General features: G+C 74.0%; 59 protein-coding genes and 1 pseudogene (1 of these 60 cut by a window edge). 15 read left to right on the top strand and 45 right to left on the bottom strand.

Going from position 1 to position 56699, the window contains the following annotated elements; genetic code table 11:
* The 6 genes from ASG36_RS14135 to ASG36_RS14110 all read right to left on the bottom strand — a co-directional run.
* Positions 1 to 672 carry the 5' portion of a hemolysin family protein gene (locus ASG36_RS14135; RefSeq protein WP_055764754.1) on the bottom strand. The gene continues 660 nt to the left of window position 1, outside the view, so 672 of the gene's 1332 nt are visible here — the first part of the coding sequence; it begins with the start codon at positions 670 to 672; its stop codon lies beyond the left edge, outside the window.
* A gap of 156 nt (positions 673 to 828) precedes the next feature.
* On the bottom strand, positions 829 to 1728 hold the full coding sequence (locus tag ASG36_RS14130) for a DUF559 domain-containing protein (RefSeq protein ID WP_157498796.1): 900 nt from the start codon (positions 1726 to 1728) through the stop codon (positions 829 to 831).
* A 174-nt stretch (positions 1729 to 1902) separates the two neighbouring features.
* Positions 1903 to 3120, bottom strand: coding sequence for an NADP-dependent isocitrate dehydrogenase (locus ASG36_RS14125; RefSeq protein WP_055764750.1), 1218 nt, complete (start codon positions 3118 to 3120; stop codon positions 1903 to 1905).
* 32 nt (positions 3121 to 3152) lie between these two features.
* The gene (gene mdh / locus ASG36_RS14120; protein WP_055764748.1) at positions 3153 to 4106 is read right to left on the bottom strand and encodes a malate dehydrogenase; all 954 of its coding nucleotides are present in this window, start codon (positions 4104 to 4106) and stop codon (positions 3153 to 3155) included.
* Between the two features lie 48 nt (positions 4107 to 4154).
* On the bottom strand, positions 4155 to 4454 hold the full coding sequence (locus tag ASG36_RS14115; RefSeq protein ID WP_055764746.1) for a DUF3017 domain-containing protein: 300 nt from the start codon (positions 4452 to 4454) through the stop codon (positions 4155 to 4157).
* A 3-nt stretch (positions 4455 to 4457) separates the two neighbouring features.
* A complete protein-coding gene (locus tag ASG36_RS14110; RefSeq protein WP_055764744.1) occupies positions 4458 to 5321 on the bottom strand; it encodes a bifunctional methylenetetrahydrofolate dehydrogenase/methenyltetrahydrofolate cyclohydrolase in 864 nt (287 codons plus the stop codon).
* 89 nt (positions 5322 to 5410) lie between these two features.
* Here ASG36_RS14110 and ASG36_RS22355 point away from each other — a divergent pair, with 89 nt between their 5' ends.
* Positions 5411 to 6151, top strand: coding sequence for a hypothetical protein (locus ASG36_RS22355; protein WP_200944466.1), 741 nt, complete (start codon positions 5411 to 5413; stop codon positions 6149 to 6151).
* A gap of 2 nt (positions 6152 to 6153) precedes the next feature.
* On the opposite strand, the gene purH is transcribed toward ASG36_RS22355, so the two are convergent.
* From purH to ASG36_RS14070, 7 genes are all read right to left on the bottom strand, one after another.
* Complete coding sequence (purH, locus tag ASG36_RS14100) at positions 6154 to 7719, bottom strand: bifunctional phosphoribosylaminoimidazolecarboxamide formyltransferase/IMP cyclohydrolase (protein ID WP_055764742.1); 1566 nt, start codon at positions 7717 to 7719, stop codon at positions 6154 to 6156.
* On the bottom strand, positions 7716 to 8312 hold the full coding sequence (purN, locus tag ASG36_RS14095) for a phosphoribosylglycinamide formyltransferase (protein ID WP_082523085.1): 597 nt from the start codon (positions 8310 to 8312) through the stop codon (positions 7716 to 7718). The genes purH and purN overlap by 4 nt, the downstream gene beginning before the upstream one ends.
* Before the next feature lie 37 nt (positions 8313 to 8349).
* On the bottom strand, positions 8350 to 9549 hold the full coding sequence (locus ASG36_RS14090; protein WP_055764739.1) for a DUF6350 family protein: 1200 nt from the start codon (positions 9547 to 9549) through the stop codon (positions 8350 to 8352).
* Between the two features lie 124 nt (positions 9550 to 9673).
* On the bottom strand, positions 9674 to 11008 hold the full coding sequence (locus ASG36_RS14085) for a DUF5336 domain-containing protein (RefSeq protein WP_055764737.1): 1335 nt from the start codon (positions 11006 to 11008) through the stop codon (positions 9674 to 9676).
* A 238-nt stretch (positions 11009 to 11246) separates the two neighbouring features.
* On the bottom strand, positions 11247 to 12125 hold the full coding sequence (sucD, locus tag ASG36_RS14080) for a succinate--CoA ligase subunit alpha (RefSeq protein ID WP_055764735.1): 879 nt from the start codon (positions 12123 to 12125) through the stop codon (positions 11247 to 11249).
* Between the two features lie 33 nt (positions 12126 to 12158).
* Complete coding sequence (gene sucC / locus ASG36_RS14075) at positions 12159 to 13322, bottom strand: ADP-forming succinate--CoA ligase subunit beta (protein ID WP_055764733.1); 1164 nt, start codon at positions 13320 to 13322, stop codon at positions 12159 to 12161.
* Positions 13323 to 13407: 85 nt separating this feature from the next.
* Positions 13408 to 14502, bottom strand: coding sequence for a hypothetical protein (locus tag ASG36_RS14070; RefSeq protein ID WP_200944465.1), 1095 nt, complete (start codon positions 14500 to 14502; stop codon positions 13408 to 13410).
* A gap of 198 nt (positions 14503 to 14700) precedes the next feature.
* On the opposite strand from ASG36_RS14070, the gene ASG36_RS14065 reads away from it, so the two are divergent.
* Together ASG36_RS14065 and ASG36_RS22905 are read left to right on the top strand one after the other, a co-directional pair.
* Positions 14701 to 15612, top strand: a complete 912-nt coding sequence (locus ASG36_RS14065) for an alpha/beta fold hydrolase (RefSeq protein WP_055764732.1) — start codon at positions 14701 to 14703, stop codon at positions 15610 to 15612.
* Positions 15613 to 15861: 249 nt separating this feature from the next.
* Entirely contained in the window at positions 15862 to 16839 is a 978-nt protein-coding gene (locus tag ASG36_RS22905; RefSeq protein ID WP_255354635.1) for a M23 family metallopeptidase, read from the top strand.
* A 234-nt stretch (positions 16840 to 17073) separates the two neighbouring features.
* On the opposite strand, the gene pcrA is transcribed toward ASG36_RS22905, so the two are convergent.
* Entirely contained in the window at positions 17074 to 19365 is a 2292-nt protein-coding gene (gene pcrA / locus ASG36_RS14055; protein WP_055764728.1) for a DNA helicase PcrA, read from the bottom strand.
* Positions 19366 to 19606: 241 nt separating this feature from the next.
* Here pcrA and ASG36_RS14050 point away from each other — a divergent pair, with 241 nt between their 5' ends.
* The gene (locus tag ASG36_RS14050; RefSeq protein WP_055764726.1) at positions 19607 to 19891 is read left to right on the top strand and encodes a chorismate mutase; all 285 of its coding nucleotides are present in this window, start codon (positions 19607 to 19609) and stop codon (positions 19889 to 19891) included.
* A 22-nt stretch (positions 19892 to 19913) separates the two neighbouring features.
* The gene (locus ASG36_RS14045; protein WP_055764724.1) at positions 19914 to 20651 is read left to right on the top strand and encodes a PIG-L deacetylase family protein; all 738 of its coding nucleotides are present in this window, start codon (positions 19914 to 19916) and stop codon (positions 20649 to 20651) included.
* Positions 20652 to 20713: 62 nt separating this feature from the next.
* On the opposite strand, the gene ASG36_RS14040 is transcribed toward ASG36_RS14045, so the two are convergent.
* Both ASG36_RS14040 and ASG36_RS14035 read right to left on the bottom strand, forming a co-directional pair.
* Entirely contained in the window at positions 20714 to 21364 is a 651-nt protein-coding gene (locus tag ASG36_RS14040) for a response regulator transcription factor (RefSeq protein ID WP_082523083.1), read from the bottom strand.
* On the bottom strand, positions 21361 to 22557 hold the full coding sequence (locus ASG36_RS14035) for an ATP-binding protein (protein ID WP_235494981.1): 1197 nt from the start codon (positions 22555 to 22557) through the stop codon (positions 21361 to 21363). The genes ASG36_RS14040 and ASG36_RS14035 overlap by 4 nt, the downstream gene beginning before the upstream one ends.
* Positions 22558 to 22691: 134 nt before the next feature.
* On the opposite strand from ASG36_RS14035, the gene ASG36_RS14030 reads away from it, so the two are divergent.
* Together ASG36_RS14030 and ASG36_RS14025 are read left to right on the top strand one after the other, a co-directional pair.
* Positions 22692 to 23627 carry a PspC domain-containing protein gene (locus ASG36_RS14030; protein WP_055764722.1) on the top strand — a complete coding sequence of 312 codons (936 nt, stop codon included), beginning with the start codon at positions 22692 to 22694 and terminating at the stop codon, positions 23625 to 23627.
* Positions 23620 to 23952 carry a hypothetical protein gene (locus ASG36_RS14025; RefSeq protein ID WP_055764721.1) on the top strand — a complete coding sequence of 111 codons (333 nt, stop codon included), beginning with the start codon at positions 23620 to 23622 and terminating at the stop codon, positions 23950 to 23952. The genes ASG36_RS14030 and ASG36_RS14025 overlap by 8 nt, the downstream gene beginning before the upstream one ends.
* Positions 23953 to 24051: 99 nt before the next feature.
* Here ASG36_RS14025 and guaA read toward each other — a convergent pair whose 3' ends face one another.
* The 3 genes from guaA to guaB are packed head-to-tail and all read right to left on the bottom strand — an operon-like array spanning position 24052 to position 28265.
* A complete protein-coding gene (gene guaA, locus ASG36_RS14020) occupies positions 24052 to 25614 on the bottom strand; it encodes a glutamine-hydrolyzing GMP synthase (protein WP_055764719.1) in 1563 nt (520 codons plus the stop codon).
* A gap of 2 nt (positions 25615 to 25616) precedes the next feature.
* The gene (locus ASG36_RS14015; RefSeq protein ID WP_055764716.1) at positions 25617 to 26738 is read right to left on the bottom strand and encodes a GuaB3 family IMP dehydrogenase-related protein; all 1122 of its coding nucleotides are present in this window, start codon (positions 26736 to 26738) and stop codon (positions 25617 to 25619) included.
* Positions 26739 to 26750: 12 nt separating this feature from the next.
* Positions 26751 to 28265, bottom strand: coding sequence for an IMP dehydrogenase (gene guaB / locus ASG36_RS14010; protein WP_055764714.1), 1515 nt, complete (start codon positions 28263 to 28265; stop codon positions 26751 to 26753).
* Between the two features lie 113 nt (positions 28266 to 28378).
* On the opposite strand from guaB, the gene ASG36_RS14005 reads away from it, so the two are divergent.
* The gene (locus tag ASG36_RS14005; protein WP_055764712.1) at positions 28379 to 28777 is read left to right on the top strand and encodes a DUF5319 family protein; all 399 of its coding nucleotides are present in this window, start codon (positions 28379 to 28381) and stop codon (positions 28775 to 28777) included.
* Here ASG36_RS14005 and ASG36_RS14000 read toward each other — a convergent pair whose 3' ends face one another.
* Positions 28778 to 29479: a response regulator transcription factor gene (locus ASG36_RS14000; protein WP_157498822.1), complete on the bottom strand. Its 702-nt coding sequence runs from the start codon at positions 29477 to 29479 to the stop codon at positions 28778 to 28780. It abuts the gene before it with no gap.
* Between the two features lie 425 nt (positions 29480 to 29904).
* Here ASG36_RS14000 and ASG36_RS13995 point away from each other — a divergent pair, with 425 nt between their 5' ends.
* Positions 29905 to 30204, top strand: coding sequence for a WhiB family transcriptional regulator (locus ASG36_RS13995; protein ID WP_055764709.1), 300 nt, complete (start codon positions 29905 to 29907; stop codon positions 30202 to 30204).
* A gap of 182 nt (positions 30205 to 30386) precedes the next feature.
* On the opposite strand, the gene groL is transcribed toward ASG36_RS13995, so the two are convergent.
* On the bottom strand, positions 30387 to 32030 hold the full coding sequence (gene groL, locus ASG36_RS13990) for a chaperonin GroEL (protein ID WP_055764707.1): 1644 nt from the start codon (positions 32028 to 32030) through the stop codon (positions 30387 to 30389).
* Between the two features lie 170 nt (positions 32031 to 32200).
* Positions 32201 to 32509, bottom strand: coding sequence for a co-chaperone GroES (gene groES / locus ASG36_RS13985; protein ID WP_055764705.1), 309 nt, complete (start codon positions 32507 to 32509; stop codon positions 32201 to 32203).
* Positions 32510 to 32706: 197 nt separating this feature from the next.
* On the opposite strand from groES, the gene ASG36_RS13980 reads away from it, so the two are divergent.
* Entirely contained in the window at positions 32707 to 33945 is a 1239-nt protein-coding gene (locus ASG36_RS13980) for a class I SAM-dependent methyltransferase (protein WP_157498795.1), read from the top strand.
* On the opposite strand, the gene tsaD is transcribed toward ASG36_RS13980, so the two are convergent.
* The 14 genes from tsaD to ASG36_RS13905 form a co-directional block, all read right to left on the bottom strand.
* Entirely contained in the window at positions 33926 to 34966 is a 1041-nt protein-coding gene (gene tsaD, locus ASG36_RS13975) for a tRNA (adenosine(37)-N6)-threonylcarbamoyltransferase complex transferase subunit TsaD (protein WP_055764702.1), read from the bottom strand. The genes ASG36_RS13980 and tsaD overlap by 20 nt on opposite strands.
* Positions 34959 to 35396, bottom strand: a complete 438-nt coding sequence (rimI, locus tag ASG36_RS13970) for a ribosomal protein S18-alanine N-acetyltransferase (RefSeq protein WP_235494979.1) — start codon at positions 35394 to 35396, stop codon at positions 34959 to 34961. Before rimI ends, tsaD begins: the two co-directional genes overlap by 8 nt.
* Complete coding sequence (gene tsaB, locus ASG36_RS13965) at positions 35393 to 36019, bottom strand: tRNA (adenosine(37)-N6)-threonylcarbamoyltransferase complex dimerization subunit type 1 TsaB (protein WP_055764700.1); 627 nt, start codon at positions 36017 to 36019, stop codon at positions 35393 to 35395. Before tsaB ends, rimI begins: the two co-directional genes overlap by 4 nt.
* Positions 36020 to 36045: 26 nt before the next feature.
* Positions 36046 to 36990: a tRNA (adenosine(37)-N6)-threonylcarbamoyltransferase complex ATPase subunit type 1 TsaE gene (tsaE, locus tag ASG36_RS22690; RefSeq protein ID WP_235494977.1), complete on the bottom strand. Its 945-nt coding sequence runs from the start codon at positions 36988 to 36990 to the stop codon at positions 36046 to 36048.
* Between the two features lie 5 nt (positions 36991 to 36995).
* Positions 36996 to 38180, bottom strand: coding sequence for an alpha/beta fold hydrolase (locus ASG36_RS13950; protein ID WP_055764698.1), 1185 nt, complete (start codon positions 38178 to 38180; stop codon positions 36996 to 36998).
* Positions 38177 to 39316, bottom strand: coding sequence for an alanine racemase (gene alr, locus ASG36_RS13945; protein WP_235494975.1), 1140 nt, complete (start codon positions 39314 to 39316; stop codon positions 38177 to 38179). Before alr ends, ASG36_RS13950 begins: the two co-directional genes overlap by 4 nt.
* A gap of 115 nt (positions 39317 to 39431) precedes the next feature.
* Positions 39432 to 40859, bottom strand: a complete 1428-nt coding sequence (locus tag ASG36_RS13940; protein WP_055764694.1) for an NAD(P)H-hydrate dehydratase — start codon at positions 40857 to 40859, stop codon at positions 39432 to 39434.
* The gene (locus ASG36_RS13935) at positions 40856 to 41230 is read right to left on the bottom strand and encodes a holo-ACP synthase (RefSeq protein ID WP_055764692.1); all 375 of its coding nucleotides are present in this window, start codon (positions 41228 to 41230) and stop codon (positions 40856 to 40858) included. The genes ASG36_RS13940 and ASG36_RS13935 overlap by 4 nt, the downstream gene beginning before the upstream one ends.
* Position 41231: 1 nt before the next feature.
* Positions 41232 to 43094, bottom strand: coding sequence for a glutamine--fructose-6-phosphate transaminase (isomerizing) (gene glmS / locus ASG36_RS13930; protein WP_055764690.1), 1863 nt, complete (start codon positions 43092 to 43094; stop codon positions 41232 to 41234).
* Between the two features lie 32 nt (positions 43095 to 43126).
* The gene (gene glmM, locus ASG36_RS13925; RefSeq protein WP_055764689.1) at positions 43127 to 44479 is read right to left on the bottom strand and encodes a phosphoglucosamine mutase; all 1353 of its coding nucleotides are present in this window, start codon (positions 44477 to 44479) and stop codon (positions 43127 to 43129) included.
* 11 nt (positions 44480 to 44490) lie between these two features.
* Positions 44491 to 44910, bottom strand: a complete 420-nt coding sequence (rpsI, locus tag ASG36_RS13920) for a 30S ribosomal protein S9 (protein WP_055765190.1) — start codon at positions 44908 to 44910, stop codon at positions 44491 to 44493.
* An 8-nt stretch (positions 44911 to 44918) separates the two neighbouring features.
* Positions 44919 to 45362 carry a 50S ribosomal protein L13 gene (gene rplM / locus ASG36_RS13915; protein ID WP_055764687.1) on the bottom strand — a complete coding sequence of 148 codons (444 nt, stop codon included), beginning with the start codon at positions 45360 to 45362 and terminating at the stop codon, positions 44919 to 44921.
* A gap of 152 nt (positions 45363 to 45514) precedes the next feature.
* Positions 45515 to 46777, bottom strand: a complete 1263-nt coding sequence (locus tag ASG36_RS13910; protein ID WP_157498794.1) for a hypothetical protein — start codon at positions 46775 to 46777, stop codon at positions 45515 to 45517.
* A 27-nt stretch (positions 46778 to 46804) separates the two neighbouring features.
* Positions 46805 to 47290, bottom strand: coding sequence for a carbonic anhydrase (locus tag ASG36_RS13905; RefSeq protein ID WP_157498793.1), 486 nt, complete (start codon positions 47288 to 47290; stop codon positions 46805 to 46807).
* Positions 47291 to 47355: 65 nt separating this feature from the next.
* On the opposite strand from ASG36_RS13905, the gene glp reads away from it, so the two are divergent.
* The 3 genes from glp to ASG36_RS13890 are packed head-to-tail and all read left to right on the top strand — an operon-like array spanning position 47356 to position 49513.
* Positions 47356 to 48561 (top strand): gephyrin-like molybdotransferase Glp, encoded by a 1206-nt coding sequence (gene glp / locus ASG36_RS13900; protein ID WP_055764683.1) that lies wholly within the window; start codon positions 47356 to 47358, stop codon positions 48559 to 48561.
* The gene (gene moaC, locus ASG36_RS13895; protein WP_055764682.1) at positions 48558 to 49028 is read left to right on the top strand and encodes a cyclic pyranopterin monophosphate synthase MoaC; all 471 of its coding nucleotides are present in this window, start codon (positions 48558 to 48560) and stop codon (positions 49026 to 49028) included. The genes glp and moaC overlap by 4 nt, the downstream gene beginning before the upstream one ends.
* Entirely contained in the window at positions 49025 to 49513 is a 489-nt protein-coding gene (locus tag ASG36_RS13890) for a molybdenum cofactor biosynthesis protein B (RefSeq protein ID WP_055764680.1), read from the top strand. The genes moaC and ASG36_RS13890 overlap by 4 nt, the downstream gene beginning before the upstream one ends.
* Here ASG36_RS13890 and fdhD read toward each other — a convergent pair.
* Positions 49510 to 50340, bottom strand: a complete 831-nt coding sequence (gene fdhD / locus ASG36_RS13885) for a formate dehydrogenase accessory sulfurtransferase FdhD (RefSeq protein WP_055764678.1) — start codon at positions 50338 to 50340, stop codon at positions 49510 to 49512. The genes ASG36_RS13890 and fdhD overlap by 4 nt on opposite strands.
* A 41-nt stretch (positions 50341 to 50381) precedes the next feature.
* On the opposite strand from fdhD, the gene ASG36_RS13880 reads away from it, so the two are divergent.
* Together ASG36_RS13880 and ASG36_RS13875 are read left to right on the top strand one after the other, a co-directional pair.
* The gene (locus tag ASG36_RS13880) at positions 50382 to 50981 is read left to right on the top strand and encodes a molybdenum cofactor guanylyltransferase (protein WP_055764675.1); all 600 of its coding nucleotides are present in this window, start codon (positions 50382 to 50384) and stop codon (positions 50979 to 50981) included.
* Between the two features lie 9 nt (positions 50982 to 50990).
* The gene (locus tag ASG36_RS13875) at positions 50991 to 51656 is read left to right on the top strand and encodes an SDR family oxidoreductase (protein ID WP_055764673.1); all 666 of its coding nucleotides are present in this window, start codon (positions 50991 to 50993) and stop codon (positions 51654 to 51656) included.
* Here ASG36_RS13875 and truA read toward each other — a convergent pair.
* The 8 genes and pseudogenes from truA to infA form a co-directional block, all read right to left on the bottom strand.
* Positions 51649 to 52446: a tRNA pseudouridine(38-40) synthase TruA gene (gene truA, locus ASG36_RS13870; protein WP_235495016.1), complete on the bottom strand. Its 798-nt coding sequence runs from the start codon at positions 52444 to 52446 to the stop codon at positions 51649 to 51651. The genes ASG36_RS13875 and truA overlap by 8 nt on opposite strands.
* 445 nt (positions 52447 to 52891) lie before the next feature.
* Positions 52892 to 53239, bottom strand: a pseudogene (gene rplQ / locus ASG36_RS22685) (50S ribosomal protein L17); the annotation flags it as partial.
* A gap of 144 nt (positions 53240 to 53383) precedes the next feature.
* Positions 53384 to 54448: a DNA-directed RNA polymerase subunit alpha gene (locus tag ASG36_RS13860; RefSeq protein ID WP_055764667.1), complete on the bottom strand. Its 1065-nt coding sequence runs from the start codon at positions 54446 to 54448 to the stop codon at positions 53384 to 53386.
* Positions 54449 to 54551: 103 nt separating this feature from the next.
* Positions 54552 to 55178 carry a 30S ribosomal protein S4 gene (rpsD, locus tag ASG36_RS13855; RefSeq protein WP_055764666.1) on the bottom strand — a complete coding sequence of 209 codons (627 nt, stop codon included), beginning with the start codon at positions 55176 to 55178 and terminating at the stop codon, positions 54552 to 54554.
* 46 nt (positions 55179 to 55224) lie between these two features.
* Positions 55225 to 55629, bottom strand: a complete 405-nt coding sequence (gene rpsK, locus ASG36_RS13850) for a 30S ribosomal protein S11 (protein WP_055764664.1) — start codon at positions 55627 to 55629, stop codon at positions 55225 to 55227.
* Between the two features lie 110 nt (positions 55630 to 55739).
* The gene (gene rpsM, locus ASG36_RS13845; protein WP_055764662.1) at positions 55740 to 56114 is read right to left on the bottom strand and encodes a 30S ribosomal protein S13; all 375 of its coding nucleotides are present in this window, start codon (positions 56112 to 56114) and stop codon (positions 55740 to 55742) included.
* Between the two features lie 13 nt (positions 56115 to 56127).
* On the bottom strand, positions 56128 to 56241 hold the full coding sequence (gene rpmJ / locus ASG36_RS13840) for a 50S ribosomal protein L36 (protein ID WP_012950458.1): 114 nt from the start codon (positions 56239 to 56241) through the stop codon (positions 56128 to 56130).
* Positions 56242 to 56308: 67 nt separating this feature from the next.
* Positions 56309 to 56530, bottom strand: coding sequence for a translation initiation factor IF-1 (gene infA, locus ASG36_RS13835; protein WP_012950459.1), 222 nt, complete (start codon positions 56528 to 56530; stop codon positions 56309 to 56311).
* Positions 56531 to 56699 lie beyond the last annotated feature (169 nt).

Raw genomic sequence — 56699 nt, 5'->3', positions numbered from 1 at the left:
GTCGACCTCGGTGCGCGGGGTCATCACCTCGCGGACCTCACGGTCCCCGGCGCGGAACACCTCGTCGATCAGTCGGCGCTCGTCGCTGGACAGCGACTCGTGCGCGGCGACCAGGTCGCGCAGCTCCTCCTGGCTGATCGACTCCCCGCTCTGCTTGGGGTCACCGCCGAGCAGCCGCACCAGGACGTCGGTGGACTTCGAGAGCAGCCAGATGATCGGCCGGAAGACCGTCGCGATCCGGTTGAGCGGCGCGGCCACGATGAGCGAGAAGCCCTCGGCACGTTGCAGCGCCAACCGCTTGGGGGTCAGCTCCCCGACCACCAGCGACAGGTAGCTGATCGCGATGGTGACCAGCACGAAGCTCAGCGGGTTCGCCAGACCCTCGCTCAGCCCCAGGCCGATCAGCCACTCCCCCAACGGGGCGGACAGCGTGCTGGCACCGAACGCCGCGGAGAAGAAGCCGGCGAGGGTCACCCCGACCTGGACGGCGGCGAGGAACCGGTTCGGGGTGGCCAGCAGGGTGCTCAGGGACTGCCCGCGCTTGCCCTTCTCGGCGAGCGCACGGACCTGCGACTCCCGCAGCGAGACCAGGGCGATCTCGGCACCGGCGAACGCTCCGCCGATCAGCACGAAGACCACGACCATGACGATGTTGAGCCAGACGTCGCTCACCGCGGCGTGCTCCTCTTGGGGTTGTTCGGGTGCGGGTGGGGGAGTCCCCAGGGTCCCGTGTCCACGTCGGACGGTCCACCCGGCAACGGCGCAGCGGGGCGGGACGTTCCTGCCCACCCGGCCCGTGTTCGGGGAAGAGGGGGTCTCAGGACTCGCTCAGAGCCCTCGTTCCCTGATCCGGGCCGCCATCAGCGCACGCACCCGGGCAACCACCTCGTCCGGGTGGTGCAGGTCGGCGGCGGTGAGGTGCAGCACCGTCCACCCTGCCGCCACCAAGGCGTTGAGCCGGCGGCGGTCCCGGCCCAGCTGACCGGGCTGCCCGTGCCAGGCCCCGTCGTACTCCACGGCGATCCTCAGCTCGGGGAAGGCGAGGTCGACCCGGGCCAGGAAGCGCCCGCCGTCGTCCCTGACCTCGAACTGGGGGACGGCGACCAACCCCGCGCACGCCAGCCAGACACGCACGCGGGACTCCGGTAGCGACTCGGCCCGCCGATCGGTGAGGCCGGCCGCGCGCTCGGCCCGGCGGTCGCCTCGTCCGCCCGTCAGCGTCGTGACCCCGAGGGCCAGGGCAGCCGGCGACAGGGCGCCGCGGGCGAGGAGCACGTCCACCAGAGCCACCGCCTCGGCCAGCGGTTCCCAGCGGCCCAGGTCCAGGGCCGTGCGCACGGCGTCGGTGCAGCGCCGTAGGAGGACCACCGACGCCTCGTCGGGCGGGACCGAGGCCTGGTGCACCCGCATCCCGGAGACCGGGCCGAACCGGACACCCGGCGGCACGGCCACGTGCACCGGCGTCCCGGCATCGACGGCCTCGGTCGCCCCGTGCAGCCACGCCGCGCTCCGCCCGCAGAACACGGCCTGGGGCGGCATGAGCAGGGTCGCCCCGGCCAACCGGAGCCCGTGGTCGTCGGACAGATCGGCGTCGGCGTGCACCCCACGGAACAGCGGCCGCCAGGCCCGGCTCCGCAGCTGGTCCCGGGTGAGCACACCGTCTGCCAGGACGTCCTGGGTGCGGAAGACCCGCCCAACGAGGGCGGCCGGACGAGCGGGAGCAGGCACGGGAGCAGCCTGCCGCGGGGACGCCCTCCGCCGCTGGCGTCGTCCACAGGTCCCGGCTTCGGGGAACGAGGCGCCCCGAACGCGCTCAGGGGCCCCCGTTCCCCGAACCGGGCCCGGACGCGCGACGGCCCCCTCGACCGCGGGGGTCGAGGGGGCCGTCGGGACGGGCCTGGGTCAGGCAGCCATGGCCTTCTGCAGGTTGGTGTCGATGGCCGCCAGGAAGTCCTGGGTGGTGAGCCAGGGGGCGTCCTTGCCGATGAGCAGGGCGAGGTCCTTGGTCATCTGGCCACCCTCGACGGTCTCGATGCAGACGCGCTCGAGGGTCTCGGCGAACTCGGTCACCTCGGGGGTGTTGTCGAGCTTGCCGCGGTGCGCCAGGCCCCGGGTCCAGGCGAAGATCGACGCGATCGGGTTGGTCGAGGTCTCCTTGCCGGCCTGGTGCTGGCGGTAGTGCCGGGTGACCGTGCCGTGCGCGGCCTCGGCCTCGACGGTCTGGCCGTCCGGGGTGGCCAGCACCGAGGTCATCAGGCCCAGCGAGCCGAAGCCCTGGGCGACGGTGTCGGACTGGACGTCGCCGTCGTAGTTCTTGCACGCCCAGACGTAGCCGCCCTCCCACTTGAGGTTGGCCGCGACCATGTCGTCGATCAGGCGGTGCTCGTAGGTGATCCCGGCAGCCTCGAACTTCTCGGCGAACTCGGCGTCGAAGACCTCCTGGAAGATGTCCTTGAAGCGCCCGTCGTAGACCTTGAGGATCGTGTTCTTGGTCGACAGGTACACCGGGTAGTTGCGGGCCAGGCCGTAGTTCAGCGAGGCCCGGGCGAAGTCCCGGATGGAGTCGTCGAGGTTGTACATCGACAGCGAGATGCCGGCCGAGGGGGCCTGGAAGACCTCGCGCTCGATGGTCTCGCCGCCGTCGTCGGGGGTGAAGACGACCTTCAGGGTGCCCGCGGAGGGGAACTTGAAGTCGGTGGCGCGGTACTGGTCGCCGTAGGCGTGGCGGCCGACGATGATCGGCTTGGTCCAGCCCGGCACCAGGCGCGGCACGTTCTGCATGATGATCGGCTCGCGGAAGATCACGCCGCCGAGGATGTTGCGGATGGTCCCGTTCGGGGAGCGCCACATCTGCTTGAGGCCGAACTCCTCGACCCGCGCCTCGTCCGGGGTGATGGTGGCGCACTTGACGCCGACGCCGTGCTGCTTGATGGCGTTGGCCGCGTCGATCGTCACCTGGTCGTCGGTGGCGTCGCGGTTCTCCATGCCGAGGTCGTAGTACTCGAGGTCGACGTCGAGGTACTTGAGGATCAGCTCGTCCTTGATGAACTGCCAGATGATCCGGGTCATCTCGTCGCCGTCGAGCTCGACGACCTTGCCCTGCACCTTGATCTTGCTCACGTGTGGGTGAGTCCTCTCTGTAGGAGGCCGACTCAGAGGTCGGCCACGTCCGCCTGCTTGGCTCGTACGGCCTCGGCTGCCTCGCGCAGCCCGGCCAGCTCGTCGTCGCTCAGGTCGCCCTCGACGACCCGCCGCACCCCGCCGCGCCCGATCTCGGCCTCGACCCCCAGGTAGACCCCGGAGATCCCGTACTGGCCGTCGACCCACGCGCAGACCGGCATGACCGCGCCGGAGTCCTCGATGACGGCGCGGGCCATCCGGGCCGCCGCGGCGGAGGGTGCGTAGTAGGCCGACCCGGTCTTGAGCAGCGCCACCACCTCGGCCCCGCCGTTGCGGGTGCGGTCGACGAGGTGGGCGATCCGGTCGGCGGCCAGCACGTCGGCCAGCGGCTTCCCGTCGACGGTGCAGCGGCTGGGCACCGGCACCATCGTGTCGCCGTGGCTGCCCAGGGTCAGGGTGCGCACCGAGGAGACCGGTACGCCCAGCTCCTCGGCGACGTTGTTGGTGAAGCGCGCGGTGTCCAGCATGCCGGCCTGGCCCATCACCTTGGCGGTGTCGAACCCGGTGGCCAGCTGCGCCAGCGCGGTCATCTCGTCCAGCGGGTTGCTCACCACGACGACGACGGCGTCCGGTGAGGTCCGGGCGACGTTCTCCGCGACCTGGCGCACGATCCCGGCGTTGGTCTCGATGAGGTCCATCCGGCTCATCCCGGGCTTGCGGGGCAGCCCGGCGGTGATCACGACGACGTCGGAACCCTCGGTGCCCTCGTAGGACCCGCCGCCGACACCGACGACCCGGGTCTCGAAGCCCTCGATCGCGCGGGACTGGTTCATGTCGAGGGCGATGCCCTCGGGCTTGCCCTCGACGATGTCGGTGAGGACGACGGTCTCGAAGACGTCGTACTCCGCCAGACGCAGGGCGGTGGTGGAGCCGTAGAACCCGGCACCCACGACTGTGACCTTGCCAGAACGGGGCTGCGCTGCCATGGCCGCCAACCTAGCGGCGCCGGAGCCCCAGCGCCCGCGCGGGTGCGCTCACACCGACGGGATCGCCAGCGCGGTCGCGACCAGCACGAGCCCGGCACCCAGGGTGAGGACGACGTCGGTGGTCTGGCTGCGGACGGCGAGGAACCCGACCCGGCGGACCGGGAGCACCATCCGCGCCACCCCCGCGGTGAGCAGGCCGACACCCATGAGCACGAGCCCCGCGCGCCAGTTTCCCGCGGTCACCGCGAGCAGACCGGCGATCACCACCAGCAGCACGACGGTCATCGGCAGCTGGCGGAGCACCCCGGCCAGCACGGGCCGGCGGGTGTGGAGCGGTGCGCCGGCCACCGGTCAGGCCACGACGGTGTCGTCGGCCTGCTCGGCGAGGGTGACCACGTTGGACAGCAGCATCGCCCGGGTCATCGGCCCGACCCCACCGGGGTTGGGGGCGACCCAGCCGGCGACGTCCCACACGTCGGCGGCGACGTCCCCGGCGATCTTCCCGTCGACCCGGCTGACGCCGACGTCGAGCACGGCCGCACCGGGCTTGACCATGTCGGCGGTGAGCAGCCCGGGCACCCCGGCCGCGGCGACGACGACGTCGGCGGTGCGGGTGTGCGCGGCCAGGTCGCGGGTGCCGGTGTGGCACAGCGTCACGGTGGCGTTCTCATTGCGCCGGGTCAGCAGCAGGCCCAGCGGGCGGCCGACGGTGACCCCGCGGCCGACCACGGTGACCTCGGCGCCGGCGAGCTCGACGCCGTGCCGGCGGAGGATCTCCACGATGCCCAGCGGGGTGCACGGCAGCGGCCCGGGGACGCCGAGGACCAACCGGCCCAGGTTGGTGGGGTGCAGCCCGTCGGCGTCCTTGGCCGGGTCCATCGCCTCCAGCACGGCGGCCTCGGAGACCTGGGGCGGCAGCGGCAGCTGGACGATGTAGCCGGTGCAGGCGGGGTCGGCGTTGAGCTCTGCGACGACGGCGAGGACGTCGGCCTGGGAGGCGTCGGCGGGGAGTTCGCGCTGGATGCTGGCGATGCCGACCTGCGCGCAGTCGGAGTGCTTGGCGTTGACGTACCAGCGGCTGCCCGGGTCGTCGCCGACGAGCAGCGTGCCCAGACCGGGCCGGCGTCCGGCGGCGGCCAGCGTGGCCACCCGCTCGGTCAGCTCGGTGCGGATGGCCGCCGCGGTGGCCTTGCCGTCGAGTCGGGATGCGCTCACCGCTCCAGTCTGCCGCACCCACCCCTGCGCCCTTAGGGTCAGCGCCGCAGGTGTGGCGCTCCCCCGTCACCGAGCGCCGAGGAGAACCGATGACCGAGCCCGACCGCCGCGACACCACCGGTGCGACCAGCAGCGCCGCCGACCCCACCCGTCCGGTCGAGCCGGCCGCCGACCCGGCGACCCGCGCCCCGGGCGACCCGGTCAGCGACCAGACGACGGCGGTGCACCCGCTCCCCCAGCAGCCGCGGGACGAGACCCTGCCCGGGACGACGCGCAGCCCCTTCGCCGACGACGGCGGGACCACCTCCGGCCGCACCACCTGGCACCCCGAGCCCGACCCGCGGGACCACCCGGACGAGACCCGCCCCGAGTGGTCCACGAACCCGGTCGCCGTCCGCCGCTCGGACTCCGTCGCGGCGTTCCTGCTGCTGCTCTCGGGCATCGCGGCCGGGGTGAGCCTGCTGCTGCCCTGGACGCCGGACGGCCCGACCGGGCTGGACCTGCTCCGCGACGGCCTGGACACCCTCGGCCAGGACTGGACGCAGGTGTTCTCGAACGGTCTCTGGCAGCCCCTGGGCGTGCTGTTCGGCGGCGGCGTGCTCTTCGTCCTGGGGCTGCTGTTGCTGATCCCGGCGAAGGCGCACCGCTTCCTCGGGGTGCTCGCGCTGCTGGTGGCCCTCGCCGTCGTCGCGGCCGTGCTGGTGCCGCTGGCCGAGGCGGGCTGGGACCTGGCGGCCTTCGGCGCCGGCTTCTACGCCGCCCTCGCCGTCGCCGGCCTCGGCCTGCTCGGCGCCCTCAAGGCCGCCCTCACCGGCAAGAAGCTCGCCTAGCGCTAGTGCGCGAAGTGCCGGGTGCCGGTGAGGTACAGCGCGATGCCGGCCTCGGCGGCGGCGGCGGTGACCTCGTCGTCGCGCACCGACCCGCCGGGCTGGACGACGGCGGTGACCCCGGCGTCCAGCAGCACCTGCAGGCCGTCGGCGAAGGGGAAGAACGCGTCCGACGCGGCGACCGAGCCCGCGGCCCGCTCCCCGGCCCGGGTGACGGCGAGGCGGGCGGCGTCCACCCGGTTGACCTGCCCCATGCCGACGCCGACGGTGGCGCCGTCGGCGGCGAGCAGGATCGCGTTGGAACGCACCGCACGCACCGAGCGCCAGGCGAAGACGAGGTCGGTGAGGGTGGCGGCGTCCACGGGTGAGCCGGTGGCCAGGGTCCAGCTGGTCGGGTCGTCGCCGGGGGCGTCGATCGCGTCCACGGTCTGCAGCAGGAGGCCACCGCTGATCGGCCGCATCTCGACCGGCTCGGCGGCACCGGGGGCCAGCCGGAGCAGCCGGATGTTCTTCTTGCGGGTCAGCACCTCGAGGGCGTCGGCGGTGAAGGACGGCGCGACGACGACCTCGGTGAAGACCTCGGCGATCTGCTCGGCGGTGGCCAGGTCGACCTCGCGGTTGGCCGCGATGACCCCGCCGAAGGCCGAGACCGGGTCGCAGGCGTGCGCCTTGCGGTGGGCCTGCGCGAGGTCGGTGCCCACGGCGATGCCGCACGGGTTGGCGTGCTTGATGATCGCCACGCAGGGCCCGTCGTGGTCGGCGGCGGCGCGGCGGGCTGCGTCGGTGTCGACGTAGTTGTTGTAGCTCATCGGCTTGCCGTGCAGCTGCTCGGCGTGCGCCAGGCCCGGGGCGCGGTCGTGCCGGTAGAGCGCGGCCTGCTGGTGCGGGTTCTCCCCGTAGCGCAGCACGTCGGCCCGGTCCCAGCTGCCCCCGAGCCAGGTCGGGAAGCCGGTCTCGTCGTCGGGGGCCAGCGTCGCGCCCATCCAGGAGGCGACAGCGGTGTCGTAGGCGGCGGTGTGCCGGAACGCGGCGACCGCGAGCCGCTGCCGGGTGGGCAGGTCGAAGCCCCCGGCACGGACGGCGTCGAGCACCTCGGCGTAGCGGGCGGGGTCGACGACGACGGCCACCGAGGGGTGGTTCTTGGCGGCGGCGCGGACCATCGCCGGGCCGCCGATGTCGATCTGCTCGACGCACTCGTCGGGGGTCGCACCCGAGGCCACGGTCTCGCTGAACGGGTAGAGGTTGACCACGACGAGGTCGAAGGCGGCGATGCCGAGCTCGTCGAGCTGGCGGACGTGGTCGGGCTTGCGGCGGTCGGCCAGGATGCCGGCGTGCACGGCGGGGTGCAGGGTCTTGACCCGGCCGTCCAGGCACTCCGGGAAGCCGGTGACCTCTTCGACCGGGGTGACGGGGATGCCGGCGGCGGCGATCCGCTTCGCGGTGGCGCCGGTGCTGACGAGCTCGACGCCGGCATCGGCCAGCCCGCGGGCCAGCTCCTCGACGCCGGTCTTGTCGTAGACGCCGAGCAGGGCCCGTCGGACGGGGGTGCGGTCGCTCACGGGGGCGCTCATCGCGGTGTCTCCAGGGGTCGGGTGGTGCAGAGGGTGTCCAGCGTGGTGACGAGCAGTTCGCGCTCGACGGTCTTGATCCGCTCGTGCAACGCGGTCTCGTCGTCCCCGGGCAGCACCGGGACGCCGACCTGGGCGAGCACCGGACCGGTGTCCAACCCGGCGTCCACCAGGTGCACGGTCGCCCCGGTGGTGGTCACGCCGGCGGCGAGGGCGTCCCGGACGGCGTGCGCGCCGGGGAAGGCCGGCAGGAGCGCGGGGTGGGTGTTGACCACCCGGCCCGCGAACGCCTCGAGCACGGCCGGGCCGAGCAGCTTCATGAAGCCGGCGCAGATCACCCAGTCGGGGTCGTGCGCGGCCAGGGCCGCGGCCAGGGCGGTGTCCCAGGCGGCCCGGTCGGGGTGTGCCGACAGCGGGACGACGAAGGTCGGCAGCCCCTGCTCACGGGCGGCGGTCAGGCCGGCGGCGTCCCGGTCGGCCCCGACGGCGACGACGTCGAAGGACGGACGCCCGGCGGCCAGCAGTGCTGCGGCCAGCGTGCCCGCGCCGGAGAGGAGGACGACGACCCGCTGGGGGGTCGCACGCTCCACCGACACGTGCGGGGATCTTACCGGGGGCCGGCGAGGCGCCGGTTCAGCGCCGGCGCCACCGGACGACGGCCGCGGACAGCCCGGCGGCGAGCCCGGCCTGGGCGGCGACGGAGAGCCCGGTGGCCAGCGGCGGTGCGCCGACGGTGGCCAGTCCGGCGTCCCCGAGCGACCCGGACGCCAGAGCGACGACGAACCCGGCGAGCACCCCGACCCCGACGCCGGCGACGACGCCCCACAGGGCGGCGGTGACCGCTCCCCCGTCGACCGCGGTGAGCCGGCGCGCCAGGGCGACCCCGGCGACGAGGCCGGCGAGCGCCGGCAGTGCCTGGGACACGAACGCCAGGAACGGCACCGCCTGGGTGTCGGGCAGCGCGGCCAGCAGCGGGAGGGCCGGGACCGCACCGAGGGTGACCCCCGAGGTGGAGACGAGCGTGCCGGCGCCCACGACGAAGCCCGGCCCGGCGGCCAGCCCGACGACCGCGGCGGCGGCGTTGGGCAGCAGCAGCACGCAGAGCCCGACCAGCCCGACGGCGCCCGCCCCCGCGCCGCCCAGGCCGGAGGTGAGCGCGGCGGCCCCGGCGGCGTCGCTGGCCAGGGCCACGGCCACGACGGCCAGGCAGAGGGCCAGCAGCGCGAGCACCCCGGCCAGGACGGCGCGCGTGACCGCGCCCCCCGGCCCGGGGAGCCGGTCGGCGAGCTCACCGGCCAGCCCGGACTCGCGCAGCACACCCCAGCTGACGGCGACCAGGGCCAGGAGCAGGGCCCCGAGCCCGGAGCGCAGCAGGCCGACCTGCGCCGCGGGTGAGTCGACGGCAGCGGCGAGGGCGAGGGTGACGAGCACGTGCACGACGACCAGCACCGCGGCCACCTCCGCCAACGGCCGGACGGCCTGCAGGTCGGCGCGGGCCACCACCCAACGGGCCGCCCGCGCCAGGCCCCAGGCGATGCCCAGGCTGAGCAGCAGGGGGGCCAGTGCGATCGGGCCCGAGGCCAGCTGCAGGCGCGCCCCGGAGGCCAGCAGCCACAGCTGCCCGGACAGCCGGGCGTTGCCCGCGACGGGCAGGCCGCCGGTGGGGTCCAGCGCGGACACCACCACCAGGGCCAGCCCCAGACCCAGCAGTCCGACCACGCTCACCGCGAGTGCACCGAGCCCGGCCAGGAGGGTCGGGTGCAGCGGCGGCGCGTCGCGTCGTCCGGGATCCCGCGGGGACCGGCCGGGCAGCCGCTGCAGCAGGGAGGTCACGGGTCCACTGTCCCAAGGCCCGGACCGACCGTGGCGCTGCACGCGCCGGGGTCGCGGCCCTCACACGCACGAGACCCGCCCCGGCGGTGCCGGGGCGGGTCTCGTGGCAGTGCGGCGGTGTGGCTCAGGCGTCGCCGGAGGGACGCGGCCGGTCGGGGTCGGACCCGTCGCGGTCGGCGTCCCCGGTGGCCGGCGGCGGGGGCGGGGTGGACGGCGCCGCGTAGGTCGGCGGGGCCGGCGGCTGACCACCGGGGCGCGGCTGGCTCCAGCTGGGGGTCGAGCCCTGGCCGTCCGAGGCGGACGAGCCGGTGGACGGCTGGCCGGGCGCGGACTGACCGTAGGACTGCTGGCCGTACCCGCCGGGCTGGCCGTAGCCGCCCTGGGACTGGCCGGACGGCGACTGCGGACCCTGCTGGCCCTGCGAGCCGTAGCCCTGCGGGGCGGACTGCTGGCCGTACCCACCCTGCTCGGACTGGCCGTAGGACTGCTGACCGTAGGAGGGCTGGCCCGGCGACTGCTGGCCCGAGGACTGCTGGCCGTAGGAGGACCCGGACTGGCCGTAGCCGGACGGGGACTGCTGGCCGTACTGACCCTGCTGGCCGTACTGGTCCTGCTGGGGACCGGAGTGGCCGTGCTGACCGAACTGCGGGGCCGGCTGGTTGGCCCACTGCGCTGCCTGGCTGACGCCACCGGGCAGAGAGGGCTTGTTCTTCAGCTCCGGCAGCAGGCCCAGGACGGCGAAGGCCAGGGCGGCCGCGGAGACCAGGAAGGTCAGCAGGGCGAAGATGCTGAACCCGGCGTCGAAGGTGCTGATCCACTCGATGAGCGTCATCAGGAACACCAGGCCGGTGAGCCCGACCGTGACGAAGCCGCGCGGGAACGGGGTCTTCAGGTCCACGAACGCCGGCAGCAGGGCCCAGACCGCGGCGACCAGCAGCAGGACGAAGGCGAAGGTCAGCAGGCCCGAGTCGAAGCCGTTGACGCTGAAGGAGGCGCCGAAGCCGAAGTCCTCGCTGAACCACGGGAAGACCATGAACAGCAGGTAGAGCACGACGCTGCCACCGACGACGTAGTCGGCGAGCTTCAGCTTCTTCGGGTCGAACCCGACCCCGGAGCCGCTGCCGGGGCCTTGCTGCCCGTAGGGGCCCTGCCCGTACTGCGGCTGGCCGTACTGCTGCTGTCCGTACTGCTGCGGCCCGGACTGCTGGCCGTGGGGCTGCTGGCCGGCGGGGGCGCCGTACTGGCCCTGCTGCCCGGGCTGGCCGTAGCCGCTCTGCTGACCCTGCTGGCCGTACGACGGGCTCGGCTGCTGGCCGGGCTGACCCCAACCACCCTGCTGCGGTCCGTTCGAGGACGGCTGACCCCAGCCCTGCTGGGGCTGGCCCTGCGGCGCCCCGTAGGAGGGCGGACCCTGCTGGCCGGGACCGCCCGGTGTCTGGTCGGGTCCACTGGTCGTCATCGCGAGGTCTCTCCTGAGGTCGGTTCTCCGGCACGGTTCCGTGTCGATCTTCCTCGACGCATCGTCTCCACCACCTGATCGCCACGCAACCTCGGCGCGCGGGAGCCCACCCGACAGGAGGACGCACACCGCCCGGCACCCCTGCGGGGCACCGGGCGGTGGTGACGTGCTGGAACGGCCTCCTCGCAGGGACCCGCGGCGTGCGGAGCGCGTCGTGGGGGGCGAGGGGGTCCTCCCGTCAGGCGCCGAGGAGCTCGCGCATCAGGCGGGCGGCCTCGGACGGGGTCTTGCCGACCTTGACGCCGGCGGCCTCGAGGGCCTCCTGCTTGGCCTGCGCCGTCCCGGCGGAGCCCGAGACGATGGCACCGGCGTGGCCCATCGTCTTGCCCTCGGGGGCGGTGAAGCCGGCGACGTAGCCGACGACGGGCTTGGTCACGTTGGCCTTGATGAACTCGGCAGCGCGCTCCTCGGCGTCGCCACCGATCTCACCGATCATCACGATGGCCTCGGTCTCCGGGTCGTCCTGGAAGGCCTGCAGCGCGTCGATGTGCGTGGTGCCGATGACCGGGTCGCCGCCGATGCCGATCGCGGTGGAGAAACCGATGTCCCGCAGCTCGTACATCATCTGGTAGGTCAGCGTGCCGGACTTGGAGACCAGCCCGATCTTCCCGGCCTGGGTGATGTTGGCCGGGATGATGCCGGCGTTGGAGCGGCCGGGGCTGATCAGGCCGGGGCAGTTGGGCCCGATGATCCGGGTGGCCTTGCCCTGGGCGTAGGCCCAGAACTCGGTGGAGTCCTTGACCGGGATGCCCTCGGTGATGACCACGCACAGGCCGATGCCGGCGTCCACGGCCTCGACGACCGCGCCCTTGGCGAACTTCGGGGGCACGAAGACGACGGTGACGTCGGCGCCGGTCTCCTTCATGGCCTCGGCGACGGAGCCGAAGACCGGGACGGACTGGCCGTCGAAGTCGACGGTCTGGCCGGCCTTGGAGGGGTTCACGCCACCGACCACGGCGGTGCCGGAGGCCAGCATGCGCTGGGTGTGCTTGCGGCCCTCCGACCCGGTGATGCCCTGCACGATGACCTTGCTGTTCTCGGTGAGGAAGATGCTCATTGTCTGAAGTCCTTCGGGGTCAGCAGGTCGGGATCAGGCGGCGGCGAGCTCGGCGGCCCGGCGGGCGGCGCCGTCCATGGTGTCGACCACGGTCACCAGGGGGTGGGCGGCCTCGGCGAGGATCCGCCGGCCCTCCTCGACGTTGTTGCCGTCGAGCCGGACGACGAGGGGCTTGGTGGCCTCGTCGCCGAGGATCTCCAGCGCGGACACGATGCCGTTGGCGACCGCGTCGCAGGAGGTGATCCCGCCGAAGACGTTGACGAAGACGCTCTTCACGGCGGCGTCGCCGAGGATGATCCCCAGGCCGTCGGCCATGACCTGCGCGGAGGCGCCGCCGCCGATGTCCAGGAAGTTGGCCGGGCGGACCCCGCCGAACTCCTCGCCGGCGTAGGCGACGACGTCCAGCGTGCTCATGACCAGGCCGGCACCGTTGCCGATGATCCCGACCTCGCCCTCGAGCTTGACGTAGTTGAGGCCCTTCTCCTTGGCCGCGGCCTCGAGCGGGTCGGCGGCCGCGGCGTCCTCGAGAGCGTCGTGCCCGGGCTGCCGGAAGGCGGCGTTCTCGTCGAGGGTGACCTTGCCGTCCAGGGCGAGGACGGTGCCGTCGGGCGCCTTGGCCAGCGGGTTGACCTCGACCAGGGTGGCGTCCTCCTTCGAGAACACGTCCCAGAGCTTGACGGCGATCTCGACGACCTGGTCGCGAACCTCGGCCGGGAAGGCCGCGGCGTCCACGATCTCCTCGGCCTTGGCGCGGTCCACCCCGACGGTGGCGTCGATGGCGATGCGGGCCAGCGCCTCGGGCTTGGTCACCGCGATCTCCTCGATCTCCATACCGCCCTCGACGCTGGCCATCGCCAGGAAGGTGCGGTTGGAACGGTCGAGCAGGTAGGAGAAGTAGTACTCCTCGGCGATGTCGCTGGCCTTGGCGACCATGACCTGCCGGGTCACGTGGCCCTTGATGTCCAGTCCGAGGATGTCGGTGGCGCGGGCCTTCGCCTCCTCCGGGCTGTCGGCGAGCTTGACGCCCCCGGCCTTGCCCCGGCCGCCGACCTTCACCTGGGCCTTGACGACGACCTGTCCCCCGATGTCACGGGCGATCGTCTCGGCCTGCTCGGGTGTCTCGGCGACGCCGCCGGGGAGCACGGGCACGCCGTGCGCAGCGAACATGTCACGGGCCTGGTACTCGAAGAGATCCACGAGGAGGGACCGTAACGCTCCTGTGACGCCACTGCCGAACACCGGATGCCGGTCGTGGGCGGCATCACAGCGCGTGCCCGGGCGCTCATCGCCCGGTGGGCCACCCGTGGTCGTCGTCGTCCTCGACCCGGCGCGGGTCGGCCCGCAGCTCCCGCTCCCGGGGCTGCCACCGCCAGGCCAGCGCCGTCAGCGCCAGCGCGGCCAGGCCGAGCAGCAGCAGCCCGACCCCGGGCAGCGTCCAGTCCAGGTCCGCGGAGTGCCGGGCGTCGCGCAGCCCGCTCAGCCCGGCCTGCAGCACGGCAACGGCGACCGCGAGCAGTCCGCCGACGGCAGCCAGCCGCGGGCGCAGCGAGGGCGCGACGACGGCGCACAGCAGCACGGCGCCGGCCAGCAGCAGGCCACCGAGCAGGGCGAGGCCGGGTCGTTCCAGCAGCGCCCGCGGCCCCTCCTCGGTCACCACGGTGACCAGCCCGGTGGTCGGGTCGGTGACCAGCTGGTCGGGGACGTCGGCGGCCGGCAGCGCCAGGCACAGCACCGCCCCGACCCCCACGAGCACCGCGGCCCCGGCCAGCACCGGCCGGCCCGGGTCCAGCTCACCGGCGTCCTCCATCACGGTGCGGCCCCAGGCGAGCAGCGCCAGGACGGCGGCCAGCACGGTGAGGCCCAGCGCGACCAGCCCCAGGGTCCAGCCGGTCGCCGTCTGCACCGACCCGGTGAGCACGCGGTCCCCGGCGAGCACCTCGACGCCGGGCCGCGCCGTCGACGTCGTCCCCTGGTACAGCTCGATGAACAGCCGCCCGACGGCCAGCGCCCCGGCCACCGCGGCGTAGGCCAGGCCGAAGCGCGGCACCCGGCCCAGCGCGAGACCGGCGCCCACGGCGATCGCGACCAGCGGGGTGACCAGGGCGACGAGCACGTCGACCGGGCCGGTGGCCAGGGACAGCTCCCGGCCACCCACCACGAGGTAGGTGGGGAAGACCGCGACGGCGCCGATCAGCCCGGCCAGCAGCAGGAGCGCCCCGGACACCCGCGCGAGCACCGGCACGTCCCCCAGGACCAGCCGGCCGGCCGGCGGCGCCTCCCGCACCGGACGCCGGGGTGCCGCCCCGGGTCGGGCCGTGGGCGGGGTGCGCCGGGCGCTGGCTGCCGGACGGCGGGGTGCGGGCTTCCGCGTGGCCATGCGGGTCCCTCCCTCGGGGCTCGGGTGCGGTCCGCCGGTGACCGGGCCGGCCGCCGAGACCGCACCGTGATCGTGTCGACGACTCCAGGTGTGACCGCTGGCACAACGGGGCATTACGGTCGCGTGAACGGGGCAGCGGGTCCGGGCTCCGTCACGCACACCGGGGAGGTGTGCCCACCCGAGCTCAGGGAGGCGTCGATGACGACGGTCGCGTCGCCTCCAGACTGGCAGACCGGGCCGGGCCCGGCCGGCAGCGGCGTCCCCGGCGTGGCCGTGGTGTCCTCGGCGGCCCGCGCCCTCCGCACGCTGTGCACCCCGGCCGTGGTGGCCGGCGGGCTCACCGAGCTGGCCTGGGTCGGTGCGCACGCGCTGCTCTGGCCGCTGAACACCCGCACCGAGGTGCTGCAGCCCGACGCGGCGGTCCGACCCGAGCGCCGCCCGCCCGCCGTCCGCGCCTTCTTCGCCGACGACCCGCTGGCCGCCCGCATCCCCGTCGTCCTGGTCCACGGGATGGTCGACAACCGCTCGGTCTTCACCGTGATGCGCCGCCGGCTCCGCCAGCGCGGCTTCACCTCGGTGAGCAGCTGGAACTACAGCCCGCTGGTGCAGGACGTGCGCACCGCCGCCCGCCGGCTCGCCGAGCACCTCGAGGAGGTCTGCCGACAGACCGGGCACGACCGGGTGCACGTGGTCGGCCACAGCCTCGGCGGGCTCGTCGCCCGCTACCTCGTCCAGCGCCTGGACGACAGCCGGGTCGCCTCGCTGGTCACCCTGGGCTCACCGCACGGCGGCTCGGTCTGGGCGCGGGCGCTCCCCCTGCCGCTGGCCCGCCAACTGCGCCCGGGGTCCCCGCTCTTCGACGAGCTGGCCGCCCCGGCTCCGGGCTGCGACACCCCGATCACCGCCGTCTACAGCGACCTCGACCAGGTCGTCGTCCCCGCCTCGTCGGGCCGGTGCGACCACCCCGACCTGCGGGTGCGCAACGTGCTGGTCTCCGGGGTCGGCCACATGTCACTGCCCATCCACCGGGCGGTGGTGGAGGAGGTGGCGGCCACCCTGGCCGGTCACCGCAGCGTCGAGCGGACCTCCGCCGACGCCGAGGTCGCCTGACCCCTCCCGGACCGCCCTGGGGTCACCAGTTGTGACGAACATGTCGACACAGCGACACGCCGCACGGTTGCCCGATCGCCTGCCTCACGCGTGGTCACAATGCGATCACGCCGACGGCAGACCCTGCCGGCGGCCCGTCGACCCCTGACGGACCATCGAGACGACGTCGCCCTCCCGCTCCGTCGTTGCCCCCGTGGCAGCGCCGGGCACCCGCTCCCCCGGTCGGGACGACGTCTGGAGAAGGTGCTCGTGCGCGCACGTCAGCTGGTCGGCCGTTCCCGGCCCGGCCGTCCGGACCGGGACAGGTCCGCGGCCGAGTCGTCCTCCGTGGACGCCGGACCCGTCGGTCTCCTCGACCGCCCCCGGCCGCGCGGCACCGACCTCGCCGACACCGAGCAGCGGCTGGCCGCCCGCGAGGCCGCCACCGCCACCGACCTGCCCCTCGTCGCCGTCGCAGCCGACCCGCTGGACACCCCGGGCGCGCTGGCCACCGCTGCCGCCGCCCGCACCACCGCCGCCCGCGCCGAGGCCTCCCGCGCCGCCGCCCGGCCCACCGGTCGCGCCCGTCGCCTGTCCCGTCCCCCGTCGCGGAAGGCCCCGCTGCTCCTGGTCGCCCTCGTCGTCGGCGCCGTCGTCGCGGCCCTGCCCGGCGGGATCGGCTCCCAGTCCCCGGTCACGGTGCCCGTCGCGGTGGCCGGCGACTACGGCCTGGGTGCCGCCGACAGCAACTTCGCCGGTGGCATGGACGACGTCGCCGCCCGCCGCGAGATCACCGAGGCCGAGGCCGCCGCCCGCCTGGACGCCCTCGCCGCCTCCCGCGCCGAGCGCGAGCCGGACTTCGCCGTCCCCACCGTGGGCCGGATGAGCACCTGCTTCTGCATGCGCTGGGGCACCATGCACTGGGGCGTGGACCTCGCCGCCCCGCTGGGCACCGACATCGTGGCCGCCGCCGACGGGGTCGTGCTGCGCGCCGGTGCGGCCAGCGGCTACGGCAACGCCATCTACATCCAGGACGCCGACGGCAACGTCGAGATCTACGGCCACATGCGGTACCTGTTCGTCGAGGCCGGGGACGTCGTCTCCGCCGGCGACCTCATCGCGAAGGTCGGCAGCGAGGGCCAGTCCACCGGCCCGCACCTGCACTTCGAGATCCACGAGGGTTCCATGACCGGCCGCCCCATCGACCCCCAGGAGTGGCTGTCGGAGCGGGGCATCGAGATCGGTTGAGCGGACGTCGACTGTCGCGCTCCGCGCTCCCACCGCGGCCAGGAGCCGTCCCCGTCCTGCGCTGAGCCGTTCGTGCTCGACCTCGGGGTGACCCTGCGGGCCACCCGTCGGCAGAGCGCCTGCGGCGGCCCGTTGCGCTGGCACCCGCGGGTGGCCTCCGTCCCCGGCTGACCGGCGCGGGCCCAGCGTCGTCCTCGGGGAGGGACTCCAGCGTCGCCCTCCCGCTCGTCCTCGCTACAGCTTGACGAGGGGGGCGTACCTCAACACCAGGCGCTTGGTGCCGCTGGAGCCGAAGTCGACGGTGGCCTGGGCCTTGTCGGCCGCCCCGGTGACCTCGACGACGGTGCCGAGGCCGAAGGCGTCGTGGCTGACCCGGTCCCCGACGTCCACGCTGATGATCTTCCGGTTGCCCACCCCGCCCCGGAGACCGCCGGTGGACAGCCCGGTGGCCGCGACCCGCTGCTGGGCCGAGCCGTACTGGGCGCTGGGCTTGGGGTCGATGCCGGTCCAGTGCAGGGCCTCGTCGGGCAGCTCGTCGAGGAACCGGGACGGCGGGTTGTACGCCGGCTGCCCCCAGCTGGTGCGCACCGTGGCCCGGGACAGGAACAGCCGCTCGCGGGCCCGGGTGATCCCGACGTAGGCCAGCCGGCGCTCCTCCTCGAGCTCCTTGGGGTCGCCGAGGGCCCGCAGGTGCGGGAAGACGCCGTCCTCGAGCGCGGTCAGGAAGACGACCGGGAACTCCAGGCCCTTGGCGGTGTGCAGGGTCATCATCGTGACCACGCCGGCGTCGTCCCCGGTGACCGGGATCTGGTCGGCGTCGGCCACCAGCGAGACCTGCTCGAGGAAGTCGGTGACGGTGCCCTCGGGGTTCACCGCCTCGAACTCGGCGGCGACGCTGACCAGCTCGTGCAGGTTGTCGACCCGGCCCTCGTCCTGCGGGTCGGTGGAGGACTCCAGCTCCGAGAGCAGGCCGCTGCGCTCCAGGATCGACTCCAGCAGCGCGCTGGGCCCCGACCCGGTGGCCAGCAGGTGCTCGAACTCCTCGAGCAGGGAGACGAATTCCTTGATGTTCTTCAGCGACCGGGTGGCCAGGCCCGGGGCGTCCTCCGCCCGGCGCAGCGCGGTGGCGAAGGCGATCCGCTCCCGGTCGGCGAGGGTCTCCACGCACGCCTCGGCGCGGTCGCCGATGCCGCGCTTGGGGGTGTTCAGCACCCGGCGCAGGCTGACGACGTCGGTGGGGTTGCTGACCACCTTCAGGTAGGCCAGCGCGTCGCGGACCTCCTTGCGCTCGTAGAAACGCACCCCGCCGACCACCTTGTAGGGCATGCCGACCCGGATGAACACCTCCTCGAACACCCGCGAGGCGTTGTTGGTGCGGTAGAAGACCGCGATGTCCTTGGGCTGGGCCTTGCCCTCGTCGACCAGCGCGTCGATCTGCTCGGCGACCCAGGCGGCCTCGTCGTGCTCGTTCTCCCCGACGTAGCCCTCGATCAGCTCGCCGTCGCCGGCGTCGGACCACAGGTTCTTGGGCCGGCGGGCGGTGTTGCGGGCGATGACCTGGTTGGCGGCCTTGAGGATGCGCTGGGTGGAGCGGTAGTTCTGCTCCAGCACGATTGTGGTGGCCTCGGGGTAGTCCCGCTCGAACTCGTCGATGTTGCGGATCGTGGCGCCGCGGAAGGCGTAGATCGACTGGTCGGCGTCACCGACGACGCACAGCTCGGCCGGGGGCACGGGGCCACCGCCGTAGCCGACGATCTCCCGCACCAGGGCGTACTGGGCGTGGTTGGTGTCCTGGTACTCGTCGACCAGCACGTGCCGGAACCGACGGCGGTAGTGCTCGGCGACGTCGGGGAAGGCCCGGAACAGGTTGACCGTGGTCATGATCAGGTCGTCGAAGTCCATCGCGTGCGCCTCGCGCAGCCGCCGCTGGTACAGCGCGTAGACCTCGGCCAGGGTCTTCTCCGGCGGGGTCTGCGGGACGAAGGACTCCTCGTCGACCAGCTCGTTCTTCAGGTTCGAGACCTGGGCGGCCAGGCTGCGGCCGGGGAAGCGCTTGGCGTCGAGCTCGAGGTCGCGGGCGACCATCGTCATCAGCCGGACAGAGTCGCCCTGGTCGTAGATGGTGAACGAGCTCTTCATCCCGAGCTTGGCGGCCTCGGCGCGCAGGATGCGCACGCACATCGAGTGGAAGGTCGACACCCACATCGCCCGGGCCCGCGGGCCGACGAGCTGGGCCACCCGCTCCTTCATCTCCCCGGCGGCCTTGTTGGTGAAGGTGATCGCCATGATCTCGCCGGGGTTCGCCCCGCGGGCCCCGAGCAGGTAGGCGATCCGGTGCGTGAGCACCCGGGTCTTGCCCGAGCCGGCCCCGGCCACGATGAGCAGCGGGGTGCCCTCGTGGACGGTCGCCTCGCGCTGGGGGACGTTCAGCCCGGCGAGCATCCGCTCGAGCTCGCGGCCCACCTGACCGGAGGGACGACGGGTCAGGGACGCGGTTCCCGGCAGGGAGGTCTGGGGGCTGCTCATGTCCTCCCCACTCTAGGACGGGGCACCGACGCCGACCGGGGTCTGTGGAGGGGTCTGGTCGCCCATCGGGTGCTGTGCCAGACTCGCCCCGTGCTCAGCCAGCGAGAGTTTGCCTACGGCCACCGGGATCCGGTCGCCGTCTCGCCGAGCTAGCCGCTCACCGACACAGCCCCGGGCCCCACGAGCCCGGGGTCTCTCTGTGTCCGGGGTCGTGGGGCCTCCCCCACCTGGAGGAACTCCTGTGACCACCCAGACCAGCACCGGCCCCGAGCCCACCGCCCCCGCCGAGCGGATCGCGCAGCTGCGGGCAGAGATCGACGCCTGCGACGCCGAGATCATCCGGCAGGTCCAGCGCCGGCTGGAGGTGTCCCGGGAGATCGGGCAGCTCCGGCGGGCCGCCGGGGGCACCCGGTTGTCCCTGGCCCGCGAGCAGGCCGTGCTGGCCGCCTTCTCCGACGCGCTGGGCCCGGCCGACGGCACGACGCTCGGGATGATGCTGCTGCGGCGCGGGCGCGGCGCCCTCTGAACGCGGACTAACCTGGCCCCTCGTGACCCAGCCCCCGAAGCAGCCCGCCGCGCACGTCGACCGGGTGCTCTGCGTCCTGGCCCACCCCGACGACGTCGACTTCGGCAGCGCCGGCACGGTCGCGACCTGGACGGCGGCCGGCACCGAGGTCGTCTACTGCATCGTCACCAACGGCGACGCCGGCGGTTTCGACGACACCCCCCGCGAGGAGATGCCGCTGCTGCGCCAGGCCGAGCAGCGGGCCGCGGCCGCCGCCGTGGGCGTCACCGACGTCCGCTTCCTGGGCTACCCGGACGGCCGGCTCGAGCTGACCCTGGACCTGCGCCGCGACATCAGCCGCGTGATCCGCCAGGTGCGCCCCCAGCGCGTGCTGACGTCGTCCCCGGAGCGCATGTACGACCGGATCGGCGCCAGCCACCCCGACCACATGACCACCGGGGAGTCGACCCTGCGCGCGGTCTACCCCGATGCGCGCAACCCCTTCGCCCACCCCGAGCTGCTGGCCGACGAGGGCCTGGACGCCTGGACCGTGGACGAGGTGTGGCTGGGCGCCAGCCCGCGCGCCGACCACGCCGTGGACGTGACCGACGTCGTGGAGCAGAAGTTCGCCGCGCTCGAGTCGCACGTCACCCAGGTCGCGCACCAGCCCGAGGGCCAGCTGCGCGAGTTCGTGGGCGGGTGGATGCGTCAGACGGCGCGCACGCACGGCCTGCCCGAGGGCCGCCTCGCCGAGGCCTTCCACGTGGTGTTCACCGCCTAGCAGGAGGACCTCCCTCCCCCCACTGCTCGCACGCCCGCAGCGGGCCCCTGAGGGAGGCCGGACTACAGCAGGCGGTTGGTCGCCGCCCACCTCGTGAGTTCGTTGCGGTTGGACAGCTGCAGCTTGCGCAGCACGTTCGAGGCGTGCGACTCCACCGTCTTGACCGAGATGAACAGCCGCTGGCCGATCTCCCGGTAGGTGTAGCCGCGGGCCAGCAGCTGCATGACCTCACGCTCGCGGGCCGACAGCAGGTCCAGGCCGGGGTCGACGTCCGGCTCCGGTGCGGGAGCAGCGGCCGGGCCCGACGCGAAGGCGTCGAGCACGAAGCCAGCCAGCCGCGGGGAGAACACGACGTCCCCCTCGGCCACCCGGGCGACGGCGTCGCGCAGGTCGGGCCCGGAGATGGTCTTGGTGACGTAGCCGCGGGCGCCGGCCCGGATGACGGCGATGACGTCCTCCGCGGCGTCGGACACCGACAGCGCCAGCCAGCGGACGTCGGGCAGCTCGCCGCGCAGGGTCTCCAGCACGGTCCTGCCCCCGCCGCCGGGCAGGTGCACGTCGAGCAGGACGACGTCCGGGCGGGTCTCGCGGACCCCGGCCACCGCCCCGGCGACGTCCGCGGCCTCGCCGACCACGTCGACGGCGTCCCCCAGCTCGGCCCGCACGCCCGACCGGACCATGGCGTGGTCGTCGACGAGGAAGACCCGGGTCACGGGGTCTCCCGGGGCAGCGTCAGCTCCACCTCGGTGCCCTCCCCCGGCCGGGAGTGCACGACCGCCGTGCCGCCGACGCGCTGCAGCCGGCCGACCACGGAGTCCCGCAGCCCGCGCCGGTCCGCCGGCACCGACCCGGGGTCGAACCCGGCGCCGCGGTCGCGGACGAAGACGGTCACCGCCCCGGGCGTGACCTCGCTGTAGAGCGCGACGGTGGTGGCACCGGAGTGCTTGGCGGCGTTCACGACGGCCTCCCGGGTGGCCTGGGCGAGGGCGGTCACGGCCTCGTCGGCGGGGGCGTCCCCGACCACGACGGGGTCGACGGCCACCGCGTGGTCGGCCTCGACCTCGGCCACCAGCCGGTCGACCAGCCCCGCCCAGGTCCCGCCGGCCGCGGTCTGCGGGGCGTAGAGCCAGGCGCGCAGCTCGCGTTCCTGCCCGCGGGCCAACCGGGTGACCTGGGCGGGGTCGGCGGCGTGCCGCTGCACCAGCGCGAGGGTCTGCAGCACCGAGTCGTGCAGGTGCGCGGCGACCGAGGCCCGCTCCTCGGAGCGGATCCGGGCCGCCCGCTCGGCCTCGCGGGAGTCCAGCAGCCGACGCCACAGCGGGGCGGTGGCCAGCACGATGCCGACCAGGACGACGAGGGTCGCGGCGAACCCGTTGCGGGCGTTGGCCAGCTGCCCGGTGGTGGCCAGCAGCAGGACCACCCCGCCGCCGGCGAGCAGCACCCCGGTCACCAGGCCCCAGCGGGAGGTGCCGCGGCTGGTGGTCCGGTCGGCGTCGAACTGGTACCAGATGACGGCCAGGCCGCCCCCGGCCAGCAGCAGCGGGACGACGACGTCCCCGCGGCCCCAGTCGGCGAACCGGGTGGACAGCAGGAGCACGGCCAGCCCGACCAGGCCGAGCCCGACGCCCTGCCGGCGGGTGAGCCGGGGCGGGGGCGGGGGACGTTCGGCACCGGCGGGGGCGACCCGGACGAAGAGCCACAGCAGCGCGTAGGCGACCACCCCGACCCCGCCCAGGGACAGGACCACGAACCCGATCCGGACGACGACGGGGTCCAGCCGCAGGTGGTCCGCGGTGCCCACGGCCACCCCGCCGATCCAGCGGCCGCGGCGCGGGCGGAGCAGCGGTGGCCGGTCGGTGGCGACGTCACCGGCGTGCGGCAGCGTCGTCGTCCCCGGGGTGGTCACGTGATCATCGTGGCACCGGTGCCCCCGACCGCGGTACCGGTGGACACCCGGACCCCGCGCCGCGCCGGGAACCAGGGTCGGGTCAGGGGGTTCCCCGATACCGGGCGCGCCCCGGCGGCGGCAGTGTCGTCGGCATGACCAGTGCAGCCCCTCCTCCCCTGCTCCCCCCGGCCGCCGAGACCCCTTCCGGCCCGCCGCCCCCGCCGCGGGGTGACGGCCTGCGGCCCCCGCTGCGCCGCAGTCGGACCGACAAGGTGCTCGGCGGGGTCAGCGGTGGGCTGGCGGACTACACCGGCATCGACACCCTGCTCTGGCGGGTCGGGTTCGTCGCGCTGACGTTCGCCGGGGGCACCGGGATCCTGGTGTACCTGCTGCTGTGGCTGCTCATGCCCCGCCGCCGGGACGGCGCACCCGCACCGGTCGCCGCCGAACCGGTCGGCCCGCGGTCACCGGTCCCCGGGATCACCGTCGCGGTGCTGCTCATCGTGGTCGGGCTGATGGCCCTGCTGGCCCGGACGACGTCCTGGGACCCCGGCGCCGTCGCCTTCCTGGGCGCGGCGCTGCTGGTGGTCGGCGTCGGGCTCGGGGTCGGCGCCTTCGCCCCGGGCCGCGCGGCCCGTGGCCCGCTGATCGCCCTGGGCGTGCTGCTGTCCTTCGCGCTGCTGGTCGCCTCGGCGACCGGGGGCAGCTGGCGCTCGGACGCCGGCGGCCGGGGCGGCGTCGGGGACCGGACCTCGATCCCGCGGACCGCGGACGCCGTCCAGACCCGCTACGAGTCCGGGGTCGGCGACGTCACCCTGGACCTGACCCGGATCGACCTCGCCGACCTCGACCGGCCGATCACCACCACGATCAACGCCGGCGTCGGTGACGTCGAGGTGCTGGTGCCCTCCTCGGCCGACGTCCGGGTCAGCGTGTCGAACGGACTGGGCGAGGCCGACGTGTTCGGCCAGAGCTCGGGCGGCACCTTCGCGGGCACCGGGTCCGACCCGTGGACCGGGGACGACACCCCGGAGATCGTGCTGACCGTGGAGTCCGGCATCGGCGACGTCGAGGTGTCCCGTGGCTGAGCCGATCGACCCCAGCCGCCGCACCGACACCCCTCAGGAGAACCCCGTGCACCCCACCGAGCAGTTCGCGACCGACGTCCCGCCCACCCGCGACACCGCCGTCCTCGGCGACACCTGGGCCGCTCCCCCGGCGCCGGCTCCCCCGCAGGAGGAGCGCCCCGACGTGGTGGCCCTCGTCGCCGGCGTCGTCTTCGTCCTGGTCGCGGTCATCGGCACGACCGGCGTCGACCTCCCCGGCTGGGTCTTCGGCGGCGGCGCGCTCGCCGTCCTCCTCGTCCTGGCCGGCGTCGCCCTCCTGGTCAGCGAGCTCCGCAAGAAGAGGTGACCCGATGGAACGGCCCCCTCGCAGGAGGTGACGTGATGGAACGGCCCCGTCCCAGGGGCCCCGGGCGTGCGAAGCGCGTCCGGGGGTGGGACGGGGTCCTCACTCCCACTCGATCGTGCCCGGGGGCTTGCTGGTCACGTCCAGCACCACCCGGTTGACCTCGGCCACCTCGTTGGTGATCCGGGTCGAGATCTTGGCCAGCACGTCGTAGGGCAGCCGGGTCCAGTCCGCGGTCATCGCGTCCTCGCTGGAGACCGGGCGCAGCACGACCGGGTGGCCGTAGGTGCGGCCGTCACCCTGCACGCCGACGGAGCGGACGTCGGCCAGCAGCACGACCGGGCACTGCCAGATCTCCCGGTCCAGCCCGGCGGCGGTGAGCTCGGCGCGGGCGATCGCGTCGGCCTTGCGCAGGGTGTCCAGCCGGTCGGCGGTCACCTCGCCGACGATCCGGATGCCGAGGCCCGGGCCGGGGAACGGCTGGCGCCAGACCATCGACTCGGGCAGCCCGAGCTGCACCCCGACCTCGCGCACCTCGTCCTTGAACAGCGTGCGCAGCGGCTCGACCAGGGCGAAGGTCAGGTCCTCGGGCAGGCCACCGACGTTGTGGTGGCTCTTGATGTTCGCCGTCCCGGTGCCGCCGCCGGACTCGACGACGTCGGGGTACAGCGTCCCCTGGACGAGGAACTCCACGGTCTCCCCGTGGGCCGAGGCGTCGGCGACGACGTCGGTCGCGGCCGCCTCGAACACCCGGATGAACTCCCGGCCGATGATCTTGCGCTTCTGCTCGGGGTCGCTGACCCCGGCCAGGGCACCGAGGAACTGCTCGCGGGCGTCGACGACGCGCAGGTCGACGCCGGTGATGGCGACGAAGTCCCGCTCGATCTGCTCGGTCTCGCCCTCGCGCATCAGCCCGTGGTCGACGTAGACGCAGGTGAGCCGGTCGCCGATAGCCCGCTGGACCAGCGCTGCGGCGACGGCGGAGTCCACCCCACCCGACAGCGCGCACAGTGCCCGCTTGTCACCGATCTGGGCGGTGATCGCCGCGACCTGCTCCTCGACGACGTTGGCCATCGTCCAGGTCTTCTCCAGGCCGGCGATGTCGAACAGGAAGTGCTCGAGCACGGTCTGGCCGTGCGCGGTGTGCTTCACCTCGGGGTGGAACTGGACCCCGGCGAGCCGGCGGTCGACGTCCTCGAAGGCCGCGACCGGGGCGCCGGTGGAGGTGGCGGTGACGGTGAACCCGGGCGGGGCGGCGGAGACCGCGTCGCCGTGGCTCATCCACACCGACTGCTCCAGCGGGGTCTCCCCGAAGAGCCGGTTGCCGGTGGTCACGGTCAGCGGGGTGCCGCCGTACTCCCGGTCGCCGGTGTGGGCCACGGTGCCGCCGAGGCTCTGCGCCATGGCCTGGAAGCCGTAGCAGATGCCGAACGCCGGGACGCCGGCCTCGAACAGCGCCGGGTCGACCTGCGGAGCGCCGGTCGCGTACACGCTGGACGGGCCACCGGAGAGCACGATCGCGGCCGGCTTGCGGGCCAGGATCTCCTCCACCGGCACGTCGGAGCCGACCAGCTCGGAGTAGACCCCGGCCTCACGGATCCGGCGGGCGATCAGCTGGGCGTACTGGGCGCCGAAGTCGACGACCAGGACGGTGGGGAAGTCCATGCTCAACCCCCGATGACCAGGTCGACCCGCTGGAACTCCTTGAGGTCCCGGTAGCCGGTCTTGGCCATCGTGCGGGCCAGCGCGCCGAACAGGTTGGTGCGCCCGTCGGAGTCCAGGGCCGGACCGTGCAGCACCTGCTCCAGCGGGGCGGTCGCGGTGACCGGGGCGGACACCTCGCCGCGGGGCAGCCGCGGGTGCGCCGCGACGGAGTCCCACCACGCGCCGCCGGCCGGGGCCTCGGTCGCCGCGCGCAGCGGCTCGCCGACCTGGACGGCGTCGGCACCGCAGGCCAGCGCCCGGGCGATGGCGCCGGAGGTCTCGATCCGCCCGTTGGCGATGACGTGCACGTACCGGCCACCGGTCTCGTCGAGGTAGTCCCGGCGGGCCGCGGCGGCGTCGGCGATCGCGGTGGCCAGCGGCACCCGCACGCCCATGACGGCGTCGCCGGTGGAGGCGCTGTCGGCACCGATGCCGACGATGACGCCGGCGGCGCCGGTGCGCATCAGGTGCAGGGTGGTCTGGTAGTCCGCGGCCCCGCCGACGATGACGGGGACGTCGAGGTCGGCGATGAACTCCTTGAGGTTCAGGGAGTCGCCCTGGGTCGTGACGTGCTCGGCGGACACGATCGTGCCCTGGATGACCAGCAGGTCGACCCCGGCGGCGAGCACGGCCGGGGCCAGCGAGGCGGTGTGCTGCGGGCTGATCCGCACCGCGCTGGTCACCCCGGACTCGCGCAGCTCCTTGACCCGGGCGGTGATCAGGTCCGGCTTGACCGGCTCGGAGTACAGCTGCTGCAGCAGCGCGGTGGTCGACGTCCCCTCGCCGGCGGCGTCGCGCAGCTGGCGGTAGACGTCGGTCGGGTCCTCGTAGCGGGTCCAGAGGCCCTCGGCGTTGAGCACCCCGAGCCCACCGGCCTGCCCGACCCCGATCGCGGTGGCCGGGCTCATCACGGCGTCCGAGGGGCTGGCGACCAGCGGGATCTCGAAGCGGAAGGCGTCGATCTGCCACGCGGTGGAGACGTCGTCGACGTCCCGGGTGCGGCGGCTGGGGACGATCGACACCTCGTCGAGGTCGTAGCCGCGGCGGGCGAAGCGGTTCAGCCCGATCTCGACGTTGTCACGCACTGGCACGAACGGTCACCGGGCCCTGTAGTTGGGAGCTTCGACGGTCATCTGGATGTCGTGCGGGTGGCTCTCGGTCAGCCCGGCCGCGGTGATGCGGGTCAGCTGGCCGCGCTCCTGCAGGTCGGCGACGGTCGCGGCACCGGCGTAGCCCATCGCGGCACGCAGGCCACCGACGAGCTGGTGGGCGACACCGGAGAGCATGCCGCGGTAGGGCACCTGGCCCTCGATGCCCTCGGGGACGAGTTTGTCGTCGCTGAGGACGTCGTCGGCGAAGTAGCGGTCCCGGCTGTAGGACTGGTTGCCGCGCTTCTGCATCGCACCCAGGCTGCCCATCCCGCGGTAGGACTTGTACTGCTTGCCGTTCATGAAGACCAGCTCGCCCGGGGCCTCCTCGACGCCGGCGAACAGGCTGCCGAGCATCACCGTGTCGGCGCCGGCGACGAGTGCCTTGGCGATGTCACCGGAGTACTGCAGCCCGCCGTCGGCGATGACAGGGACGCCGGCCGGCTTGGCGGCCAGCGAGGCCTCGTAGACCGCGGTCACCTGCGGGACCCCGACCCCGGCCACGACGCGGGTGGTGCAGATCGAGCCCGGGCCGACCCCGACCTTGACGCCGTCCACGCCGGCGTCGATGAGCGCCTGGGCGCCGGCGCGGGTGGCCACGTTGCCGCCGACCACCTGGACACCGAAGTCCTTCTTGACCCGGGCGACCATCTCGAGCACCGCACGCTGGTGGCCGTGCGCGGTGTCCACGACGAGGACGTCGACGCCGGCGTCCACGAGCAGCCCGGCGCGCTTGTAGGCGTCCTCGCCGACACCCAGGGCGGCGCCGACGACCAGGCGGTTGTCGGCGTCCTTGGTGCTGTTGGGGTACTGGTCGCGCTTGACGAAGTCCTTGACGGTGATCAGCCCACGCAGCCGGCCGGCTTCGTCGACCAGCGGCAGCTTCTCGATCTTGTGCTGGCGGAGCAGGGCGAGCGCGGTCTCCCCGTCGACGCCGACCGGGGCGGTGACCAGCGGCAACGGGGTCATCACGTCGCGCACCAGCCGGTGCTGGTCGCTCTCGAAGCGCATGTCGCGGTTGGTGACCATGCCGACCAGCACGCCGTCGGCGTCGACCACGGGGGCCCCGGAGATGCGGTAGCGGCCCGAGAGGGCGTCGACCTCGCCGAGGGTGTTGTCCGGGGAGCAGGTCACCGGGTTGGTGATCATCCCGGACTCCGAGCGCTTGACCAGGTCGACCTGACCGGCCTGCTCCTCGGCGGCGAGGTTGCGGTGCAGGATGCCGACGCCGCCGGCGCGGGCCATGGCGATGGCCATCCGGGCCTCGGTGACGGTGTCCATGGCGCTGGAGACCAGCGGGATGGACAGCCGGATGCCGCGGGTGAGGAGGGTGCTGGTGTCCACCTCGGCGGGTACGACGTCGGAGGGGCCGGGGACGAGCAGGACGTCGTCGTAGGTCAGCCCCAGGGGGGCGAACTTGGCCGGGAGCTCGGGGACCGAGTCGTTCGTGGGGCTGGCCGACATGGGGTGCCGCCACCTCTCGCCTGGTGGTGGTGGCGCCGGGACGGCGCGCGAGGACCGTGCCCGATCGTAGGCTGCCGGGTCGGTCACACCCCGAGGACGCCTAGGCTGGGTCGGTGACCTCGTGGGACGACGCGTTCGGGACCGACGGCACGGCCGACCAGCCGCCGCCTCCCCCGCTGACGATGGAGGAGCGCGCCGGGGTGCTCGACGACCTCGCCGAGCTGGAGGTCTTCCGTGCCCTGCTGGAGCCCACCGGGGTCAAGGGCATCGTCGTGGACTGCCCGGACTGCGACGAGGAGCACCACGTCGACTGGGCCCTGATGCAGGCCAACCTGCGCCAGCTCCTCGACGAAGGCCAGACCGGCCGGCACGAGCCGCCCTTCGACCCCGACCCCGACGACTACGTCAGCTGGGACTACGCCAGCGGGTACGCCGACGGCCAGGCCGCGCGGGCCGAGGCCGACGAGCCCACCGACGGCCCCCCGAAGGGCCGTCACTCCCGCGAGGGCTGATCAGCTCATCATGCCGCGGCGGAAGCCGCTGGCGACGGCCTCGGCGCGGTCCTTGGCGCCGAGCTTGCGGAACAGCCGGCGGGCGTGGGTCTTGATGGTGTCCTCGGACAGGTAGAGCTCGCGGCCGATCTGGGCGTTGGACTTGCCCTGGCTCATGCCGGTGAGCACCTGCATCTCGCGGACGGACAGGCTGACGGCCGGGACGTCGGCCCGGACGGCGGCGCGGACGGTGGTGGGGCCCGCGCCGGCGAGCGCGCTGGAGCCGCTCCACCCGGGGCCGGCCGGCGCGGAGGACGCCCCGACGGTCGAGAGCGGCCCGCTGTGCGGCGCACGGCCGGGCTCGGCGCGCAGTCCCGCGCGGGACAGGCCCAGGCCCATCTCGACGGGCGAGGCGTCCCAGCGCAGGTAGCCGCGGGCGCCGAAGGAGACGGCCGCCCGGACGGTCTCGGCGTCGTCGGGGGCACCGAGGACGAGCACCGAGAGCCCGGGGTGCGCACGCAGCACCTGGGTGGCGACGGCGAGGCCGTTGTCGGTCGCCCGCTGGGTGCCCACCAGCAGCACGTCGGGCTGACGGGTGGCCAGCCGGGCCAGCAGGGAGGCGCTGTCGCCGACGGCCTCGACCCGGCCGACGAAGGAGAGCGCGACCAGGCGCGAGGCGACGTCGTCGCGCACCCGCCGTCGTTCGTCGAACACCCACACCACGGCACCGCCGGCGGTCGCCGTGGCACTGCCGCCGTTCACGCCGGTCCTGGTCCTGTCCTCGATCACGTCTGCTCCTGTCGCTGCGCCGGGGGTTCCGGACGGCGAGGACCCGGTTTCCACCACACGGGTGGTCCGGGGTCCCCCACCCGGTGGTCGGCAGGCCCGGGGACCACCTTGATCCACTCGTGGGGTGGAGGACAGCGGGTGTCACCCTCCGGAGTGAGGAGCACACGTTCGGTGGGATGCGCCGGCGGGGGGCGTGACCCGCTGTGCAGCTGGACGGGTCCATCCGGACGCCTCGCACAGCTCTGGCGACCCCGCAACAGAAAGCATGATCGAGTTGCGTTTGGCCGGGATCTGCCCGGGGCAGTTGCCTGGAGCGAGCCGGGCAGCACCCCCGGCTCAACGAGCCGAGGAGGGTCCACATGGCCGACATCCGCCGTCTGCCCACGCCTGTCGCCGAGGTCTGGGACTGGCAACTGCACGGTTCCTGCCGTGGCGAGTCCACGTCGCTGTTCTTCCACCCCGACGGTGAGCGTGGCCCTGCCCGCGCCCGTCGCCAGGCTGCCGCCAAGGCCGTCTGCGGCACCTGCCCCGTGATCGACGCCTGCCTCAAGCACGCGCTCAGCGTCCGCGAGCCCTACGGCGTGTGGGGCGGCATGAGCGAGGAGGAGCGCACCCGGCTCATCGCCTCCGAGCCCGCCCCGGTGGCCGCCGGCGTCTGACGCCGCCCACCCGGGACCGTGAGGTCCCCCCAGAACCCCGAGAGGGCCGGTCGACCACGGATGGTCGACCGGCCCTCTCGTCGTTGCAGCAGCTGGCCGCTCAGGTCGACGAGCAACCAGCGGCAGGCCTCGTCGCAGGGCCCCACCCCGCGCGGAGCGTGGGGTGGGGGGCGACGAGGTCCTTAGTGGCTGTGCCCGTGCCCGCCGCCGTGGCCGTGGGTGTGGTGCCCACCGCCGGCGTTCCCGAGGCTCTCCTCAGGAGCCTCGACGACCGCGGAGTCCGTCGTCAGGATCATCGCGGCGATCGAGGCGGCGTGCCCGAGGGCGGCCTTGGTGACCTTGACCGGGTCGATGACGCCCTGGGCGGCCAGGTCGCCGTACTCGCCGGTCGCGGCGTTGAAGCCCTGGCCGGTGCCGAGCTCGCGGACGCGGCCGACGACGACCGCACCCTCGAAGCCGGCGTTGGAGGCGATCTGGGTCAGCGGGGCGTCCAGGGCCTTGCGGACCGACCGTGCGCCGGTGAGCTCGTCCCCGGAGAGGGAGAGCCCGTCGATCGCGGTGGCGGCGTGCACCAGGGCGGAGCCACCACCGGGGACGACGCCCTCCTCCACCGCAGCGCGGGTCGCGGCGATCGCGTCCTCGATGCGGTGCTTCTTCTCCTTCATCTCGACCTCGGTCGCGGCACCCACGCGGATGACGCCGATGCCGCCGGCGAGCTTGGCCAGGCGCTCCTGGAGCTTCTCGCGGTCCCAGTCGGAGTCGGTGTCCTCGATCTCGCGGCGGATCTGGGCGACCCGCTCGGAGACCGCGGTGGGCTGCCCGCCGCCGTCGACCAGGACGGTGTCGTCCTTGGTGACGGTGACGCGACGGGCGGTGCCGAGCACCTCGAGGCCGACGTCGGACAGCTTGAGCCCGACGTCCTCGGACACGACCTGGCCGCCGGTGACGATGGCGAGGTCCTGCATGAAGGCCTTGCGGCGGTCCCCGAAGAAGGGGGACTTCACCGCGACGACCTTGATGGTCTTGCGGATGGAGTTCACGACCAGGGTCGAGAGCGCCTCGCCCTCGACGTCCTCGGCCACGATCAGCAGCGGGCGGGCGCCGGAGCCCAGCACCTTCTCCAGCAGCGGGAGCAGGTCGGCCAGCGCGGAGACCTTGCCGGCCACGAGCAGCAGGAGGGCGTCGTCGAGGACGGCCTCCATCGACTCCTGGTCGGTGACGAAGTAGGGCGACAGGTAGCCCTTGTCGAAGGCCAGGCCCTCGGTCACGACCAGCTCGGTGTCCATGGTGTTGGACTCCTCGACGGTGATGACGCCGTCCTTGCCGACCTTCTCCATCGCCTCGCCGATCAGGTCGCCGATGACGGAGTCCTGGGCGGAGATGGTGGCGACGCCGGAGATCGAACGACGGTCGTCGACCGGGATCGCGGCGGCGTCGAGGGCGGCCTGCACCGCGGTGACGGCGGCGTGGATGCCCCGGCCCAGCGCGGTCGGGTTGGCCCCGGCGGTGACGTTGCGCAGGCCCTCGTGGACGAGGGACTGGGCGAGCACGGTGGCGGTGGTGGTGCCGTCGCCGGCGACGTCGTTGGTCTTGGTGGCGACGTTCTTGGCCAGCTGCGCGCCGAGGTTCTCGAAGGGGTCCTCGAGGTCGACCTCACGGGCGATGGTGACGCCGTCGTTGGTGATCGTCGGGGCGCCGAACTTCTTGTCGATGACCACGTTGCGGCCACGGGGGCCGAGGGTCACGCGGACGGCGTCGGCGAGCTTGTCGACGCCGCGCTCGAGGGAACGCCGGGCGTCCTCGTCGAAGTGGATGATCTTGGGCATGGGGACCTCTCGATCGCAGGTTCTGGGGGTGGGACGCGAACCGCCCCGGGACCCGGTGGTGCTCGGGTCGCCCGGGGCGGTTCGGTGGAACGGGAGCTGGTGGAACGGCCCCCTCGTAGGGGCCCCGCGCGTCGCGCAGCGGCGTGCGGGGGGTCGAGGGGGTCCTTACATCACTTGACGACGACGGCCAGCAGGTCGCGGGCCGAGAGCACGAGGTAGTCCTCGCCGGCGTAACGCACCTCGGTGCCGCCGTACTTCGAGTAGACGACGACGTCGCCCACGTTGACGTCCAGGGGGACGCGGTTGCCGTTGTCGTCGATGCGGCCGGGGCCGACCGCGATGACGGTGCCCTCCTGGGGCTTCTCCTTGGCGGTGTCCGGGATGACCAGACCGGAGGCCGTGGTGGTCTCGGCCTCGTTGGCCTGGACCACGACGCGGTCCTCCAGCGGCTTGATGCTGACCTTGGTGGCGGTGGTCACGTGGTGACTCCCCCTTCGGTTCGTCGAGCAGTGGCGTGAATGGGTGGTGCGGTCCTGCTGATGCTGTGGCACGGGGGCCGGGGTCTGCCGTCGCGGGGGTCAGGCCCGGCCCGTGTCGATTGGCACTCTACCCATGCGAGTGCCAGCCCCTCAAGCGGGTCGCGCGCCGCGCGGGACCGTGGGCGAGGCTGTGCGTCGTGGCCAGCGACGACGAGACCGCGGAGACCCTCCGGCAGCTGCGCGCGCTGTCCACCCCGGCGGGCACGGCGGCGCTCTCCCGGGCCGGGGAGCTGCTGGCCACCCGCACCGACGTGGTGACCGCGCTGTCCCGGCTGCGCGCCGAGTTCGGTCCCGAGGTCGGCAACCCGGCGTGGGGGGTCGCCCGGCAGCGGGAGAAGGCCCGGCCCGCGTTCGGGGCCGACACCGACCGGCTGCTGTTCACCGGCGACGCCCTGGAGCAGGCCGGCCGTCCCGAGCTGGCCGCCCGGCGGGCCGCCCGGCTCCTCGCCGGCGGCGCCGCCACCGTGGCCGACCTGGGCTGCGCCTCGGGCACCGACACCGTGGCGCTGGCCCGGGCCGGCGCCCGGGTGACCGCGGTGGACCGGGACCCGGTCGCCCGCGAGCTCACCACGCTCAACGCCGAGGCCCTCGGGCTCACCGGGGTGACGGTCCGCGACGCCGACATCGTCGACCTGGTGGCTGCCGCCCACGACGGGCGGGTGGCCGACTGCGAGGCCGCGGTCCTCGACCCGGCCCGGCGGGCGGACGGGCGCCGGGTGCTGGACCCCGACGGCTGGTCCCCGCCCTGGTCCACCGTGACCGCCCTGCTCGACGCGGTGCCCACCTGCGTCGTCAAGGTGGCGCCGGGCCTGGACCACGAGCGCGTGCCCGACGGCGTCGAGGCCGAGTGGGTGTCGGTCGGCGGCTCGATCGTCGAGGCCCTGTTGTGGGGGCGGGGCGTGTCGACGACCTGGCGGCGGGCGACCCAGCTGCGGGCCGGCCGCTGGCACGAGCTCACCGCCGACGCCGACCCCGGCCGGGCGCCGGTCGCCGCCGTCCGGGAGTGGCTGCACGAGCCCGACCCGGCGGTCATCCGGTCCGGCCTGGTCGCGACGGTGGCCGCTGAGCTGGACGCCACCCTGGTCGACCCGCAGATCGCCTACCTGACCTCCGACGCGGCCACCGACTCACCCTGGGTCAGCTCCTACCGGGTCACCGACGTGCTGCCCTTCGCCGTGAAGCGGGTCAGGGCGCTGCTGCGCGAGCGCGGCATCGGCAGCGTGACGGTGAAGAAGCGCGGCTCGGCGGTGGAGCCCGAGGCGCTCGTCAGGCAGCTGCGCGGGCGGGGCGACGGGCACGCGGTCGTCGTGGTCACCCGGGTCCTCGACGTCCCCACCGTGCTGTTGTGCGAGCCGGCTACCGGGAGACCACGGTGACCGGCAGCGAGCTGTCGGCGCCCAGGTCCGGGGCGGACGGTGCGACGCCGGCCTCGACCAGCCGGGAGCCCAGTGCGGCGACCATCGCGCCGTTGTCGGTGCACAGCCGGGGGCTGGGCACCCGCAGCACGATGCCGGCGGTGTCGCAGCGCTCCTGGGCGACCGCGCGCAGCCGGCTGTTGGCGGCCACTCCCCCGCCGACGACGAGGTGGTCCACGCCGTGCTCACGGCAGGCCCGCACGGCCTTGGCGGTGAGGACGTCGACCACGGCCTCCTGGAACGCGGCGGCGACGTCGGCGACCGGCACGGGCTCCCCGGCCCGCTCGCGGGTCTCCACCCAGCGGGCCACGGCGGTCTTCAGCCCGGAGAACGAGAAGTCGTAGGCCGCGTCCCGGGGGCCGGTGAGCCCGCGCGGGAACGCGATGGAGCGCGGGTCGCCGTCGCGGGCGGCGCGGTCGATCGGGGGTCCGCCGGGGAAGGGCAGCCCGAGCACCCGGGCGACCTTGTCGAAGGCCTCCCCCGCGGCGTCGTCGATGGTCTGCCCGAGCGGCTGCACGTCCTGGGCGAGGTCGGGCACCAGCAGCAGGGAGCTGTGTCCGCCGGAGACCAGCATCGCGATGCTCGGTTCGGCCAGCCGGCCGTGCTCGAGCTCGTCGACCGCGACGTGCGCGGCCAGGTGGTTGACCCCGTACAGCGGCACGCCCAGGGCCAGCGCGTACGCCTTCGCCGCGGCCACCCCGACCAGCAGCGCACCGGTGAGCCCGGGTCCGCTGGTCACCGCGACCGCGTCGACGTCGCCGAACCCCACCCCGGCGTCGGCCAGCGCCCGGTGCACGGTCGGGACCATCGCCTCCAGGTGGGCCCGGGAGGCGATCTCGGGGATGACGCCGCCGAAGCGCTCGTGCTCGGCCATCGACGTGGCCAGCGCGTCGGACAACAGGGTCTGCCCGCGGACCAGGCCGATGCCGGTCTCGTCGCAGCTGGTCTCGAAGCCCAGCACGAGCGGCTGGGTGTCAGCCACGCTTCATCACCACCGCGTCCTCGCCGCTGTTCGGGTAGTAGTTCGGGCGCACCCCGATCGGCACGAAGCCGCGCCGGGCGTAGAGGCCCTGGGTGGCCTCGTCGGTGGCCCGGACCTCCAGCAGCACGACCGGTGACCGGGTGTCGGCCTCGGCGAGCAGCGCGTCCAGCAGCCGGCCGCCGATGCCCTGGCCCTGCCGGGTGCCGGTGACCCCGATGGTGGCCACGTGCGCCTCGTCGGGGTAGGCGATCAGCCCGGCGTACCCGAGCACCTCGTCGCCCTCGACGGCCACGGTGTAGCTGCGGGTGTCGGGCATCCCGAGCTCCTCCAGGTACATCGCGCGGGTCCAGGTGTCGGGGGCGAAGAGCTCCTCCTCCAGCCGCATCACGGCGGTGAGGTCCTCGCGGGTCATCGGACGCAGTTCGATCACCGGGTCACCGGCTTGCGCACCACGTTGGGGACGGCGTCGGGGCGGCGCAGGTAGAGCGGGACGAGCGGCGCCGGGGGGCGCTCGAGCAGCGGGCCCGCGGTGCGCACCAGCCCGGCGGTGGACACCTCGGCGGCGGTCACGCCGCGGCCCAGCCGTTCGGCGAACCGGACGTCGCCGACCAGCGGCAGGTCGGGCAGCTCGATCTCCTCGGGCCGGCCGACCCCGGGCTCGGTGGTGGGTGCGCCGGCGTCGTCGAAGGCCCGCCAGTGCACCTCCTTGCGCCGGGCGTCGGTGACGACCACCCGGGCACCGGAGCCGACCGCGTCCAGGCTGCAGACCCCGTGCACGGGCAGCCCGAGGGCGTCACCCAGTGCCGCCGCGGTGACGATCCCGACCCGCAGCCCGGTGTAGGGCCCCGGGCCCAGACCGACGACCAGCGCACCGACGTCGGTCAGGGTCACGCCGGCCTCGGCGAGCACCGCAGTGACCGTCGGGGTCAGCAGCTCGGCGTGCCGGGTGCCCGAGGCCAGCGCGGTCTCGGCGAGCACCCGGCCGTCCGGGCCGGTCGCGGCGAGCCCGACCACGAGGGTCGGGGTCGCGGTGTCGAGCGCCAGGACGAGCACGACGAGTCAGGTTAGTCGCCGCCGGGTCAGGGGCGGGTGGACTCCTCGACGTCGGGCAGCTCGCGGGGCCAGGCGGCGGGGTCGTCGGCGAGGTGCCACAGCTCGGGGAGCAGCACCGGCCACACGGGCTCGGCCGCCGAGGCCAGCTCCTCCCGGGTCCACCAGCGGTGGCCCAGCAGGGTGCGCTGCTCGTCCTCCGTGTGGCCGGCCACCGAGACGTCGAACGCCGGCACCCGGACGACGTAGAACACGTCGGCCTGGTCCACGACCTGGTCGGAGTACCCGTGCCGGACCCGTCGGCGGGCGACCGGGCCCAGCACCTGCGCGGGGTCGACGTCCAGCCCGGTCTCCTCGGCGAGCTCCCGGACGACGGCGGTGAGCTCGTCCTCGCCGTCCTCGATGCCGCCGCCGGGCGTCATCCACCAGGTCGACACCGGCGTCGTCCCGGTGTCGCTGTCCCGGAACAGGAGCACCCGGTCGTGGTCGTCCAGCAGCAGCACCCGCACGGTCTCCCGACGGCGCTGCGGGCGGTCGGGCAGCTGGGCGAGCCGGGCGGTCCAGGACGGCCCGTGCGGCACCAGCTCGGCGGTGCGCACGTCGTCGTCGGCCCTGCTCAGCTCGACGACCAGGTGCTCGTCGGCCAGCTGCTCGACCAGCCCGTGCCCCCACTCCACGACGGTGACCGCCTCGTCGGCGGAGGCGTCGAGGTCCAGGTCGTCGACGTCGGCGACCGAGCCCAGCCGGTAGGCGTCGACGTGCACGAGCGGCACGCGTCCACCGCGGTGCACCCGGGCCAGCACGAAGGTCGGCGAGGTGACCGCGCCGGGCACGCCCAGCCCGGCGCCGATGCCCTGGGTCAGCGCGGTCTTCCCGGCACCGAGCGGGCCCGACAGCAGCACCAGGTCCCCGGCGCGCAGCAGGCCCGCGAGCTCCACGCCGAGGGCGTGCGTGTCGGCCGGGGTGGGCAGCACCCGTCTCACGAGCGGGCCCGCTGTCCCACGCGGCGCAGCAGCCGGGTGACCGCCGCGGTGACCTCGGCGGGGTGCTGCAGCAGCACCAGGTGTCCGCTGTCCGGGACGACGACGTACTCCAGGTCCGGCGGGGCGTCGGGGGTGCCGGCCTCCTCGATGCGGGCCACGATGCGGTCGCTGTGGCCCTGCGGGATGAGCTTGTCCGCGTCGCCGCTGAGCACCAGGACGGGCACCCGGGTCAGCGGCTCGATGGCGGCACTGGCGTCCAGGCCGGCGATGGCCGGGTAGAACTCGCCGATCACGTCCACCGGGGTGCCTGCGATCATCGCGTCCACGTAGCGCACCAGGGCGGGGTCGACGTCCGGCCCGGCGAAGGACATCGTCTTCACGACCGCCGAGACGACGTCACGGGCCACCCGGCGGGTGCGCTCGGCCCACTGCGGCCGGTGCCGCATCGTGTAGCCGGCGATCGGGAAGACCGCGGCGCTGAACCGGGTGAGCAGGTGCGGCAGCCCGAAGCTCAGGTCGGACAGGCCGCCACTCGAGGTGGACACCAGGCCGACCCCGACCACCCGGCCGCCGAACAGGTCGGGCCGGCGGGCGGCCAGCGACAGCACCGTCATGCCGCCCATCGAGTGCCCGACGAGCACGACCGGTCCGCGCGGCGCCCGCGCGTCCAGGACGGCGACGAGGTCGTCGGCGAGCTGGTTGATCGTGGAGTGCTCGGCCGGACCGCGCCCGGAGGAGCCGTGCCCGCGCTGGTCGTAGAAGACCAGCCGGGCGTCGGGCCGGTGCCCGTTCGCGGTGGCCACCGCGGCCCCGAGGTCCCGGCGCTGGAACGTCCAGGACGCCATCGACAGGCAGTAGCCGTGCACGAAGACGACGGTCAGGGGCGCGTCCTGCGGGCCGACCTCCTCCACCGACAGCAGCACACCGTCCGGGGTCTGCACGAGGGCGGTGGTGTCGGCCGCCCGGCTGGCGGCGCCCAGCGGGTCGTCCTCGCGCTGCACGGCCTCGGGCCGGTCGGTGGGCTCGATCGTCTCCAGCTCGGCGGCCGGGCCGAGTTGGGCGGCCGTGACCCGTCGTCCGGCCGCCCGGGTGACGGCGACGCCCACCGCGGCGCCGGCCGCGGCCAGCCCGAGCACCCCGCCCAGGATGCCGACGGTCTTCGGGGTGGGGTGCTGGCTCACGCCGGCACCCCCGCGCTGCCGGTGTGCACCCGGGTGAAGCGTCCGCCGACCCGGGTGACCAGCTCGTAGTGGATGGTGTCCAGCACGTCGGCCCAGTCCTGGGCGGTGGGCTCGCCGGCGTCGCCGGGGCCCCACAGCACGACCTCGTCGCCGGGGGCGATCTCGTCGTCCCCGACCTCGAGCACGAACTGGTCCATGCAGACCCGGCCGGCGATGGTCCGCTGCACGCCGCCGGCGAGCACCGGCGCCCGGTTGCCACCGGCCCGCGGCACGCCGTCGGCGTACCCGACCGGCACCAGCGCCAGGGTGGTCTCGGCGGCGGTGTGGTGGGTGTGGCCGTAGCTGACCCCGGTGCCGGCGGGCACCCGCTTGGTGAGCGCGACGCGGGCGCGCACGGTCATCGCCGGGCGCAGGCCGTACTGCGCCGGGTCGCCGCCCAGCGGGTCCAGGCCGTACACCGCGACGCCCGGGCGGACCATGTCGTACCAGGTGTGCGGCAGCGCGATGGTGGCCGCGGAGTTCGCCAGGTGCCGCCGCGCCTCGGTCAGACCGGCCTCGCGGGCCAGCGCGGTGGCCTCCTCGAAGACCGCGACCTGGGCGGCGATCGTCGGGTGGGTGGGGGCGTCGGCGTAGGCGAGGTGGCTCCACAGCCCGGTGACGACGACGTCGCCGTCCTCCTGCGCCCGGACGGCGGCGGCCACCAGCGCGGGCCAGTCCGCGGGGGTCGCGCCCTCGCGGGAGAGCCCGGTGTCGACGAACAGCTGCACCCGGGCGGTGCGGCCGGTGGCCCGGGCGGCGTCCACGACCTCGGCCAGTGCCCACCCCGCGTTGACCGACAGCTCGACGTCGACGGCGAGCGCGGCCGCGTAGTCCTCCCCCGGGGCGTGCTGCCAGGACAGCACCGGCGCGGTGACCCCGGCGGCCCGCAGCGCGAGTGCCTCCTCCAGCACGGTGACCCCGAGCGCGTCGGCGCCCCCGGCCAGCGCGGCCCGGGCGGCGGGGACCAGCCCGTGGCCGTACCCGTCGGCCTTGACCACGGCCATCAGCGGCCGGCCGACCCGCTCGCGCAGGGCTGCGGTGTTGGCGGCGATCGCGTCGAGGTCGACCACGACCTCGGCCCGGTTCTGCTCTCTCACGTCCGCGATCATCCCAGCCCCCCTCCCCCCGGCCCCTCCCCGACCCGACGCCGACGCCGGCCTCGACGAGAAAGGCGCTTCTCGTCAGAGCTCCTGACGAGAAGCGCCCCTCTCGTCAGGGGTGGGTCAGGCGGCGGACGGCGGCGGGGAGGTGGCGGACCAGGTCGGAGGCGATCAGCGGGCCCTGCGCGGCGGCGAGCTGGCCGGCGCGGCCGTGCAGGTGGGCGGCCGCCGCGGCGGCCTCCACGGCGGGGAGCCCGGTCGCGAGCAGCGCACCGGCGATGCCGGAGAGCACGTCCCCGGTGCCGGCGGTGGCCAGCCAGGGGGTGCCGGTGCCGTTGACGAAGGCGGTGCCGTCGGCGTCGGCCACCACCGTGGCGTCGCCCTTGAGCAGCACGGTCACGCCGAGGTCGGCCGCAGCGGCCCGGGCAGCACCGATCCGGTCGGCGCCCAGGTCCCAGCCGAAGCGGGTGAACTCCCGGTCGTGCGGGGTCAGCACGGTGGGGGCCGACCGGTCGCGGGCCAGGGCCGGATCGCGGGCGAGCAGGGTGAGACCGTCAGCGTCGACGAGCACCGGGAGGTCCGTGGCCAGCACCTCGGCGAGCACGGCGGCCGCGTCGTCGTCGGTGCCCATCCCGGGGCCGACCACCCAGGCCTGCACCCGGCCGGCGTCCGACGGTCGGCCGGCGGTGACGATCGCCTCGGGCCAGGCGGCCCGGACCCCCTCGGCGGCGGTGCCGGCGTACCGGACCAGGCCGGGCCGGGTGCGCAGCGCGGCGCCGGTGCAGAGCACGCCCGCACCGGGGTAGGTGGCCGAGCCCGCGACGACGCCGACGACGCCCTGGCTGTACTTGTCGTCCCCGGCGCCGGGGTCGGGCAGCCGGTCGGCCACCTCGGCGTCGGTGAGCTGTCGGGCGGACGGCGCCGGCAGCTCCAGGCCGATGTCCACCAGGTGCACGGTGCCGGCGTGCCCGCGTCCCTCCCCCACGACCAGACCGGCCTTCACCGCGCCGAGGACGACGGTGTGCTGGGCGGGGAACGCCTCGCCGTCGACGGCCCCGGTGTCGGCGTCCACCCCGCTGGGCAGGTCGACGGCGACGAGCAGCCCCGGTCCGGCGACCGCCCGGGCGACGGCGTCGGCGGCGGCCGGCCGGAGCCCACCCCGGCCGCCGATGCCGACGATCCCGTCCAGCACGAGGTCGGCGCGCTCCAGTCCGGCGGCGCCGGGGTCGGTGACGGTGCGGCCCCCGGCCCGGCGGAGGGCGACGAGACCGGCCGGGTGGGCCCGGTCGGGGTCCAGGAGCAGCGCGGTGACCGCGGCCCCGCGGCCGGCGAGGAAGGCGCCGGCGAACAGGGCGTCGCCGCCGTTGTCCCCGGCCCCGACCAGCAGGACCACCCGGACGCCGACCGCCCGGCCGACCAGCCGCAGGCACACGGTGGCCAGTCCGGTCGCGGCGCGCTGCATCAGGGCGCCCTGGGGCAGCCGGGCCAGCAGGTCGGCCTCCGCCGCCCGCACCTGGTCGGCGGTGTACAGCCCGGTCACGAGTCCGCCTCTGCGATCACCACGGCCGAGGCGATGCCCCCGTCGTGGCTGAGCGACACGTGCCAGCCGGTCACCCCGAGCAGTGCGGCCCGGGCGGCCACCGTGCCGCGCACCTCGATGAGCGGACGGCCGTGCTCGCCGACGGTCACCTCGGCGTCGTGCCAGTGCAGGTCCCCGGGGGCACCGAGGGCCTTGGCGAGTGCCTCCTTGGCCGCGAACCGGGCGGCCAGGGACTCACCGCTGCGTTCGGCCCCGGACGGAGTCCGCTGCTCGGCGGCGGTGAACAGCCGGTCCCGCAGCCCCGGCGTCCGGGTGAGCGAGGCGGCGAACCGCTCCACCGGACACACGTCGATCCCGACCCCGACGATCACCTCATTCCACGGTGACGGACTTGGCCAGGTTGCGGGGCATGTCGACGTCCAGGCCGCGGGTGTCGGCAATCTCGCAGGCCAGCACCTGCAGCGGGATCGTGGTGACCACCGGGGCGAGCAGCGTGGGCGTGCGGGGCACCCGGATGACGTGGTCGGCGTAGGGCAGCACGTCGTCGTCGCCCTCCTCGGCGATCACGATGGTGCGTGCCCCGCGGGCCCGGACCTCCTGGATGTTGGAGACCACCTTGCCGTGCAGCGACTCCCGGCCGCGGGGGGACGGCGCGATCACGATGACCGGGGTGCCGTCGCCGATCAGCGCGATGGAGCCGTGCTTGAGCTCGCCGGCGGCGAAGCCCTCGGCGTGGATGTAGGCCAGCTCCTTGAGCTTGAGCGCGCCCTCCAGGGCCACCGGGTACCCGACGTGCCGGCCCAGGAAGAGGATCGTGGACTCGGTGGCCAGCGACCGGCCCAGCGCGCGCACCTCGTCCATCCCCGAGAGCACCTGGGACACCTGCTCGGGCAGCTGGCGCAGCTCGGCGACGACGGCGGCGACCTCGTCCTCGTACTTCAGCCCGCGCACCTGGGCCAGGAAGAGCCCGACCAGGTAGCAGGCCACGATCTGGGTGAGGAACCCCTTGGTCGAGGCGACGGCGACCTCGGGTCCGGCCCGGGTGTAGAGCACCGCGTCGGACTCGCGCGGGATCGTCGAGCCGTTGGCGTTGCAGATCGCCAGCACCCGGGCCTGCTGCTCCTTGGCGTGCCGCAGCGCCATCAGGGTGTCCATCGTCTCCCCGGACTGGGAGATGACGACGACCAGCGTCGAGCGGTCGAGCACCGGGTCCCGGTAGCGGAACTCGCTGGCCAGCTCGACCTCGACCGGGATCCGGGTCCAGTGCTCGATGGCGTACTTGGCGATGAGACCGGCGTGGTAGGCGGTGCCGCAGGCGATGACGAAGACCTTGGTGACCCCGCGCAGGTCCTCGTCGGAGATCCGCACCTCGTCCAGCACGATCTCCCCGCGCTCGCCGAGGCGGCCCAGCAGGGTGTCGGCGACGGCCTGGGGCTGCTCGGCGATCTCCTTGAGCATGAACCAGTCGTAGCCGCCCTTCTCGGCGGCCGCGGCGTCCCAGTCGACGGAGTAGGCAAGCGGCTCGACGGTGTTCCCGGCGAAGTCGGTGACGGTCACGCCGCGGGTGCGGTGCAGCTCGACGACCTGGTCCTGGCCCAGCTCCAGGGCGTCGCGGGTGTGCCCGATGAAGGCGGCCACGTCGGAGCCGAGGAAGTACTCGCCGTCGCCGACGCCGACCACGAGCGGGGAGTTGCGGCGCGAGGCGACCAGCGTGTCGGGCTCGGCGGCGTGGCTGGCGACGAGGGTGAAGGCGCCCTCGAGCCGGCGGGAGACGACCCGCATGGCCTCGGCCAGCCGGCCCGGGCCCTCGGGCAGCGTCGGGTACACCGCGGCCAGCAGGTGGGCGACGACCTCGGTGTCGGTCTCGGAGGTGAACTCGACCCCGGTGGCCTCGACCTCGGTGCGCAGCGAGGCGAAGTTCTCGATGATCCCGTTGTGGATCACCGCCACGGTGCCGTCGGCGGAGGTGTGCGGGTGGGCGTTGCGGTCGGTCGGCCCCCCGTGGGTGGCCCAGCGGGTGTGCCCGATCCCGATCGTCGCGGCCGGGAGCGCCTTCTCGGCGAGCTCCTTCTCCAGGTTGGCGACCTTGCCGGCCTTCTTGGCCGTGGCCAGCCGCCCGTCGGCCAGGACGGCGACCCCCGCGGAGTCGTACCCCCGGTACTCCAACCGGCGCAGGCCCTCCAGGACCACGTCCAACGCGTTCTGAGGACCGACGTACCCCACGATGCCGCACATGGGGTCTGACGATACGTCCCCCGGGGGCTTCCTCAGACGGCGGCGACGACCTCGGCGAGCCGGTGCGCGACCTCGTCGGCCTGCTCCTGGGTGGGGGCCTCGACCATCACCCGGACCAGCTGCTCGGTGCCCGAGGGGCGCAGCAGCACCCGCCCGGTGTCGCCGAGCTCCTCCTCCGCGGCGTTGACCGCCCGGGCGACGTCCTCGTCCTCGGCGACGGCGATGCGGTCGCTCACCGACACGTTCACCAGCACCTGCGGCAGCTTCTGCACGACGGAGGCGAGCTCGGCCAGCGAGGAGCCGGTGGCCGACATCCGGGCCAGCAGGGCCAGCCCGGTGAGCAGGCCGTCACCGGTGGTGGCCCAGTCCAGGAACACCAGGTGCCCGGACTGCTCCCCGCCCAGGGACAGCCCGCGCGAGCGCAGCGCCTCCAGCACGTAGCGGTCCCCGACCGCGGTGGTGGCAACGGTGATGCCGGCGTCGCGCATCGTGTGGTGGAAGCCCAGGTTGCTCATCACGGTCGCGACGACCGTGTCGCCGACGAGCTCACCGCGCTCGTGCAGGTCCAGGGCGCAGATGGCGAGGATCTGGTCGCCGTCCACCAGCTCGCCGGTGGCGGTGACGGCCAGGCAGCGGTCGGCGTCCCCGTCGTGGGCGATGCCGATGTCTGCCCCGGTGGCGGCCACGGCGTCCCGCAGCGGCCCCAGGTGGGTGGAGCCGATGCCGTCGTTGATGTTCCAGCCGTCGGGGTCCCCGCCGATGACGTGCACCTGGGCGCCGGCCCGGCGGTAGACCTCCGGGGCGCAGACCGAGGCGGCGCCGTGCGCGCAGTCGACGACGACACGGACCCCGGCGAGCGGACGGCGCAGCGAGGACAGCACGTGCTCCACGTAGCGGGAGCCGGCGTCGGGCAGGTCGCGGACCCGGCCGACGTCGGCGCCGGTGGGCCGGTGGTCGGGGGCGTCGCTGGCCGACAGGTGGCCGGTGATCCGACGTTCGATGGCCGCCTCGACCGCGTCGGGCAGCTTGTGCCCACCGCGGGAGAACAGCTTGATGCCGTTGTCGGGCATCGGGTTGTGACTGGCCGAGATCATCACGCCGAGGTCGGCGCCGGTCTGGGCGGTCAGGAAGGCGACGGCGGGGGTGGGCAGCACGCCCACCCGCAGCACCTCGGCGCCCGCGCTCGACAGGCCCGCCACCACGGCGGCCTCGAGCATCTCCCCGCTGGCACGGGGGTCGCGGCCGACGACCGCGACGGGACGCTGGGTCCCGTCGCGGTCGGCGAGCACGCTGGCGGCAGCACGTGCCACCGAGAGGGCCAACTCCGGCGTGAGGTCGGCGTTGGCCCGACCCCGGACGCCGTCGGTCCCGAAGAGGCGACCCACGGACTGCCCGGTCAGCGCTTGGAGTACTGGGGCGCCTTGCGCGCCTTCTTCAGGCCGTACTTCTTGCGCTCGGTGGCCCGCGGGTCACGAGTGAGGAAGCCGGCCTTCTTCAGCGCCGGACGGTCGTCGGGCTCGACCTCGATGAGCGCCCGGGCGATCGCCAGACGCAGCGCGCCGGCCTGGCCGGAGACGCCGCCACCGTGGAGCAGGCCGACCACGTCGTACTGCTCGTTCTTCTCGAGGATCACGAACGGCTCACGGATGAGCTGCTGGTGGACCTTGTTCGGGAAGTACTCCTCGATGGTCCGGCCGTTGAGCTTGAACTGGCCGGTGCCGGGGAGCAGGCGCACCCGGACGATGGCCTCCTTGCGGCGGCCGACGGTCTGGATCGGGCGACCGTCGGCGTCGGTCACGGTCTGGGGGGCCGTCATCGGGGTGGTCACTGGGACACCTGCTTGATCTCGTAGGTCTGGGGCTGCTGGGCGGCGTGCGGGTGCTCGGGCCCGGCGTAGACCTTGAGCTTGGAGAGCATCTGCCGGCCCAGCGTGTTGTGCGGCAGCATCCCCTTGACGGCGCGCTCGATGACGCGGTCGGGACGGGTCTTGATCTCGTCGCCGACGTTGATGGCCTTGAGGCCGCCCGGGTGACCCGAGTGGCGGTAGGCCGTCTTCTCGTCGCGCTTGGAGCCGGTCAGCGCGACCTTGCCCGCGTTGATGACGACGACGAAGTCGCCGACGTCCATGTGCAGGGCGTACATCGGCTTGTGCTTGCCGCGCAGGAGCTGCGCGGTCTGGCTGGCCAGTCGACCGAGCACCACGTCGGTGGCGTCGATGACGTGCCAGGCCCGGGTGATGTCACCGGGCTTGGGGGTGTACGTGCGCACGGGGGCCCACTTCCTCGTCGTCGGAGTGGCTGGTGGAGTCGCCTCACCGAGAACGGGAGACGGGATCGAAGACGATCGACAGCGCGCGTGCACCAGCCGGCAGGCGCGCCAGCGGACGACGATACCAGCCGGGCGGACCCCGACCTCCCCGGTCAGCCGTCGATGAGGTCCCGCTGCTGCGGCAGCAGCGTGTTCATCTGGGAGTAGTCGTCGATCGCGGTCACGCCCAGCACGTCGAGGCTGGCGAGGTGGCTGCCGAAGCCCACGTAGCACCGCTGGTAGAACGACGTCCCGGTGTCGTCGGAGGCGAAGACGAAGCAGGGCGCATCGGGGATGGCCGGCAACACGAACGGGGTGCCGCCGAACTCGGTGGTCTCCAGGGTGCGGAAGCCCTCGTAGACGGCGTTGGTCTGCGCCGAGGTCGGGAAGGCGTAGAGCGCGACGGCGTACTCGAGGTCGGTGGCGTCGTCGCCGGACTGCTTGGCGTAGAAGCCGGTGAACCCGTTGCTGCTGAGCAGCGTGCGCTCGGCGATCGGGTCGATGGCGAAGCGCAGGTAGCCCTCGAGGTCGTAGCCGCCGGTGAACCGGGTCGGGTCCCCGGGCGGCGCCAGGGCGTACTGGGCCAGGTCCAGGGGGTCGGAGTCCAGGTCGGGGACCTGGTCCTGGGGGGTGGGCTCGAAGGTCGCCAGCAGGGCCAGCTGGTCCTGCAGCTGCCGGGTCAGCAGGTCCACCGCTCCCCCGGCGGGGGCGTCCACGAACGCGTAGGCGAGCATCCTGCCGGTGGGCACCCAGGCCTGCGCGGTGTCGGTCGGGTTCCCCGCCGAGTCCGCTCCCCCGGCGGTCAGCGCCCCGGTGACACCCAGGTCGGGCAGCTCCACCGGCTCGGTGCCGCCGAGGTCGTAGTCCAGGCCGATCTCGTTGAGCGCCTCGGCGGCCGCGACCGCCGAGTCGGGGTCGCTCATCTCCGCGGCCAGCGTCAACGAGCCGTTGTTCGCCACGTCCTGGTTGCAGTTCCCCCACCCGGCCACGAAGCCCCACCGGTCCAGCTCCTGCTCGACCCGGCCGTCCCCGAAGTAGAGGACGTCGATGCCGCTGGCGCTGCCGAAGGGACCGGAGGGGAAGCAGCCCTCGGTGCGCTCGGGGCTCGTGGTGGAGATCAGCGAGCTCACCGAGGCGATCCGCCGGGCCTCGGCACCGGTGCCCGGCCCGATCTCCGGCGCCGGCGTCACCTGACCCGTGGGGGCCTCGCTGGTCTCCGGCGCCTCCGACGAGCTCTCCGGCGCCTGGGACGTGCCCGCAGCCACCGGGCTGGCCGTGCCGTCCACCGTGCTCGTGCACCCGGTGAGCAGCAGCGCGCCGGCGAGCACCCCCGCGGCGAGGGCATGCGGGCGGGCGGGGGCCGTCGGGGTGCGCACGGCGGTCACCTTACGGAACAGCCCTGGTCAGGAGACCTCACGCAGGCGACCGGTGTCGACGTCGTAGACCGTGCCGCGGACGTCGTGGGAGAGCAGGTACGGGGTGGCGCGCAGCAGCCGCAGCGACTCCCGGACGTCCTCGTCGACGTCGGTGAAGGTGCGGGCCGGCCACGGGGGCCGGTGCCCGGTCGCCGCCTCGACGACGTCGGCCAGCCCGGCGTCGTCGGTCTTCTGCAGGCCGCAGTCGGTGTGGTGCACCAGCACGACCTGCCGGGTGCCCAGCAGGTGCTGGCTGATCGTCAACGACCGCAGGGTGTCGTCGGTGACCACCCCGCCGGCGTTGCGGATGACGTGGGCGTCGCCCACCTCGAGGCCCAGCAGCGGGAACAGCGGCATCCGGGAGTCCATGCACGCCACCACGGCGACGTGCCGGGCGGGGCGGACCGGCTTGGACCCGGGGAACCGGGTGACCCAGTCGGCGTTGGCGGCCAGCATCGCGTCGATCTCGTCCACGCTGGCAACCTAGCCAAGGCCGTGGCGCCGGGCACGCCGACCGTGGCCCGGGTGAGGATGGGGTCGTGCGCACCGTCGAGGAACACCAGCAGGTCGTCGCCGACCTCCTCCGCAGCACCGGGACCGAGGAGGTGCCCCTGGCCCGCGCGGCCGGCCGGGTCCTCGCCGAGGACGTGACGGCCGCCGTCCCGTTGCCGGTGTTCACCAACTCCGCGATGGACGGCTACGCCGCCCGCTGGGACGACGTCGGGTCGGCCACCGAGCAGACCCCCGTCCGGCTCCCGGTGACCGCGGACCTCCCGGCCGGCCGGGTCGACGTGCCCGTGCTGGAGCCCGGTGCGGTGCACCGGATCATGACCGGCGCCCCGATGCCCGCCGGTGCCGACGTCGTCGTCCCGGTCGAGCGCACCGACGGCGCCACCGACACCGTCACGATCACCTCCTCCCCCGGGCGCGGCACGCACCTGCGGCACGCCGGGGAGGACATCGCCGAGGGCGCGGTGGCCCTGGCCGCCGGGGTGGTGCTGGGCTCCTCGCAGCTGGGGTTGGCGGCGTCCATCGGGCGGTCCACCGTCGTCGTCCGCCGTCGTCCCCGGGTGCTGGTGCTGTCCACCGGCAGCGAGCTGGTCGCCCCCGGGGAGCCGCTGGCACCGGGGCAGATCTACGAGTCCAACTCCCTGCTGCTGGCCACCGCGGTCCAGGACGCCGGCGGCGAGGCCCGCACGCTGCACTTCGTGCCCGACGACGTCGAGCAGTTCCTCGGGACCGTGCGCGCCGAGCTCGCCGCCGCCGACCTGCTGCTCACCAGCGGCGGGGTGAGCATGGGCGCCTACGAGGTGGTCAAGGACGCCTTCGGTGCACTGGGCACCGTCGAGTTCCTCAAGGTCGCGATGCAGCCCGGCGGCCCCCAGGGCTGCGGCACCGTGGACGGCGTCCCGGTGGTCACCCTGCCGGGCAACCCGGTGAGCTCCTTCGTCTCCTTCGAGGTGTTCGTCCGCCCCGCGCTGCGCCGGGCGATGGGCATCACCCACCCCGGCCGGCTGCGCACCACCGCCCGGCTCACGGGACCCCTGACCTCCCCCGCCGGCAAGCGGCAGTTCCTGCGGGGCTGGTTCGACGGCGGCGAGGTCTCCCAGGTCGGTGGGCCCGGCTCGCACCTGGTCGCCCACCTCGCCCGCGCCAACTCCCTCGTCGTCGTCCCCGAGGACGTCACCGCCCTGCCCGCCGGCAGCTCGGTCGAGGTCGTCCTGATCGAAGGAGCACTCCAGTGACCAGCGGCTTCACCCACCTCGACGCCTCCGGGGCCGCCCGGATGGTGGACGTCACCGAGAAGGCCGTCACCGCCCGCGTCGCGACCGCCGCCGGCCGCGTGCTGGTCAGCCCCGAGGTCGTCGCCCTGCTGCGCGGGGAGGGCGTGCCCAAGGGCGATGCCATCGCCGTCGCCCGGATCGCCGGCATCGCCGGGGCCAAGCGGACCCCGGACCTCATCCCGCTGTGCCACCCCGTGGCCCTGCACGGCGTCACCGTCGACCTCGAGGTCACCGACGAGGCGGTGGAGATCACCGTGACCGCGCGCACCGCCGACCGCACCGGCATCGAGATGGAGGCGCTGACCGCGGTGGCCGTCACCGGTCTGACCGTCATCGACATGGTCAAGGCCGTCGACCCGCGCGCGGTCATCACCGACGTCCGGCTGCTGGCGAAGTCCGGCGGCAAGAAGGGCGACTGGACCCGATGACCCTCCCCGCAGGCGCCCGCGCCGTCGTCGTCACCGCCTCGAACCGGGCCTCGGCCGGGGTCTACGAGGACCGCTCCGGCCAGGCGCTGGCCGCCGGGCTCCGCGAGCTCGGCTTCACCGTCGAGGGCCCGCACGTGCGCCCGGACGACGTCGACCAGCTCGCCGCCGTGCTCCGCGAGGCCGTCGCCTCCGGCGCCGACGTCGTGCTCACCACCGGCGGCACCGGGCTCACCCCCACCGACGTGACCCCGGAGGCCACCCGGCTCGTACTCGAGCGCGACGCCCCCGGCATCGCCGACGCCGTCCGCCGGTACGGGCAGCCCGCCGTCCCCACCGCGGTGCTGTCCCGCGGACTGGCCGGGACGGCCGGGCGGACGCTGATCGTCAACCTGCCGGGTTCCACCGGCGGGGTGCGCGACGGGCTCGCCGTGCTCGGGCCGCTGCTGCCCCACGTGGTGAGCCAGCTCCGCGGCGGCGACCACTAGGCGGGCAGCACCAGCCGGCGGGTGTGGCTGTAGACGTTGCAGCCGTCGCCGCGGAGGAAGCCGACCAGGGTGATGCCGGTGGAGTCGGCGAGCTCCACGGCCAGCGAGCTGGGGGCCGAGACCGCGGCCAGCACCGGGATGCCGGCCATCGCGGCCTTCTGCGTCAGCTCGAAGCTGCTGCGTCCGCTGACCATGAGCACGTGCCCGGCCAGCGGCAGCCGGCCGGCTCGGACGGCGTCACCGACGACCTTGTCCACCGCGTTGTGCCGGCCCACGTCCTCGCGCAGCGCGACCAGCTCGCCCTCCGCGGTGAACAACCCCGCCGCGTGCAGCCCGCCGGTGCGGTCGAAGACCTCCTGCTCGGCCCGCAGCCGGTCCGGCAGCGCGAGGAGGGTCTCCAGGGTCAGCCGGGTCTCGTCACCGGGGACGTCGAAACGCGTCTTGGTCCGGATCGCGTCGATGCTCGCCTTGCCGCAGACCCCGCACGAGCTGGTCGTGTAGAAGTTCCGGTCCAGCGCGGTGTCCGGGGCCTCCACGCCGGGCGCGAGGTCCACGTCGACGACGTTGTAGGTGTTGCGCCCGGCGTCGTCGACGGAGTCGCAGTACCTCAGCGAGAGCACGTCGTCCGCCGAGGCGATCACGCCCTCGGTGACCAGGAACCCGTGCACCAGGTCGAAGTCGTCGCCCGGGGTGCGCATGGTGACCGCCAGCGGCGTCCCGTCCAGCCGGATCTCCAGCGGCTCCTCGCTGGCGACGGTGTCGGGTCGGGTGGCCACGTGGGGCCCCCGGATGCGCAGCACCGGTGTCCGGCTGGTGACTCGTCCCACGCCGTCGACGGTACGCACCGGCAGCGACCTACGGTCACCCCGTGAGCCCGCTGCCGCCCTACGCCGCCGTCGTCCTGGCCGGGGGCCGGGCCGCCCGGCTCGGCGGTCGCGCCAAGCCCCAGCTCGAGGTCGGCGGGCGCACCATGCTCGGCCTGGTCCTGGACGCCGTCGCCGACGCCGCGACCCGCGTCGTCGTCGGCCCCCCGCAGCCGACCCCCGACGGCGTCCGGGTGGTCCGGGAGGAGCCGCCCGGCGGCGGCCCGGTCCCCGCGCTGCGGGCGGGGCTGGCCGCGGTGGACACCGACGTGGTCGCCGTCCTCGCCGCGGACCTCCCCTTCGTCACGGCCGCGGTGGTCCAGGAGCTCCGCGGCCGGCTCACCGGGGACGGCGTGCTCGTCGTCGACGCCACCGGTCGCGACCAGCACCTGCTCGGGGTCTGGCGGACCGCGGCCCTGCGCGCCGCGGTCCCCGACGTGCGGGGGCCCACCTCGATGCGGGCGGTGCTCGCCGACCTCGCCGTCCGCCGGCACCGGCCCGCCGTGGAGCCCGGCCGACCCGCTCCCTGGACCGACTGCGACACCCCCGCCGACCTCGAGCGCGCCCGCCAGGCCGCGGGACTGCCCCGGCCGCCCGCGGGGTAGGCCGGGGACATGCACATCGTCATCGCCGGAGCCCACGGACAGATCGCCCGCCGACTCGGCCGCCTGCTGGCCGGTCGCGGCGACACCGTCGTGGGCATCGTCCGCAACCCCGACCACACCACCGACCTCACCGCCGATGGCGTCGACCCCGTCGTCCTGGACCTGGAGCAGGCCTCCGCCGACCAGGTGACCGACGTCGTCCGCGGCGCCGACGCCGTGGTCTTCGCCGCCGGCGGCGGCCCGGACAGCGGCGTCGCCCGCAAGGACACCGTCGACCGGGGCGCCGCGGTGCTGCTGGCCGACGCCGCCGAGGCCGCCGGTGTGCGGCCCTACCTGCTGGTGTCCTCGATCGGCGCGGACTCCGTCGCCGACGGCGCCGTCCCCGAGGGCATGGACGAGGGCTTCGTCGCCTACCTGCGCGCCAAGCTCGCCGCCGAGCAGGACGTGCTGCCGCGTACCGGCCTGGACACGACGGTGCTGCGTCCGGTCACCCTCACCGACGACCCCGGCGTGGGCACCGTCGAGCTCGCCCCGCACGTCGAGCACGGCGAGGTCACCCGGGACGACGTCGCCGCCGTGCTCGTGGCCCTGCTGGACCACCCCGCACCCGGCGTGGTCGTCGAGCTCAACGGCGGCAACACCCCGATCGACGAGGCCGTCGCCGCCCTCAGCTGAGCAGCGGGTCGTCCCGGCGGGCCCGGGTGGTGCGTGTGCGGGCGGCCAGCTGGTCGTCGGGCGGGTAGTCCACCGCGACCAGCGTGAGCCCGCCCGCCGGGGCCACCGGAACGTCGTCGGCCCGGGTGGTGCGGGCGAGCAGCGAGGCCGGCCACCCGGGCTCCCGCCGCCCCTCGCCCACCGCGAGCAGGGCACCGACGAGGCTGCGCACCATCGAGTGGCAGAAGGCATCGGCCGAGGCGGCCACGGTGACCAGGTCGCCGTCGCGCTGCACGTCCAGCTCCAGCAGCACCCGGATGGTCGTCGCGCCCTCCCGGCGCCGGCAGAAGGCCGCGAAGTCGTGCTGCCCCAGCAGCAGGGCCGCCGCCACCCGCATCGCCGGGACGTCCAGGCTGCGCGCCCAGGCCGCGGTGTCGGCCCGGCGCAGCGGCGGGGGCCCGGAGACGGCATCGGTCAGCCGGTAGACGTAGTGCCGGCCCAGGGCGGCGAACCGGGCATCGAAGTCGCTCGGGACGGCTGTCGCGGAGGTGACCGCGACGTCGGGGGGCAGGACCCCGCGCAGCCGGCGCAGCAGCTTCGCCTCGTGCTGCGCCCACAGGGCGGCGGGGACGTCGAGGTGGACCACCTGGCCGGTGGCGTGCACCCCGGCGTCGGTGCGCCCGGCGACCGTCAGGTCCACGTCGTGCCGCAGCACCGTGGCCAGGCCCAGCTCGAGCTCCTCCTGCACGGTGCGCTGCGCGGGCTGCCGCGCCCAACCGTGGAAGGCGGCCCCGTCGTAGGCGACGCCCAGCCGAACGCGGACGAGCCCGCCACCGGGGTCGGTGGCGGGCTCGTCCGTGGTGCTGGTCAGGCTCGGGTCACTTCGGGTCGGGCTCGGACTCCCCGCCGGGGGCGTCCGTGCCGGCCGTGGCGGCGTCGCTGTTCTCCGCGGCGTTGACCTCGGCGGCAGCAGCGTCGGCGACGTCGGGCGAGACGCCCTCGGCCTCGACGACGACGCCGTTCTCGGCGGTCGGCTGCTCCTCGGTGGTGTTCTCGTCCTGGACCTCGTCGTCGGGGCTGTAGACGTCGGTGACGGCCTGCTCGGCGTCGGCCTGGTCGCTGGCCTCGTCGGCGATCTCCTCGGAGGTCGCGGTCACCTCACCGGCAGCAGAGGCGCCACCGGCGCCGGCGGCGAACCGGGTGCCACGGGCGCGCTCGGCCTCGCCGACGGCCTCCTGGGCCACGGTGAGGGCCTCGACGAGCTCGATGACGGCCATCGGGGCGTTGTCGCCCTTGCGGGGGCCGACCTTCGTGATCCGGGTGTAGCCGCCGGGACGGTTCTCGAAGCGCGGGCCGATCTCGGCGAAGAGGTGGTGGACCACGTTCTTGTCGCGGACGGTGGTCATCACCTGACGGCGGGCGTGCAGGTCGCCGCGCTTGGCCAGCGTGACGAGCTTCTCGGCCAGCGGACGCAGCCGCTTGGCCTTGGTCTCGGTGGTGGTGATCCGGCCGTGCTCGAAGAGCGACGTGGCGAGGTTCGCCAGCATCAGCTTCTCGTGCGCCGGCGATCCGCCGAGGCGGGGGCCCTTGGTGGGAGTGGGCATGTCGGTCCTTCCTCAGGCCGCCGGATCATCCGTGGCCGCGCGTTCATCTGATGGGTGGTGCTCCGGTCCCGGCCGTGCCGGTCCCGGCGGGATCCCGCTGTCGCACCGCCCCGGGTGGGGCGGTGCGACGACGGGGTCCGTCGATCAGAGCTGCTCGGTCTCCCGGAAGTCGCCCTCGGTGTACTGCTGGCCGTCGGCGTACTGGTTCTCGCCGGGGTAGCTGTCGTCGTAGGTCTCGTCGTAGCTCTCCACCGAGGTGGGGACGAACCCGGGCGGGCTGTCCTTGAGCGCGAGGCCCATGGCAGCGAGCTTGAGCTTGACCTCGTCGATCGACTTCGCACCGAAGTTGCGGATGTCGAGCAGGTCGGCCTCGGAGCGGGTGACGAGCTCACCGACGGTGTGCACGCCCTCGCGCTTCAAGCAGTTGTAGGAACGGACGGTGAGGTCCATGTCCTCGATCGGCATCGAGAAGTTCGCGATGTCGGCGGCCTCGGCCGGGCTGGGCCCGACCTCGATGCCCTCGGCGTCGACGTTCAGCTCGCGCAGCAGGCCGAACAGCTCCACCAGGGTGGAACCGGCCGAGGCGATGGCGTCACGCGGCTCCATCGACGGCTTGGTCTCGACGTCGACCACGAGGCGGTCGAAGTCGGTGCGCTGCTCGACGCGGGTGGCCTCGACGGCGTAGGTCACCTTGAGCACCGGGGAGTAGATCGAGTCGACCGGGATGCGGCCGATCTCCTGGCCGGGCTGCTTGTTCTGGGTGGCCGGCACGTAGCCGCGGCCACGCTCGACGACGAGCTCGATCTCCAGCCGGCCCTTGGCGTTCAGGGTCGCGATGTGGAGCTCGGGGTTGTGCACCTCGACACCGGCCGGGGGCGCGATGTCGGCGGCGGTGACCTCACCGGGGCCCTGCTTGCGCAGGTACATGGTGACCGGCTCGTCGGAGTCCGAGCTCACGACCAGGCCCTTGAGGTTCAGGATGAGCTCGGTGACGTCCTCCTTCACCCCCGGCACGGTCGTGAACTCGTGCAGGGTGCCCTCGATGCGGATGCTGGTGACAGCGGCACCGGGGATCGAGGACAGCAGGGTGCGACGCAGCGAGTTGCCGAGCGTGTAGCCGAAGCCGGGCTCGAGGGGCTCGATGACGAAGCGGGACCGCGAGGCGTCGATGGCCTCTTCGGTCAGGGTGGGGCGCTGGGCGATGAGCACGGTTCTCCTCCAGGGTCCTCCGGCGACCGCAATATGACGCCGTGAGGGTGACGTGCCGGTGGGGCGGGCGTCTGTCTGCCCGCCCCACCGTCCTACGGGTGGATCACTTGCTGTAGAGCTCGACGATCAACTGCTCCTGGACCGGGGTGTCGATGACCTGGCGGGCCGGGATGGAGTGCACGAGCACCTTGAGCTGGCTGCTGATCACCTCAAGCCACGCAGGGACCGGCTTGGAGCCAGCCTCGGCCTGGGCGACCTGGAACGGCACCATCTCGGTGGACTTGGCAGCCACCTCGACGATGTCGTTGGCCGACACGCGGTAGGAGGGGATGTCGACCTTGCGGCCGTTGACCTTGATGTGGCCGTGGCGCACCAGCTGGCGGGCCATGTCACGGGACTTGGCGAAGCCGGCGCGGTAGACCACGTTGTCGAGACGGGTCTCGAGGATCTGCAGCAGGACCTCACCGGTCTTGCCGGACTTCTTGTTGGCTTCCTGGTAGTAGCCGCGGAACTGCTTCTCCAGCACGCCGTAGATGCGACGGGCCTTCTGCTTCTCACGCAGCTGCAGCAGGTACTCGCTGTCCTTGGTGCGACCGCGACCGTGCTCACCCGGGGGGTAGGGACGGATCTCGATCGGGCACTTGGCGGACTCGCACTTGCTCCCCTTGAGGAACAGCTTCATCTTCTCGCGCCGGCACAGGCGGCAGTCGGCTCCGGTGTAACGGGCCACGGTGGTGTCTCCCTGGTTTCTGAGAAAGTCAGTCGATGCGCGCGGGTCAGACCCGGCGGCGCTTCTTGGGGCGGCAGCCGTTGTGCGGCTGGGGGGTGACGTCGGAGATCTGCCCGACCTCGAGGCCCGTGGCCTGGAGGGAGCGGATGGCGGTCTCGCGGCCGGAGCCGGGACCCTTCACGAAGACGTCGACCTTCCGCATGCCGTGCTCCTGCGCCTTGCGCGCGGCGTTCTCGGCAGCCATCTGCGCCGCGAACGGCGTGGACTTGCGCGAGCCCTTGAACCCGACGTGGCCGGCCGAGGCCCAGCTGATGACATTCCCGGTGGGGTCCGTGATCGACACGATCGTGTTGTTGAAGGTGCTCTTGATGTGCGCCGCGCCGTGAGCGACGTTCTTCTTCTCCTTGCGGCGCACCTTCTTGGCGCCTGCCGCGCGTGCCCTGGGAGGCATGACTCTCTTCTCTGTTCGTGGCCTGGGTGGTGCGGAGGTGGTGCACCCGGCCGCCCCCTCTGCGGGGGCGCAACGGCCGGGCTGGTGAGCCGGTGAGGGCTACCGCTGGGTCAGCGGGCCTTCTTCTTGCCGGCGATCGTCTTGCGCGGGCCCTTGCTGGAGCGCGCGTTCGTCTTGGTGCGCTGTCCGCGGACGGGCAGGCCACGACGGTGACGCAGGCCCTGGTAGCAACCGATCTCCACCTTGCGGCGGATGTCGGCGGCCACCTCACGGCGCAGGTCGCCCTCGACGCGGAAGTGCTCGTCGATGTAGTCGCGGAGCTTCAGCAGGTCCTCGTCGGAGAGGTCCTTGGCACGCAGGTCCGGGCTCACGCCCGTCGCGTCCAAGGTGGCCTTCGCCGAGGTCCGGCCGATGCCGTAGATGTAGGTGAGCGCGATCTCCATCCGCTTCTCGCGGGGAAGATCGACACCAGCCAGTCGTGCCATGTCGTGTACTCCCTCAGCCCTGGCGCTGCTTGTGCCGGGCGTTGTCGCAGATGACCATGACCCGGCCGTGCCGGCGGATCACCTTGCACTTGTCGCAGATCTTCTTGACCGACGGCTGGACCTTCACCGGGCCGCCCTCATTTCCTGGTAGTTCGTGGGTCGCGGGCCCCACCCGGAGGGGCGGGCCGCGGAGGTCACTTGTAGCGGTAGACGATCCGACCGCGCGTGAGGTCGTAGGGCGAGAGCTCCACGACGACGCGGTCCTCGGGCAGGATGCGGATGTAGTGCTGACGCATCTTGCCGCTGATGTGCGCGAGCACGCGGTGCCCGTTCTGGAGTTCCACCCGGAACATCGCGTTGGGGAGCGGCTCGACGACTCGACCCTCGACCTCGATGGCCCCGTCCTTCTTCGCCATTCCCTACAGCGCCTCCCGATCTGGTGTGCTCCAGTGACCGTGCACTGGCTCGCGGCACCCACGCCGGAGACGGCGCGGGTGGTGGTGCGGGTGTCTGGTGCGGACGTACTCGCAGAGGGCGCCCACCGGCGTGCGGCCACAGCACGACGACAGACGACGCGAACGCCAG

Source organism: Geodermatophilus sp. Leaf369 (assembly GCF_001424455.1).
Taxonomy (GTDB): Bacteria; Actinomycetota; Actinomycetes; order Mycobacteriales; family Geodermatophilaceae; genus Klenkia.
Note: the sequence above shows the minus strand (reverse complement) of the source record. Positions and strands in the feature narration are given on the sequence as shown.

Bases quoted from the DNA above. Each gene is read 5' to 3' on its own strand.
- mdh (WP_055764748.1), bottom strand. From the start codon at position 4,106: ATGGCAGCGCAGCCCCGTTCTGGCAAGGTCACAGTCGTGGGTGCCGGG.
- ASG36_RS22355 (WP_200944466.1), top strand. From the start codon at position 5,411: ATGACCGAGCCCGACCGCCGCGACACCACCGGTGCGACCAGCAGCGCC.
- purH (WP_055764742.1), bottom strand. From the start codon at position 7,719: ATGAGCGCCCCCGTGAGCGACCGCACCCCCGTCCGACGGGCCCTGCTC.
- ASG36_RS14085 (WP_055764737.1), bottom strand. From the start codon at position 11,008: ATGACGACCAGTGGACCCGACCAGACACCGGGCGGTCCCGGCCAGCAG.
- sucD (WP_055764735.1), bottom strand. From the start codon at position 12,125: ATGAGCATCTTCCTCACCGAGAACAGCAAGGTCATCGTGCAGGGCATC.
- ASG36_RS14070 (WP_200944465.1), bottom strand. From the start codon at position 14,502: ATGGCCACGCGGAAGCCCGCACCCCGCCGTCCGGCAGCCAGCGCCCGG.
- ASG36_RS14065 (WP_055764732.1), top strand. From the start codon at position 14,701: ATGACGACGGTCGCGTCGCCTCCAGACTGGCAGACCGGGCCGGGCCCG.
- pcrA (WP_055764728.1), bottom strand. From the start codon at position 19,365: ATGAGCAGCCCCCAGACCTCCCTGCCGGGAACCGCGTCCCTGACCCGT.
- ASG36_RS14030 (WP_055764722.1), top strand. From the start codon at position 22,692: ATGACCAGTGCAGCCCCTCCTCCCCTGCTCCCCCCGGCCGCCGAGACC.
- guaA (WP_055764719.1), bottom strand. From the start codon at position 25,614: ATGGACTTCCCCACCGTCCTGGTCGTCGACTTCGGCGCCCAGTACGCC.
- guaB (WP_055764714.1), bottom strand. From the start codon at position 28,265: ATGTCGGCCAGCCCCACGAACGACTCGGTCCCCGAGCTCCCGGCCAAG.
- ASG36_RS13995 (WP_055764709.1), top strand. From the start codon at position 29,905: ATGGCCGACATCCGCCGTCTGCCCACGCCTGTCGCCGAGGTCTGGGAC.
- groL (WP_055764707.1), bottom strand. From the start codon at position 32,030: ATGCCCAAGATCATCCACTTCGACGAGGACGCCCGGCGTTCCCTCGAG.
- glmS (WP_055764690.1), bottom strand. From the start codon at position 43,094: ATGTGCGGCATCGTGGGGTACGTCGGTCCTCAGAACGCGTTGGACGTG.
- rpsI (WP_055765190.1), bottom strand. From the start codon at position 44,910: ATGACGGCCCCCCAGACCGTGACCGACGCCGACGGTCGCCCGATCCAG.
- ASG36_RS13890 (WP_055764680.1), top strand. From the start codon at position 49,025: ATGACCCTCCCCGCAGGCGCCCGCGCCGTCGTCGTCACCGCCTCGAAC.
- ASG36_RS13875 (WP_055764673.1), top strand. From the start codon at position 50,991: ATGCACATCGTCATCGCCGGAGCCCACGGACAGATCGCCCGCCGACTC.
- rpsK (WP_055764664.1), bottom strand. From the start codon at position 55,629: ATGCCTCCCAGGGCACGCGCGGCAGGCGCCAAGAAGGTGCGCCGCAAG.
- rpsM (WP_055764662.1), bottom strand. From the start codon at position 56,114: ATGGCACGACTGGCTGGTGTCGATCTTCCCCGCGAGAAGCGGATGGAG.
- infA (WP_012950459.1), bottom strand. From the start codon at position 56,530: ATGGCGAAGAAGGACGGGGCCATCGAGGTCGAGGGTCGAGTCGTCGAG.